Consider the following 54,620-nt stretch of genomic DNA (forward strand, 5'->3'; position numbering starts at 1 on the left):
ATGACCAGCAACACCAACCGCACAGCTCGCCGCATCGTCCTGCTGAGCGCAGCGATCCTTCTCGCGGCCACGCTGGCCGGCTGCACACCAGAAGCACGAGCCGCAATCCTGAACAAGCCAGCCGGCACCACGGCAAGTGCGACCTCCACACCTGCGCCGACTGCCGCGGCTCCGAAGCCTGGTGACACTCTTACCGGAGCTCAGGCTGTCGCGCTCCGGAAGTCGCTGCCGAAGAACGGCGACTGGGTCTACACGACCTCCGCCGGAGTGAACATCATGATCAACTCCCATGAGCTGCTGCCGGAACCGGTCAAGGCTGACGCGAGCGCACAGCTTGCCGCGGCGGCCCAAGCTGGCCATGACGCAAACGACACGATGAACCCGACTTTGGGCCCGGTGATCAAACGGATCAGCGGCTCGATGGGGAAGCCCGTTGTCGTCATCGTGAGGATCTGGACCGGCAATGACGCAGGGGACGCCAAAGTCTGGCGATGGGCAGTTCAAGGTCCTGCCGCAAAACCCGGCCTCGCGAACCGGTTCCCTGACGCCGCGTCCGCTGTCGCATCCGTTCAGGGCTACATCGCCTCGCAGCCTCAGACCACCAAATGGGAAGTCCTGGTCGCCGGCTAGTTCCGGCGACCATGTGGTCATGGGTCCAGTCCTACCCGCTTCGTAAGATCAAGAATTCGCGCAAAGTTCGGAGATCCAGATGAGCACCACGCCCAGACCATCGCGCAAGCTTCCCACCACCGTCCCATCAGCCACGGATCCCGGGCTGGCCGACACTCTTGCTGGAGACCTCATCCGCGCCGCCGCAGCCTCAGCTTCTGCCCGTCAACACCTGACCTCTGAGGCTGACCAGCTGACGGCCGCCCGGGATGTGGTGGCCACCGGCAACTACAGGCAGCTCGACCACAACGGCAACCCGCTCGACCAGAAAGCCGAGAGGCTCCGCGTCACGTCGCTAGTCGGAATCCTCGAAGCCAGAGTGGCCGACGCTCAGGCCGCGCTCGACGTTGCCGAAGCGCAAGAGGAAGCGCTCGACGGCCAGCAGCCGTAGAGGCTCAGAGAGACGTCGACCGTTGATTCGCCTGCCCGACCATGTCGCGGGTGAAACCGTCTAGGTCTCCCGCGTCAACACGCCCCTCACCGATGAGCCGAACCAGCTCAGTCACCGCGTCGAAGATCGGTGCGCCGGACAGGATCGGGAAGTCGAACGTGGTTCTGATCGCTCGGGGCCGCAGCACCTTCGCCGCCATCAGCGGGAAGCCGAGCTCAGGATCTGCAACGTCGCCCCGCAGGTGATCGTTGAACGGCAGCCAGGCGTAACCGCGGCCGTCCCCGCAGACTTCCCATCCGCTGGTCCGGTAGAAGTCATCCTGTGCTGCGGGCACGTGGGCGACGATGACGTTCTGCCGGGCGGCGAGGCTTCTCCGTTCGATCTCCGCAATGAGCGCACTGCCGATCCCCTGACGTCGACGGGCCGGGTCGACCGCAAGGTAGTTCAGGAGCATGTGGGCGCGGTCGACCGCGCCCGACCCCGGGAGCCGCCACGGAACCGCCGCGGCGAACCCAATGATCTGGCCGTCAGATTCAGCGACAACAGTGAACACGCGCATCGGGGCTGCGATCTGCTCGGTCAAGGTGAGAGTGGAAAGTTCGACGCTCTCGAAGACATAGCCGGAGTGAGGCTGCCCGGCGACCGCCGGGAAGTAGTTCCGCTCGTACTCGAACAGCGCAGCGCGGTCAGTGGGCGCGGCAAAACGAATGCGTACGCCTGCTGTTGGATCCATACGCCGAGGCTAGCGGGAGGGTCCGACACGGGCCCGCCGCCCGCACCGCCGCCCACACCGGCGCAGCTGCCGCGCATGGCTTTCCTATGAGCCTCACCGCACCGTCCTCCGTCCAGACCACACCAGCGAACCTGCTCGAGCTGGTCACGCTCGACGTGGATGTCGCGGCACCAAAATACGTCCTCCGTGACTACCAGCAGAAAGCGCTGGCACGGACGCTGGAGGCTCTTGCGACAGACTCCCTGGCTACCGTCCTCTCCGCCTGCGGAACGGGCAAGACCGTCACGATGCTCGCCCTGCATGAGGCGACGAACTCCACCCTCACTGGTTTCTTCTGCCCGAACCTGTCGCTGCTGCAGCAGACCGTTGCCAGCTGGCGTGCGCTCGGCCGCAAGTTCGTCGCACTGATCGTCTGCTCGGACCCGAGCGTCGGTAAAGCCTCCGTGGACGACATCTCCGAAGACGAGCTCCGCGCTTCCCTCCCGGACATTGAAGTCACTCAGGATCCAGCCCGAGTCGCCGAGTTCATCACCTTCGCCGAGAGCGGCTTCACCGACATGCCGCACATCGTCTTCGGCACCTACCAGTCGTCGCACAAGATCGCCACCGCACAAGAGTCCACGAAGGGCACCTTCGACCTGATCATCGCCGACGAAGCTCATTACCTCGGAACCCGCGACCGAAAAGCGTCCGCTGCAGAGAACAAAAACGGTGAAGCCGTCCGGAACCCGAAGATGATCCGCTCCGACCGTCGCGTGTTCACCACCGCCACCCAGAGGACCGTCTCGTCGAAGAACGGGCAGGACACCGAGTCGCACGCGTCGATGGACAACCCGGCCCTGTTCGGCACGGTTGCGTTCGAGCTGTCGCTTCGGGATGCCATAAACCTTCCCCGGCAGGCAAACGGGATGCCGGTCCTCACTGAGTACGAAATCCTCATCCTCGCCGTCACCGAGACCGAAATTGAAGAGCTCTACCCAGACCATCAGTTCGCGCTCGACAGCACCGACGAAGGAGCCCGTCATGCGATGGCGCTGATCGCAGCACGGAAGCTCAACGAGGAGTACGGGGTCACCCGGATGATCTCGTACCACTCCGGCGTGGAGCGCGCACAGCAGTTCGCCGCCGATTTGCTCGAGAACGGCTTCGATCGCGCGCGATCGATCACCGCGGACGTGCCGATGGACGAACGCCGGGAGATCCTCCGCCAGCTCGAGGACGGCTGCGTGGTCACGAACGTGAACTGCCTCACCGAAGGCATCGACGTGCCGGCTCTCGAAGCGGTCCTCCTTGTTGACCCCCGCACCAGCGAGATCGACATCGTCCAGATCATCGGCCGGGCGATCCGCCCGTTCCGCTTCCCTGACGGACGGATGAAGGAGAAGGGCTACGTTGTCATGCCGGTCCTCGCCGGCCCGGACGGTCAGCCGAAAGAAGGCGCGTTCGAGAACGTGTTCAACGTGCTCCGGAAGATGGCTGCGAACGATGAACGGCTCGCCCAGGAGATCATCGACGCGGGGATCCGCGCGAAAACCGGGGAAGGCGACGAGCCGGAAGAGCGGATCGTGAAAGTTGACCTCGGCGGCCTCGCCGGGGAGTTCCATGGGCTGGCGCTGGCGGCCCTAACCAAGGGGCTCAGCCTGCAGGTGTTCGAGGCGGTGACCGATTCGTGGGCACTGTTCCTGGTCGACTTGAAGATCTGGGGGGATGCACATCCGGGGGAGAGGCCGACTGCGCATTCAGCCGATCTGTTGGAGAAGCGGCTCGGAAAGAGGCTGATCAAACTACGAATCGACAACAAGAAAGGGCTGCTCCCGGCGCGCACTAAAGCTGAACTGACAGCGGCAATGTCGGTCTGGGATGTGGTGATCGACGCCACCGAAGAGAGTCTGGTTCGCTTCATCTCCTGGTGCACCGCCAACCCCGGTCACAAACCGCGATCTACGGCTGTCGAACCGGAAGAAAAATTCGCCTACAAGTGGCTGAAAACCCGACGCAGCATCAACAAGGGGACGATCAACGGCACGAAACTCACTTCAAACCAGCTCGCCCGCCTCAACACCGCATTCCCCGACTGGCATCTTGTCGTTGACGCCACCGAAGAGGGTCTGGTTCGCTTCATCTCCTGGTGCACCGCCAACCCCGGTCACAAACCGCGATCTACGGCTGTCGAACCGGAAGAAAAATTCGCCTACAAGTGGCTGAAAACCCGACGCAGCATCAACAAGGGGACGATCAACGGCACGAAACTCACTTCAAACCAGCTCGCCCGCCTCAACACCGCATTCCCCGACTGGCATCTTGTCGTTGACGCCACCGAAGAGGGTCTGGTTCGCGTCATCGCCTGGTGCACCGCCAACCCCGGTCACAAACCGCGATCTACGGCTGTCGAACCGGAAGAAAAATTCGCCTACAAGTGGCTGAAAACCCGACGCAGCATCAACAAGGGGACGATCAACGGCACGAAACTCACTTCAAACCAGCTCGCCCGCCTCAACACCGCATTCCCCGACTGGCATCTTGTCGTTGACGCCACCGAAGAGGGTCTGGTTCGCTTCATCTCCTGGTGCACCGCCAACCCCGGTCACAAACCGCGATCTACGGCTGTCGAACCGGAAGAAAAATTCGCCTACAAGTGGCTGAAAACCCGACGCAGCATCAACAAGGGGACGATCAACGGCACGAAACTCACTTCAAACCAGCTCGCCCGCCTCAACACCGCTGTCCCTGGCTGGCGGCACACCTCCCGCTAAATCACCCTTACGCCGCCCAGATGTCCGGCGCCCGCAACGCCCCCGCCGCGGCGAGCTGCTTCGCTTTCCGATGATCGGCGCGCCGGTCGGCCCCACGCGGGTAGAACGGGTACTCGGTCCGGGCGGTCTGCGCGAACAAGGCGAGGGCGGTTCCGCCTTGCTTGCCGCGCCTCCGTTTGCCTCGGGTGGTCATCCAGGTGTGCTCGGCATGCCACCAGGACCAGACGGCGCGTTCGGTCGCGTACCGGTCGCGGCGGCCGTCAAGGTAGCCGGTGACACCAAGCTCCCAGGCTGCACTTTCGAGGTCTGCCGTTTCGTCGCGAGCCCAGCCCTCATCGGTGAGGTGAGCGAGGCGTGACCGGTCCAGTTCTCGGAGCGCGCGTAGGGCTTGGCCGGGGCTCGTTTGCGCGCGGCGTGCGATGTCGGCGGCGGTCACCGCGGCGCCAGGGCGGAGCTGAGCGAAAACCCTGCCGGCAGTGCGGCCGAGACTGCCGGGCGCGGCGAAAGTATCCGAGGCAAGCGGCGCAAGGAGTGAGCTGATTTTCTGGATCCACCATTGGCGGTTCTCGAGGGGGAGCTCGGCGGGGCGTGTCATGACTTGTGCCCAGCTTTGATCCTCTGACTCTGTGGAGAACCGGTGGCTGAGTCGGAATCTGCTGCCGTGGATCCCGACGCTGTCTTCGGTCTTGACGATCCATGCGGACTCGGCATCGCCGTCGATCGACGGGGCGGCCAGTGCAAGGAGCGCGAGCCGGCAGGACTCCCGCCCGTAGCCGGTGTCCTCGGCCAGGCGCCTGGTGTCCACTTCCACGGTGCTCTGCACGGACTGGGTGAGGTAGAGGCAGATGGCGTCGAGGACGAGCCGGTGGGTTCGGCGGCCGCGGTCCGCGCGCGCCGGTCGTGAGTCGGTGTCGAAACCCCAGATGCCAGGCATGCTATCCGCGCGAGCCTGGCAGGCGGCGACCGCCGCCGTGACCTGGGTAGCGCGTTCGAGGAAGTCGTCGTCGTTGCCGACGACGCTGAATGGGTTCGCTGCGGCGAAGTACACCGCGCGGGACCACGCCGCGGCGAGCCGTCGCGCTGCCGCATGTTCTGACACCGGCCGGCGCGCGCCGCGGCCGGCGATCGACCGGGCGTGAACCAGCGCGGGGGAGCTCGGCAGGAGCGCAGCTACATCCGAGTACCGCCAGCGGGCGCGTGCGAGCATCGCGAGGGCTCGGGCGAGAGTGACGGAGGTGTCAGCTTCCGGTTCGCTGTCGAGGAGCGTCCGCGCTCGACTCGTGAGAACGCGGCGGGGACCGAGAAGGTGAGGGTGCCCGGCGGTGTCGAACGCCATCCCTTTCGCGGGGCTGGTCCGCGGCGGGTCGAGGGTCGCGCCGGAGTCGGCGAGGAAGCTGCGAAGGGCGGTCAGATCGTCGGCGGTCACGGACGGGAAGATGAACGCAGTCAGGGTTCCAGCGAGGACGGTGGAGAAACCGCCGAGCCGGTGCGGGGCGCCGGGCGGGCGGACGCAGCCGGTCCGCGGGTTCGTCAGCGGGGTGATGTCCAGAGACGGGAGCAGCTGCGCGGCCATCCGGCCGATCTGCTCGATGACGGCGGGATCCGCGCCGTGGTCGAGAGCCAGCCAAACGTGCCGGCCTCCGGTCGGACCGGACTCGCAGACCAGATGGGAGACGTTCAAGTCCGCCAGCCAGAAGGAAAGCCGGTCGGCGTCGTTGGCGGCGTTGCCGTGGCTGGCGTCAAGGTCGAAGCAGACGAAACGGTACATGCCGTCGGCGCCGGCGAGGTACATCGCCCACGGGGTGCTGGGCGTCGGGCCGGCCAGGGGGACCTGGTGCGGGTAGCTGTTGGTGATGCCCGCGCCGGTTGCCGGGTCGGTGACGCGGACCTGGTCTCGGGGGCTTGCCCTCTGGGTGAAGCGCCAGGCGTCGTTGTCGAAGCGCGACACGCCGAGAGAATTCTCGGTCGTTGCCAGCTTTTCGGGTGCGCTCGTGCGTACTATGGGATCACTTCCAGTTCGTGGAGTTCTGGATACAACGAAGGCCCGGGTTCACCGGATCTTCTGAATATCGGCTTTCGCACCTGGCCCTGTCGCCAAACTGAATCAGGTGGGAAGCTGTGAGACTTCGGCCCGTCGCTTGCGGCGGGCCTTCTCTTCTTAAGCGGCTGGGATCGGCAGCTCCTCCCAGCGTGGGCGTGCCAGGTGGTCGAAGACCGGCAGGGAACCGTGGTCCTCCAGCTGCTGCTGGACGAGAGCTTCGATGTAGAGCGCTAGGGACAGCCCGCTCTCTTCGGCTGCGGCATGCATGGCATCCCGGACCGTGGTGGTCACCCGCGTTTGCAGGAGCACCGTCACGGCGTTGTCGCGTCGCTTCGTTCTGCCCTTGATCGCACTCATGGGACGATCTTGGCGCGGAATCAATTCAATGCGTGGAGGCTGTCGGCGCGCCAACGAATGAATTGATTTCGTGGGGGATTGGCGGGGTTCTCCTCCGCCTGCCTTGGCCGCACATCACGCCAGTAGGTGTCCGCGCCCCGAGAGGGCGAGTCGTGCCGGTGATCATGCGCGAGCCTCTACTGCATAATCTGCCAGCCTCATTGTGCGGTTTTCACCAGCCGTCAGCAGATGGAATAGGTGCGATCGGCGAGCGTGCACAGCCGCACGTACCGCGACTAAATGGATCGACAAGCGGCGGTCCTGGTAAGGCGATCCGAGCCCTGTGGATGGCAATCTGCGCCGAGACGCCACGAAGGCTGTTGAATGGCCGGCTTCGCACTACACCGCGGCGTCCGCGTCCTTCGCTGCCAGCTTCGCCAGCCGCTTCATCAGCGGGGTGGCGCGGAGAACCGCCAGCGGGTCGGTTCCGGTCAGCTCATCCAGAACCTCCCGGATCAGCCCGGCCAGCACACCGGCGTCGTCGGGCGTGTTCGCACGGTCCTGCATCGCGGTGAGCTCGTCGATCGCGGCAATGTGGCGGGCGGTCGCTTCACGTTCCAGCATTCGGACGATGTTCGCGCGGTGGGCAGCGGTGAGGTCTTTGACTCGCAGGACCGTGCCGTTCTGCTGGGTCCAGGTCTTCCGGTTGTTCAGGTCGTTTTTCGATGCGTTTCTCATGGGAAGAACATGCGCGGTGCCCGACTACTTCGAGGTGACAATTCTGAGCGCCCTTTTCGACGGCGACAACGGCGAACCTCGGAACGGGGTTCCCGCCGTCACTCGCGCATGGTCTTCCCATGAACACCTCGCCGATTGACGTGACGGACTCCGAACCGAAGCTTCTCGTCCAGCTGAAACTGAGCCACACCACTCGATCCTTCGACCACTTCCTCAGCCGGCGTGAGCGTTTCGAGGTGAACCCGCCGTATCAGCGGGGGAGCGTCTGGGATGTTTCCCGCCGCCGCGAGCTGATCAAATCGGCGCTGATGGGATTGCCGATCGGCACGATAACCGTCAACGACCGTGGTTATCAGAAGAGCGGTGTGGATATCGCTGTCGTCGACGGAAAACAGCGGCTGGAAGCCCTCCAAGCTTTCGCCGACTCCGAATTTGCGATCCCCGCAGCTTGGGTTGACCCCAAGGATGTGCTCGAGACGGAGCCGATGGATTACCGTGGCCGGACCGTCCCCGGTGTCCGCTACTCAGGGACCAGTATTGTCTTTGGCCGGCGGTTCGCTAACATGCCGTTGCAGGTGACAGAAGCCGCGGTCTCCGGCGTCGACGCGGAGGCGGAGATCTTCATGCTGATCAACTTCGCCGGCGTTGCGCAGACGGACGCCGACCGGGCGAACGCGACCGTGGTGCTCACGAACGGCGCGAGCGACCGCACCGTCTGACCGTGCCGCGCATGGTGTTCGTATGACCACTCAACTTCACCCCAACTCCGCCGCCATCATCCATACCCGGCCTCGCGCGATCGACATTGGGTTCCTCGCCGCAGCTGTCATCGTTGTCGTGCAACTTGTCCTCGTCACACTTCGTCTGACCGGGATTGTCGAATGGGATTGGCGTTTTGTTCTCTTGCCCGTGACCGGTTCGATCATGCTGTGCATGGGCGTCGCTATCGGGATGCTGGTCGTCGGGCTGACCATTGCGTTCTGGCGTGAGGTCAGAGCGTCTGCCAAGCGGGTGTTCCACCGATGAGCGTCCACCACCTGATCGACACGTTCGCCTTGGCGGCGGACTGCTCGCACCACGACCCGGACTACGACCCGCCAGTGTTCAATCTCGCCACCGGCGAAGCTCCCGACTGGGCTGCGTACGCCGCCGAGAAGAAAACCTTCGACGCGCACCACCAGGATTCCCCTGCCGGCTTCCTCTGCTTGGACATGCCCTGTGTCAGCTGCCTCGAATGTGGCGGAGACGAAGGGTACGACGTCTGCCAGCTGGACTCAGCGGACCCGAACTACGCTGCCCGTCGTGAGCTGGTCACCGCATGAAAAGCATCCTCGTCGGCCTGGTCACCGTCACCGGAGCGGCCTGGCTGCTCTTCGCGATCGGCCGGCTCGCCTACCAAGGTCAGCCTGAGATTTTCCACGCGGCAGGTGACCATTTCACGAAGCCAGTCTGGTACTGGTGGGACTGGATTGCGATCGCTCCGCTGCTAGCGATCGGAGTCGGCTTGATCCTTGTGATTCTGTGGGGTATCGGGGAGAAGCTCGCCGGGGAATAGCGCCCGTTTGACGGCGAGGGCTGGGTACCGCTCCAGCCGATTTGATTCGCTGCGCATAGAGACATCATGTTCTCCAATGCGAATCTCAACTTCCTGCTCGCCGAAGCAGAAGCGGCGCCCACCACAACCGAGCACGGCGCCTGGTTCGAGTACATCTCCGACTATGCGCTAAGAACCAGCCCCGAGTACGGCGGCCAGATCTCGAAGATCGAACGCTACGAGACGTGGGCTCGGAGGGAGCTGCCGCAGGCCTTACCGTCACAGTGGCGAGACCTAGGCGTCGACCGTGTGGTCACCACACACTCGGGGGAGTTCTGGGCCGTGCAGAACAAGGGCTACGCCGCCGAAGCAGAGAGCAGCTACAGCCACTACACGAACTTCATCGCGCAGGCGCGCAGCATTCCCGGTGTCACCAAGCTTCTGTGGATCACGAGCGGAGCTGGTCTCAATCGGACCGCCACAGACCACAACCGGAGCAGCGGAAGCCAAGTCGTCGTGCACAACCGTTCCTGGCTCGCCGCCGGAATCAACTACCCCGCCACCATCGCCGAGGTGCGCGCCTACCTGGAGGAAGGCAAGAGCCTCCCGGCCGACGGCCCCTACCAATTGCGCATTCATCAGGAAGTCGCGGTAGCAAACGTGCTCGCCGGGCTCGATACGAACCCTGCTGTTCAATTCATCTCCGCCTGCGGAACCGGGAAGACCATCACCGCCCACGCACTGCACGAAGCTCTCGGCTCGAAACTCACCTCGTTCTTCGCGCCGACCCTCGGGCTTCTGCGACAGACCATCAGAGCGTGGACGCAGCAGTCCGCCGGTCGGCTAACCGTTATCGCCGTCTGCTCCGACGAGGACATGCTGGCGACGGAAGACCACCTGATCGCCAACGAACAAGAGTTCGGCCGGCACCTCATCCGCAACCCGGATGAACTCGCGTCCACCATCGCTTCGGCGTTGCAGGAGACGACGACCGATGCGGACGGGACCGGCCGACCTGTGCCAGTAGTCGTCTTCTCCACCTACCACAGCTCTGAAATCCTCGTCAACGCTCAGCACCAGTTCGGCGCACCCACGTACGACCTCGCGGTGGCTGACGAGGCGCACAACCTCGCCGGCTGTGGGTTCCGCGGCGAGCTGGTGAAGTTCAAGGAGGACGGCAAGAAGCGACTCATCGCCACGAAGCGCGTTTACACAACAGCGACCCCGAAGGTGACCAGTTCGGACATGGCCGCCCGGCACGAGATCGACTCCCTCGACGAGAACTCACCAGTGTTCGGCCCTCAAGCACATGTGCTCACTTTCGGCGAAGCGATCCAGCTGGCCATCATCTCCCCGTACCGGATGAGCATCATCGTGGTTCCAGACGAGCTGATGGCGGTGATCAATCAGAACGTCTCCATCGACGGGATGAGCAGCCAGTATCTGTCCGCCGCGTATGCCATCGATCAGAGCATCAAGCAGGGCCAACGGAAGTTCATTTCCTACCATTCGCGTGTGGCTCAGGCGAAGGCATTCGCCAACTTCATGGGTAAGCGGAATCCGCTTGGTGACTCCGGCGTCGAGCAGGTCGGGTACTCCGAGACGGTGTGGGGGAACCTCTCTGCGTTCAAGCGGGAGTCGGCGATCGCCGCTTTCAAAGCGTCGGACGCTCCCGCGCTTCTGACGAACTCGCGGTGCTTGAATGAGGGCATCGACATTCCCGAACTGGACACGGTCGTCTTTGCGGACCCAAAAGCGCAGGTCGTAGACATTGTCCAGTCGGCCTCCCGTGTCTGTGACAGCCTGAAGTGGCCCCGGGGTGACGGTTAGATCTGGCCCCATTTGGTGACTTGCCGGGGTGGTTGTGACGGTTTGATTTGGCCCCACTTGATCGTGGTCTCGTCTGAATGATTCGGCGAGGAGGCCAGGATGAGGTCAAGGGTGGATGTGTTCGCAGAGATCCGCAGGGATGCCAGGGTTGCAGGGCTGTCGGTGCGAGAGCTGGCGCGCCGACATAAGGTCCACCGGCGCACGGTGAGGGCAGCGTTGGAATCGGCCCAACCGCCGGCCCGGAAACCGCAGGTGAGATCCTCACCCCGCCTGGAGCCGTTCACCTCGGCGATCGATGAGATGCTGACGACGGATCTGGATGCTCCGCGCAAGCAGCTCCATACCGCGACCCGGATCCTGGCCCGCCTCGCGGATGAGCACGGTGCGACGGAGTTATCGTATTCGACGGTCAGGGATTATGTGCGGGCGCGGCGGGTGGAGATCGAGATCGCGGCGGGCCGACGCGTGAAAGCGTTCGTCCCGCAAGGCCACGAGCCGGGAGCGGAAGCGGAGGTCGACTTCGGCGAGGTGTGGGTGATCCTGTCCGGGGTGAAGACGAAGTGTCACCTGTTCGTCTTCCGCCTCTCCCACTCGGGTAAGGCCATCCACCGTGTCTATTCGACCCAGGGACAGGAAGCGTTCCTGGAGGGCCACATTGACGCGTTCGAGGCGATCGGTGGGATCCCGACCAGGCATATCCGTTACGACAACCTGACGTCCGCGGTCACGAAGGTGCTCTTCGGTCGCAACCGGGTAGAGAATCCCCGCTGGGTGCTGTTCCGTTCGCACTACGGGTTCGACTCGTTCTATTGCGAGCCGGGTATCAAGGGAGCGCATGAGAAGGGTGGTGTCGAGGGCGAGGTTGGCAGGTTTCGCCGCAACCATCTCTCACCGATGCCCGTGGTCGGTTCTCTGGCCGAGTTGAACGACCGCATCCGCGCGTGGGATCACGCTGATGACGTTCGGCGGATCTCGACCAGGATCCGCACTGTCGGTGCGGACTTCAGCACCGAGCAACCTCTGCTGGCTCCGTTGCCTGGGGAGCGGTTCGATCCGGGCCTGTCGTTGACACCGCGGGGACTTAACCCCGGTTCTTGGACACGCTGATTCCAGCACGATGCTGGGGAAGCGAGAATTCAAGAGATGGCTAGGAAGAGTTACACGGACGAGTTTCGTCGGCGGGCGGTGGATTTATACGAGTCCACGCCTGGTGCGACGGTGAAGGGCATCGCGGCTGATCTGGGAATTTCCCGTGGTGCGTTGAAGGAATGGGTGGGCAGGCTCGGCTCCGAAGTAACGGTGCCCGGGACTGCGTTCCTCGGGTCTGCGAGGCGATCCGAGTCGCACGCTGGGAGGGTTGTCCGGTTGGAGGCGGAGCTGGCTGCGTCTCGCGCTGAGGCCCGCAAGCTCGAAACGGAGCGAGACATTCTCCGTCAGGCGGCGAAGTATTTCGCCGGGGAGACGAACTGGTGACCCGCTTCCAGTTCGTCGAGGATCACAAGGGCGCCTATGGCGTGAAGCGGTTGTGTGAGGGTGTCGAGGTGTCTAGGTCATCGTTCTACGCGTGGCTGGTCGCCGCGCCCGCTCGGGCCGGCAGGGCTGCCGCGGACGCGGCATTAGCCGCAAAGATCCGGCAGGTGCAGGACCCGGTCCAGGGTGGTGATCGCGCTTACGGTGTCCCCAGAGTCACTGCCGACCTGAACGAGAACGCGGCCGGCGGGCAACGGGTCAACCACAAGCGTGTGGCGCGCGTGATGCGCCAGGAAGGACTGGCGGGGATTCGGTTGCGCCGCCGGGTGAAGACCACAATCCCGGACCAGTCGGGCAGGAAGTTCCCCGATCTGGTGGGCCGCGACTTCACCGCTGAGAGCCCGAACCTCCGCTACGTGGGCGACATCACCTACCTGCCCATCGCTGACGGCACGAACCTCTACCTCGCCACGGTGATCGACCTGTGTTCCAGGAAGCTGCCCGGCTGGGCGATGGCTGACCATATGCGCACCGAGCTTGTCGAAGACGCGTTGAGGGCCGCCTGGCATCAACGCGGCTCGCTGCGCGGTGCGGTCTTTCACTCGGATCATGGGTCGGTCTATACCTCGAAGGACTACGCGCGTCTCTGCACGGGCATGGGTGTGACTCAGTCGATGGGCGCGGTTGGCTCCAGTGCGGACAACGCCCTCGCGGAGTCGTTCAACGCGTCGCTGAAACGCGAGCTCCTCGACGGTGTCCCAACATTTCCCGACCAAGCGACCGCCTACCGGGCCGTGTTCCGCTGGGCGACCCGCTACAACACCCGTCGCCGGCACTCCGCGATCGGCAACATCAGCCCCGACGCATACGAAACCATCGTGTCCGCTACGCTCACGAAAGCGGCATAAACCGAAACGACACCGTGTCCAAGAACAAGGGCCAAGGCCCGCGGGTGGACCGGTCGAGTCTGATCACGGTGCGGATGGCGAAATACTCCGTGCCCTCCCGCTTGATCGGCCGGCAGGTGCGAGTGTCTTTGCGGGCGTCGGAGCTGGTCGTCTTCGACGCCCGGACGGTCGTGGCACGCCATCCCCGGGTGGTGGCCCGCGGCGGCGAGTCGGTTGATCTGGACCACTACCTCGATGTGCTGAAACTGAAGCCTGGTGCGCTGCCGGGCTCGACCGCTTTGGCGCACGCACGGGCTACGGGCGCGTTCACGGCGGCGCATGAAGCATTCTGGGCTGCCGCGCGCAAAACTGACGGTGATGCCGTCGCCACTCGGGAGCTGATCGATGTCCTGTTGTTGCACCGCTCCATGGACGCGGCTGATGTTGTTGCTGGTCTGTGGGCCGCGGTCATGGTCGGTGCGGTGACCGCGGATGTCGTCGCGGTCGAAGCCCGCCTGCACGCATCACAACACCACGAAACACCCGGCACGCCCGCGTCTCGCTGTGATCGGGTGAGGTTCCCCTCCGCCGAGCAGCAGCGAGTCGAGCCGAGGGTGGTCAGTCTCACCCAACGGCGTCTGGCGGATCCTGCGGCGGTGATCGCGGGTCTGCCGCCTGACCGGCGTCCGATACCTTCGATGGCCGGATATGACGAACTACTCCATCTACCCGGCAAGTCATCAACCGAAGAACTACCAGCGAGGGAAGAGACCGGATCATGAGCCCCACAACCACATCGATCACGACCACGCTGCGCCGCCGACGCGGGATGACCGAACAGGCAGCCAATGCCGCCGTCGATCAAGCCTGCCGGCGCCTACGACTGCCGACAATCCGGGCGGTAGTGGATAAAGCCATCAGTGCCGCGCAGAAGGAACAACTGACCTACCAAGGTTTTCTCGCAGAGCTGCTGCTGGCCGAATGTGACGACCGCGACCGACGTTCCTCAGTCCGTCGGGTCAAGGCAGCCGGCTTCCCGCGGGACAAATGGTTGGGTGACTTCGACTTCGACGCGAACCCGAACATCAACCCCGCCACCATCCACACCCTCGCCTCCGGAGACTGGGTCCGCAAAGGCCAACCGCTGTGTCTAATCGGGGACTCCGGCACCGGCAAAACGCACCTGCTCATCGGGTTGGGCGCCGCCGCGGCCGAGGCCGGATACCGAGTCAAATACACTCTCGCTACCCGGCTGGTCAACGAGCTCGTCGAGGCCGCCGACGAGAAAGTGTTAGCGCGCACCATCGCCCGCTACGGCCGCGTCGATCTGCTCATGATCGACGAGCTGGGATACATGGAACTAGACCGACGCGGTGCCGAACTCCTGTTTCAAGTACTGACCGAGCGGGAAGAGAAAAACAGCGTCGCGATCGCCTCCAACGAATCGTTCTCCGGCTGGACGAAGACGTTCACCGACCCACGCCTGTGTGCTGCGATCGTCGACCGGCTCACCTTCGGCGGCAACATCATCGAAACCGGCTCCGACTCCTACCGCCTCGCACACACCAAAAACAACCAACCAACGCGTGTGGATGCTAAGACGGAATAGCCCGTAAGCGGAACCTGCGGCGGGCGGTCTCGGGCCCGGGTCTGTCAGATTTCTTGTGTAACTGGTCATCGGCTAGTTGAGTCCTAGGCGGTCGCCGTAGGTCATTGCGAGGGTGTTAAGAATAGCTTTCCACCCGTTGATCTCGCCTGTCGGATTGGCCCGGTTGTGGCGTCGTTCGATGATCGCGAGATACATCACTTTCAGTGCGGATTGTTCGTTGGGGAAGTGGCCGCGACGCCTGGTCGCGGCTCTGAATCTCGCGTTCAACGACTCGATCCCGTTTGTCGTATAGATGAGCTTCCTGATCTCTAACGGGTAGTCGAGAAACGGGGTGAACTCACCCCACGACCGCCGCCACATCGCGATCATCGCCGGGTAGATGGGTTCCCATTCCTTCGCAAACTCGTCGAAGCGTTGCTCTGCCGCCTTCACCGTCGGCGCCTGGTAGACCTGCTTCAACCTCTCCGCGATCGGTTTCCAATACTTCCTGGACGCGAACCGCAGGCTGTTGCGCACCAAATGCACGACACAAGTTTGAACGGTCGCCATCGGCCAGGTCGCGAGGATCGAGTCCGGCAGGCCCTTCAGCCCGTCACAACAGACGAACAGGACATCGGCGACGCCGCGGTTCTTCAGCTCGGTGAGCATGTTCATCCATTGCTTCGATCCCTCACCACCGGTCGGTCCAACCCACATGCCCAGAACGTCGCGATGGCCATCAAGATCGATTCCGAGCGCCACATACACGGGTCGGTTGCCGACCTGCCCATCCCGAACCTTCATCACGATCGCGTCGATGAGGATCACTGGATACACCGGATCCAGGGGCCTTGCCTGCCACACCTCCATGTCGGCCACGACCCGGTCGGTGACTTTCGACACCAGCTCCCGGGAGATGTCTTGCCCATACACGTCGGAGAGGTGGGCCTGGATATCGCCGGTCGTGAGCCCTTTCGCATAAAGCGAGACGACGGCCTCATCGAAGCCCGCGATGCGACGCTGATATTTCGGCACGATCGCCGGCTCGAAAGTTCCCTGCCGATCCCTCGGAATCTGGACCGTCACTTCACCGATCTCGGTCCGCAACGTTTTCGGCGTCGACCCGTTCCTCGAGTTCTGCCCGTTGCGGCCGTCGAAGTCGTGCTTGTCATAACCCAGATGGTCAGACATCTCGACCTCAAGAGCTGTCTGCAACACCTGCCGGGTCAACCCCGTCAGGAGCCCATTCGGCCCAGTCAACTCGATGCCCTGCCCCTTAGCCGACTCGACGAGCTCCGCCGCTAACGCGGCGAAATCGGTCTCCGCCGGCAACGGCCGGCCCGTCTCAGGATCAAAGCGAAGATGCTTCTGAATATCTCTGCTCATGCGTCATTGTTCCCATCCCACAGCTCCCAGCCGCGGATGTCACGCCGAACCAATTACACAAGATTTCTTACAGACCCGGTTGCGGCCGACGAGATCACCGAACGAAGGCCACCGCTCTGTTGTAGCGCCGACGCGCTCACGCGTTGACGTGTTGGCCACCCGGCAAGTCACCAGGTGGGGCCAGATCTAGCCGTCATCCTGGGGCCACTTTGAGTTGACATAGCCACTCCCGAGTACTCCGACTGCACCCGGATAAGAAGTTCGGACACATCATCGTCCCCGTGGCGATTGCCCAGTCTGACTTCAACGACGGCATGTCAGTCGAAGAGGTTTCCGTAGCGCTGAGGAAAGACCGCCGCTGGAAAACAGTGTTCGCGACTGTGAAAGCGCTCGGGCTCCACGACGAAGTTGTGAAACAGATCATCGACCAGGCCGTTCGGCGGTCGGACACAGGCCCCGGCGAGGGTGGCGACTTCGACCAGAAGGTCACCATCGACATCTCCGGCGACGTCGGGGAGCGGTTCAAGGTGAGCCTGAAAGAGGGACTTCGCCTGGCCATTCACCGTGAGGTCGCCGGCACGTGGAACGAAGCTTACGGGGAGCTGGCGGCCTGGCTCGCCGAGCACGAGGGCGTCTGGCCGTCTTCGAAGAAGGACCGAAGCGAGAAAGAACGCAAGCTCGGCGGCTGGGTTTCCGGTCAGGTCAGCCTCATGCGCAAGGGGGCGATGTCCAAGGAGCGAAGCAGATATTTTGGAGAACTCCCCGGCTGGTTCGACAGGTACGCAACGGCGAACACCAAGAATGAGAACGCCCTCGAAGAGTACATCGACTGGACCAACGCTCACGGCCGACCGCCGCGGCACGATGCTGCCGACCCCGTCGAAGCTGGACTCGCGTCAAAACGTGCAGCTCTGTCCGTGTTCGTGGCCAAGTTCGGCGGCGTTCTGCTGGGGTCCTCAGACGATGCGACTCCCGATGTCCGTTGAGTATGTGATGCCCGAGGCGCTCCGGGCGAAGCTGCTCGCTTCGTCAGAGAGCCTGGACGCGCTCAGGAGGCCGAAGACCCCACTTGCGCGCCAAGCCCATTGGCTCGAACTGCTCGCGGCGTTTGCGTTACGAGAAGGGCACACTAATGTGCCTCAACGTCATGAAGAAGGCGGGTATGCCCTCGGCAGATTTGTGAACGGACAACGGAAGGCCTACCGGGCGGGTGCACTTTCATCAGCTTGGATAGAGGCTCTTGAAGGGCTTGTTGGGTGGACGTGGGACGCGCAGGCGGACGCTTTCGCGAGCTCTCTAGCGCTCATGCACTCGTTCGCGCTCCGCGAAGGGCACGCTGACGTGCCGCGGGGCCACATCGAAGGCGGACGCAGGCTCGCAGTCTTCGCCACGACCCAGAAGGTCATGCACCGCGCTGGAAGGCTCTCCAATGAGCGGATCAGCGCCTTGGGGCAGGTCACCGGCTGGACGTGGGGCGTTCAGTCAGACTCGTTCACAACCGGGTTGCCGCACTTGTTGACGTTCGCCCGCCGCGAGGGCCACGCTGATGTGCCTCGGGGACACATCGAGGACGGTTTCAAGCTAGGCAGGTTCGCCCACGCGCTACAGGGTATGTACGGCGCCGGGACGCTTTCCCATGATCGGATCAGAAGACTCGAACAGGTCACCGGCTGGACCTGGGGTGCTCACGCGGAAGCGTTCGCAACCGCGACACGTTACCTGCTGGCATTCGTCCTCCGCGAAGGCCACGCTGACGTTCCTCAGGGGCACATCGAGGACGGTTTCAAGCTAGGCAGATTCGTGAAGTCCCAACGCGCCTTCTATAACGCAGGAACGTTACCCGAGGACTGCATCGAGTCTCTGGAGAGCATCGCGGGCTGGTCGTGGGAATCGAAGTCAAACTCCTTCATCGCGGCGCTCGACCATCTGAATTCATTTGCCCTCCGCGAAGGTCACGCTGACGTTCCGCAGAACCACAATGAAGATGGGTTTCTCCTCGGCCGCTTCGTGAACAAGCAACGACCCGAATACCGCGCAAACAGACTCTCCCCAAGCCGCATAGCCGCCCTTGAGGCGGTTGCCGGCTGGAAATGGAATCATCGGACCGGCAAATGACGACGGATACATATCGCTTCCCGACCCGTTCCTCGTCTCACCGCGCATGGCCTTCCCATGACCACCACGAACCAGTACTCCCGCGCGCTCGATGAGATTTATGCGCACCGCCGCTCTTTCGCATACGAAGCGGGCGTCGTTCAGGCGAGCTTGACGATGGCGAGGTTCCCGAAGTCCCGTCGGGAGGCGAGCGCAGGGCAGGTCGTCCGAATGAGAGCGATCGCTCGTGGTGACGCCGCTGGTATTCGCTCGTATGAGCGCATGAACGCCCGTTCCCTGAGTCGATGCCTTGCCGTCGCCGCTATCGACGGCGCAGGCCGCGACGGCTGGCTCGGAGAGTCTGCGATCGGCTTCTCATCCGATTCGAGCTCTCCCGCACCACAGGAACTCTTCTCGAGAGCGGTCGAGGCGGTGCTTGCGCTTCGCCGGGCGGCCGCGTACGAAATTCCGATCCTCTCCGCGCCCACCGAGTTTGCCAGCTTCCCGAAGTCACGCCTCAGCATCGTTGGTGAGCAGATCAGCCGCCTGACCTCGTCTGCGCAGGGTCATACGGCCGTCGCGTACGCGGGGGTCTTCACGACCTATCTCGATCGGGCGATGGCTGCGGCCGGCGCGAACACGACTTTCACTCGAGCGGAGTTCGAAGCGTCGATCGAGTGAACCGGCCGAGGCCGATACCGACGCCGCGCATGAACTGTGCATGGGACACAACACTGAAACCTCGTTCGTAGCAATCGCTCAGGCGGCAACCCCCGGGCTCGCTATCCGCGAGGCCGTCAACCACTGGAACGACACCGAGCGGAACCGCTACGAAGACGCCCGCGAAGGGCATAGCGACACGCACCCGCTGATGACGCCGGCCGCGGCGGAGCGTTCAATGAACGAAGAGCCTTTCCGTGTCTACGACGGCAAGTCTGTGGCGATCCCCACGTGCGCGGACGCTGACGCGGTCGAGAAGACGACGAAGCACAAGCTGACCGTCTCCGCAGAGGACCTGGTCCAGTTCCGCCGCGGGAACACCTGGGCGCTCACCGAGCGCCTTCGTAAAGACCTTGGCCACACCGTCATTTCTTTCGGGATCGTCTCCCTTCCGAAGGCGCGGAAAGCTGTCGCGACCGCGACCGAGGGGAAGGCGACCACGAAGTACATCGTCAGCTTCCCCGGCGGAAAGACCATCGGCACGTATCACGACTCGCAGTCCGAAGCCCGCGCCGCAGCTCTCGCGACAGTAAACGCGGACCCCACCATCTCCGCTCTCGAGGTCACGGCGCTCATCGTCCGTGACAGCGGCAGCCGCGCGCTGGTGTCCATCACCCGTCCGGAGGCTGAGACCAACGAGATCACGGTGAACGTGACCACGTCGGAGCCGAAGATCGGGGCGAAGCAGGCCGGGTGGTTGGTCGGGTTCGACTACCACAGCTGAGCCGCAGCGGTGCCGCGCATGTAGCGAGTGAAGCGCGCCGTCTCGGCCGCCGCCCTCGTCGCCGCAACGTGCGGCGGGGATTCCAGATGACCTTGTCAGGAGACACCATGCTCAAGAAGACCGCCGCGATAGTGATTGCGATCGGGGTGATCTGCTCCCTCGCCGCCTGCACCGAACCCACGACTCGAGACTCTCAGCTGAACTCCAGCACTCAGAAGTTCGACAACCGGAAGCCGCCGAAAACCTCCGGCGACGCCGAGTACTCCAACTACACCCGCGCCCAGGAGGATGTGTACGACTCCCCGTCGACCATCCTCTGGTGCACGGTGTTCCCGCCGTCCAACACCGCTCCGATCTACACCGTCCCGATCGCCGGCAAGCTCACCTCATCGAGCACCAGCTACTACCCGGGCAACCACTGGGTGGACCACGGTTCCAGCATGGGATCGATGGTTGAGTCTCAGTCTGTGGACGGGATGTTTCACGGCTCGCCGCCGGCGTACCGGTACGGATTTACGCCGAGCGGGCAGTACTGGGACTTCACCAACCTGGCGTACAGCTGCACGACCGCTCTGACCTCTTTCCAGCGCCAGACGCTGAAGGTCGCAACCGTTGACCCGGGAGACTCCGTGACCAAGGAAGCGGAAGCGCTTTTGAAGAAGGGCGACGCCGCTGGCGCTCAGGCCCTGATCGACGGGCTGACCAAATGAGCTGGGACGAGCGGGCAGACCGCTTCGAGAAGAAGCCCGTAGCCACCGGGGTCCGCTGGGCGTTCATCGCTCTGGGTCTCGGCGTGGTCGCCGCAATCATCTTCGGTGTGCTCGGGTTCGCGGGCGCGTGGACGAGCAAGTCCGCGTCGATCGTCAGCCCGGCGAACGTGGAGAAGCAGTACGGCGTCGTCATCAAGAACTGGGAGGCTCTGACCGCTGCGGCGGACACCGCCTGCCAGGTCGCGGCTCCCCAGCCTGCCTCGAGCGACCAGCCGTTGATCGTCGAGTCGCCGAGCCTCGCGTACGCCAGCGTGTACCGGAACATCTGGGTGAAGTACAACGCTGCTCAGGCGAACGTCTTCGACGCCGGCCTTGTCGGTCCTCCCGGATACCCGAAGGAGATCCCGCGGTACAAGGAGGCTTCCGGACCGTCGCCGGACTTCTGTGCCATCAGCGACAAGCTGGCGGCACTGAAGGCCGCGCAGTAGAACGAACACAGAATGGGCGGCACCTTCGCGGGTGCCGCCCATTCTGCTGCCCGGAGGCATACTGGACCCATGCACTGGGAAGCTCTTCGCCGCGTCGAACCTGACGGGCCGATCAGCGCGTCGACTGTCGAGGCGGCAGATTCAGCCTCCGCACTGGACTGGTTTCGAGAGAACCTCGCCGATGGCGAATCTCTCCTGCAGATACGTCGGCTGTGATCGCGGGCATTTTGCTGCCGCGCATGATCTTGGTATGGAACACCTCAACGAAGTGGGCACCCCTGCGCAGCTGCTGGTCGCGGTTCTCGGAGATTACGAGACGGACCGATGCCAAGCCCTGGTCCGCGAGCCCGGTTCTGCCCCGGCCCGCTGCATCCTGAAACGCCACGGCGGGATATTCCAGCACAGCCTCCAGCCGCTGGACACCGCCAGGACCCGCCGAGCGCGGGATGCCGACGTGTGGGATGCCGCCGCGGACTGCCTCGCCGACGACACTCAGCGATCGGTTCTGAAAGGACTGAACCCGCACCGGGATGCGGTCGCCACATGCCTGTAGACGAGCGGATGATTTCTCCTGCGCCCGAGACTGTGAACCCCCGGAAGGACATGATGACTGCCAACACGCTGGAATCGAGCGCCCAGGCGGACGCTTCTGACCTTGTGCCAGCCTCCACCTTGCGGAGCCGACACGCATCCGCTCCATCTGGTTCCGGCTCAGCGCCAGTGGGCGCGCGCGCAGTCCGCGTTCTCATCGCAGTCGGCACACTCCTGATGCTGGCGGCGGGGCTCGCGTTCGCTTGGCTCATCGCGCAGGCTCTCACTAACCGTGCAGTGCTGGTGATGCTCAACTCCGACCTGCATCGCGTCTCCGGGCGCACCGGCCCGCACAACACATCGACGCTCATCACGATCATCGCGCTGTCCGTCATCGGGTTCCTAGTCGGGGTTGTCTGCGTGACGATCGGGGCAGCGAACCGTCCGGGGAAACCTCGCACCGAGCTCACCGCTGTGCAGGAGGCCTGAACCATGGGGAAGAAAAGCCGCGCTGCGTCTGCTCGGACTAACGCCGCGAAGATCGCTGAGATTCGGGCGCGATCCCGATGGTTCGGCTTCACCAGTCTGAAACGGGGAGAAGCAAAGATCGCCTTTGGCGTCGGGCTGTCGTTCATCGTCGTGTCGGTCATCGTCTACGGCCAGCTGGCGATGACCGCCGTCACCGATCGTCTGCGATATATCCAGCTGTCGTACGAGATGCACACCAGTGCCGATGAGTTCGGCCCTCGCACTTTCTCTGCGGTCGCGGCGTCCTCTGGGCCCTTCGTGGTGCTGTTCCTCGTAGGGTGCCTTCTTGTTGCCTTGGCGGACATCTCCCGCCGCCGGCCGCGCCCAGTCTCGGTCGGCGCCCTCCTGGGCGTCTCCGCGGTGTTCCTGTTGGCTTTCCTCGCCGTGTGTCCGTTGCAGTTCGTGACCGGGGTCCTCCCCGGCGACCCGCACTTCGACGGTGTCCGCGTCACCCTCACCCCGCCGGCGATCGTGTTTGCGCTAGGTGCGCTTGCACCGTTGGGTTACCTGCTCGTCCGGCGGATCCGCTCTGGATCTGTCCCGCGCATGTAGTTCTTATGAGCGATGGAAGCAAACCTACGATCACCGTCCGGAAGACGACCTTCGTTGTCGCGGTGCTCGCCGTCGCGGCTTTCGCTACGAACCTCGCCGCGCTTCTGGTTTCCGCTGCGCTTCTTCACACGCCCTTGCTTTCCGCCTCGCTCGTCGTCGACTTCGGCGGGCTGGTGATCGCGGTGATCGTCGCAGTAATCACCCGACAGCTTCGCGCCCAGCCGCCGAACGAAGTTGATCAGCCGTGAGAATGAAAATCGCCGGGTTCGGTGAGAATATCGTCGAAGACGTATCGGTCAGAAACAACGCACATCTTTGTGCGCACTAAGCCTCAGAAGACATATAATGACTACCATGATGGGCACACCGGAACACACGACAGACGAGTGGGAAGCCCGCGTCGGCGAGCAGTTCCGCGCTATCCGCATCCAGCAAGGACTCGACCAGGAAGCCCTTGCGGACAGAGCGTCCATTAGCCGAGGTGCCGTCCAGAACCTCGAGTCGGGCCACGGCTCGAGCCTCGTAACGATCATCAAAGTAGCGCGCGCGCTCGGCCGCACCGAATGGCTCGACACCCTCGATGACACGGGCGGGGAGATCAGCCCGATCGAGATGCTCCGCCAGAAGCGGCTGGAACCGAAGCCCCGCCAGCGCGTTCGCATGGGCTCGGCCAGCTGATGGCGTTCGTCCCGACGCAGCTGATCGAAGTGATCGCCTGGGGCCGCACCGTCGGCGCTCTCGCCAGTGGCCGGACCCGCGGCGCCTACGTTTTCGAGTACGACCCGGCGTGGGTCAGATCCGGCATCGAGATCTCACCCATCCACATGCCGACGTCGCAACGCCGATACACATTCCCCAGCCTGTCGCAGAAGACCTTCCAAGGCCTCCCGCCCGCGATCGCAGACGCCCTCCCGGACAAGTTCGGCAACGGCCTGGTCGACGCGTGGTTGGCACGAGAGGGCGTACCAGTTTCGTCCATCACGGCCCTGGACCGTCTGGCGTACCTCGGCGGCCGCGGGCTCGGCGCGCTGGAGTTCCAGCCGGACACCGGAGCGAAGGACCTGCCTCCCACCGCACTGGATTTGCAGATGCTCGTCCAGAGCGCGCGCGACGCTGTGGCGGGAACGCTGAACTCTGAGGGTGAATCCAAGCAGGCCTTACAGCAGATCATCACCGTGGGCACGAGCGCCGGTGGCGCGCGCGCAAAAGCGGTCGTGAACTTCAACTCGGAGACCCAGGAGATCCGGCCCGGCCATGTGCTGCCGAGCGACGGGTTCGAAGCGTGGCTGCTGAAATTCGACGGTGTCGGCGACGACCACCAGCTCGGGAAGGGCGGAAACTACGGACGGATCGAGTACGCCTACTCGAAGATGGCGCGCGCGGCCGGCATCACGATGACGGAAACGCGACTGCTCGAGGAGAACGGCCGCGCCCACTTCATGACGAAACGCTTCGACCGGACCGCGGAGCGACAGAAGCTTCACACGCAGTCGCTTTGCGGGATGTCCATCCTCGACTTCAATACCATCGGAGTGCACGACTACGCCCAATACCAGGGAGCGATCGGCGAGCTCGAACTCGGCGCGTCAGCCCGCACGGAAGCGTTCCGTCGGATGGTGTTCAACGTGGTCGCCGCGAACTGCGACGACCACACGAAGAACTTCGGATTCCTGATGGACCCGGACGGACTGTGGTCACTCGCACCGGCGTACGACATCACCCACGCTTTCAACCCGGAAGGCGAGTGGACCCACCAGCATCTGATGAGCGTGAACGGAAGGTTCGAGAAGATACGGCGTCAGGACTTCCTCACCTTCGCTGAACGGCACGGTGTCGAACGGGCCGCGTCGATCATCGGTGAGGTGAACGATGCGGTGCGCTCCTGGCCGGAGTTTGCGAAAGAAGCCGGACTCCCTGCCGCGGCGACCGCCGTGGTCGCGAAGGACCACCATGAGGTCGCGCCCGCGAAGAAGAAGAAGCCGGCCGCAACCTGACGTTGCCGCGCATGTTCTTCCCATGAGCCACGCAGAACTCGACATCGTCAACGAAGACGCAACGATCGCGCACGTCCGTGCATCCATTTTCTGGCAGACCCGGCCGGATTGTGAGCACGAGATCGCAGCCGACGCTCTGTCCGACCAGCTGAGACTCGAAGTGTCGCAGCTGAGGACGGAGATCATGCGTTTGACCGCGGAACTCTCCGCGGCGAAGAGCGGAATGGGGACCCTGTCGGCGGCGAGTCTCTTCCTAGACATGGAACGAGCGAGGCATTTCGCCCGGTCGAGCGGCGCTGTCTCCGCTGACCGCTGACCGCGTACCCCGATCGACCGGCAGCTACCCTCGCGGTTACGGCTTCATGTCGTCGTGGGTGACCACCCGGCTGAGCTCAATGGTCCCGTCGACGAGCTTCCAGTAGTGGAGCCGGCGTGCGGACGACGCCTTCTGTTCGACGTACGCTCGGAAGCAGACCGCGCCATCAGCTCGAACGATTCCGCCGACGTCGGCGGCTGCCGTGCCCCGCAGCGGGTGGATCCCTCGGGATTCCCGCGCCAGGTCGCAGAGGACATCCACGACACATTTCATCGCCTTGGTGAACTGGCCGGGGGACAGCTTCTCGAGGGAGTTGACAAACTCCGTACCGACAGAGAAGTCCGGGAGCGGGGTTGTCGGCTTTTCGTTCGCGGGAACGCGGGCGACCCAGGCGAGGTACACCTCATGCTTCACGGCGTCCGCCTCGGTGGGGAAGAGCTCCGGTCGGAAGTCGGATGCGGCCGTCTCGACCTTGCCGTTTTTCTTCCGCAGAGCGGAGAGCTGCTCGGTGTTGCGGGCACGGATGTCGCTCAGCTGGCGGACCAGTCTCGCGTTCTCGACGATCGCTTCATTCATGCGGTCGGCGCAGTCGTTGAGAGCTTGCGCTCGTCCTGCGGCGATGGTTGCCTGCAGCGAAGCGTTCGTCGCTTTGAGCGCGGTGATGGTGAGCAGAGCGTCGTTCAGGGCTCCGGTCTTCCGTCCCGGGCTTGGAGCCTCGGACGGTTCGACAATGGCGATCGGCTGGGTACTCGCGGCGACCGCGGCGATTCCGCTCAGTCGCTGCGGGGCGGGCTCTGTCCGGGGTACGTCAGAGACGACCGGCTCAGAGCGCAGGATTGCGGGTGTGACTGACTGTGCCGGAGCTGACTCAGCCGCAGCCAGCGGGGCTGTGACGGGCGCGCTGGCAGCAGCGGCGGAAGCGCGGGCGAGAAGTTCAAGCTGCTCGGCGCTGAACGCTGAGTTCGCTGCTCCGGTCGGCGGTGTTGCCTGCCCTCTGGGGATGGCAGCGTCGTCGATCAGTTGCTCGGTGGAGGAAGCGCCACCAGCCGCGTCGTATGCGAATCTGAGGGGAGAACGTCGGAGGTCTTCCTCCCAGGCAGTGCCCGGCTGATAGACCCGTCCTGCGCCGCCGTAGACGTGAGAGCCCTCGACCATGAGGTCGGCGAAGGCGTAAGTGAGCGAGCCCGTTTTGATCAGGAACACAGTGGCCGTGTTGCCTAACGCTTCCGCGATTCGGTCAGCGTCTATGAGCGGGACGTCTTCCCGGTTCTGGGTGGAAACAGCCACGACCGGGGTGGTTCTCGCTGGGGAGCGAAGCAGGGTGACAAGGTCTTCGACCTCGCGGACGGTGGTGATCCGGTGGGCGAGCGCGCTGGGCGTACGGTTCCGGGTGGGGGTGGCTGTGACGGTCATGGCCTGAACCTCGATCTGTTTCTGGGCGGCGTTCTCTTTGCCCTCAGAACATGCGCGGCAGCCTGGTCAAGTGTGCAGGTCGAACCTCGCAAGGAGCGTGACGACATCCCACCGGTCGGCGGGGATCTCATAAACGTGCTTGCCGCCCCGATACGACGAGTGCCAGAAGAACAGATGGAACCCGGTCCGGTAGCTGAGCGCCCCGATCACAGATTCTGCCCCGGACCAGCCGCAGGTGACGAAAGCGACCTGCTTTGCGTCGCGACCGAAATCGTCAACCACGTCGGTGATCGAAACGGAGCCGCCATCGAACATCTGCGCCGCGAACGCGACCAGGTCCTTCGGCGTCCCGACGAACGTCTCGATCGCTTCCAGCGACTCGTCGGTCGGGTAGCCGTCCGAGTCGAAGGTGGCGTCTAGTGCGATCATGCGGTGGGCTCGCTTTCGCTGTCATCTGTCGAGAGAACGAAGTCGAACGAGCCGAGCAGCCAGTTGTGTCGCCGGCTCTCGGTGTGGCCGTGATGGTCGAACCAGTGTCCGCTGGCGTCGAGGCTCCACCTTTGCCCTTCGCCGTCAAGGTAGCTTCCCGGCAGGGTCGGCACTTTCGCCAACATGATCTTCCGGTAGGAAGCGGGCACGGAGCGCCACAGCTTCCATCGTGTGCGGATGGTGATTGTGCTGCGCCGATTGGATCGGGACTCGACCGCGCCGATCATCGCGAACCCACGTTCGGCATCAGCGCGGCGAGCAGCTCGTCACGGCAGACCAGATCGGCGGGGGAGCGGTGCCTGAGGTGCTTGTCGATAAGCGCGGCGATCCTCTCGTCAGTGGAGATCGACGAGGCGGCCGGCTGGTGAGAGGTGGCGGTGCGGCTCCGTTCTGTCCGATGGCTCTCGGTCACTTCCCCCACCTCCCGGCCGCAGATCGAGCAGGCGTAAGTTTTGGACATCCCTGGAATGAGCTCGAACTGGAACGCGAAAGAGAGGTCTCCTGGCTGGCAGATTCCCTCCCGGGGGCCGTCCGGCTCCGTGGGGACAGGAGTGTCTGCCGAGAACGCGTCCGCGACCGGAACGTGCAGAGCTCGGCCGTTGATCAGCGGGTCAAGGATCCGGAACACTGACTCGAGACGTTGACGGTCCGTGTCGCCATACTGGATCCCGCGGAGGTCCGCCGCGGTCACCTCGGCGATGATCGCTTGGGCGCTACTGATAGCGGAGAGCAGCGCCGGAATGCCGGCTCGGGCGAGGGCCGCGAGGTCCGCTTCAGCCCGCGGCTCCGCGGTCTCCCATTCGGGGTTGCTGATGCCCGTTCCAGGTAAGGCGGCTCCTGCCGGCTCGATCGCGGTGATCTCGGTGGTGCCGGAGTGGATCTTCTCGTTCGTGCTCTTCTTCATCGTGTTCGTGCTCTTCCTCGTGCTCGTGTTCGTGCTCATCTTCGTGATCGTGACCGTGATCGTGTCGAGGCAGTCATCTGGACCCGACGGCAACTATTACGTCGGACTCGGTTCCAGGCTGACGGGAAGCGGGTGAAGACCGCCGGTGCAGCCGCACATAGCTGACGAAGTCACCCGCGGGATACAGCGCCACATCGAGCAGCTTCTGTTCGACGAGTTGACCATCGGCGCGGCTCAAAGGTTCGCCGGAATCGTCAGCGGTCCTGCGGCTCATCGTGCAACCCATCCGGCCAGAGTTCTGGCGCGAAGGTTCTCATAAGAGACTGTCGCGTGCTCGAACAGTCGATCGCTTGCCGCGAACGAACCGGCGACACCGCGTTTCAGATCGACGAGGAATCTCAACGCCGAGGCTGCCGCACTACTGAGGGCCTGCTGCGCTCCGATCGCCCGCTGTTGCAGGTCCCGCTCGAAGACCGCCTCGCCCGAGACCGAATCGTCCACCGGTGCGATCATCGCCTCGAAGATCGGAAGGAACTCATCCGCACGCCGAAGGCACTCGTCGACCTGCAGCCGGTGTTCGGCCGAACCTTCGCTCGCGCAGGTGCGCGCGGCATCCCAGGACAGCTTGGTCTCGGTCTGGTAGAGAGCCTGCGCGATGCGCTGTCTGATGGTCTCGCGGGTGTGGATGGTCACGGTGGGTCGCGCTCCTCGGTCGGATGCTCGCGGTCGCGAGCTCACATGTCACCTATTGCATGCGCGGCAGTGCCCGGCGCCGGTAACGTCGGGATCCGATGTCACCATTCCGAGCCTGGCCACAGGGCCACGTTCGTCGCGGGGTTATGGCCGTCGTCACGCTCGCGGGAGCTCCCGGGCGTGCATCCGGTCAGCGCAGCCCATTCGGCCCGCTCAGCGGCGGTGAGAGCGGAGCGGCCGATTCGGTCGCCGACGCGTTCGACGAACCGGTCCATCGCGTCCATCTGCTCCGCTGACACGACAGTGGGATGCGGCGGGGAGAGCGGAGTGGTTGGGCTCATCGCGACACCGGTTCGAACTTGGCTTCGAGGTCGGAAGCTGACAGGTACAGGTCACCCTTGAACGCTCGGGCGCCCGGTATCTGCAGCAGGGGCAGCGTTTCGGTCAGGTCCACTCGTTTGGTGTTGTCGTACGGGGGACTCTGCTTCGGTCCGCTCCACATTTCGACCGTGTATCCGCTCGGTGCGAACCCGTCGAATTGCCACAGGTGCAGGAGCGTCGCCTGGGCGACGGATGGCACGTCTGCGGTCGCCGGTTCGTCCAGATAGATCCGGGCGATGATCCGTTTTGTGGCGGGGGATCCGTCGTAGCTGGTTGTGGCGACCGCGTCCTGCACGCCGTCGATTGCGGCGATCTCGTCGGACAGCGCTGCGAGTGAGGGGTCTGGAGTGCGTACCGTCGGCGGAGCCAAGGCGCAGCCAGTGAGAAGGATCGCGGCCGCCGCTGCGAGAGCCAGGCCGATGAGGCGGCGGCTCACGGGGTGGCCTCTACGTTCGGCGCCGCTGAGGGGACGGCAAGGCCTGAAGGAAGAACCGGGACCGGGCCTGGCCATGCGCTGTAGTGCTTGCTCATTTCGGAGGCGCCGAGTCCGTATCCGAGGTATCTGATGCGGGTTGGGTCCGAGTCGTAGCCGGTGAATCCGAGCTTCGTGAGGGCGGGGGCAAGGTCGGCACGCTCAGCTGCCGTCGGGGCGTCCGCTGTTCCGATGAAGAAGCTGATCGACACGAGTGTGCTGATGTGGGTTTTGTTCTGCGACCACATCTGGCGGAGCACGTAGTCGAGGAGTTGATCGGTCGCTGGGGCGAGCTCCGGTTCGACGATGATGCGAGCGTTGATTTCGTTTTGGCCAGGGAGACCATCGGGCCCGCCCCCGATCTGGACGAGTGCGACGCCAGGTATGGCTTCGATCGCCCTAGTGACATCCGCTGTGGTGCGCGCCTCCGGGGACGGTTTCGGCCGCGCAAGAAGGCCGCTGCAGCCAGCGAGAGTGAGAGCCAGCACGGCGGCTACCGTGGTCAACCGCGTTGCAGTCTGGAAGCGTGAGGACCAGCGTTTCGGCGCACCAGCGAGGGTCATGCTGGGTTCCGGTCGGGAGTGATGCCGGTCACAGCGCTTCGCCGTCCGGGCCGGTGACCGGTCCGAGAGCCGTTCCGAGCTCATTGAGAATGGTGTCCAGAGAGTCGGGTGCCGGCGCGACGGAGGCGTGGAATTCGTAGAGTTCGCGGATGTTCTGCAGCGCTGCGAGGTGCTTGGTGTCACGGTCGAGTTCGTGGGTGGCGACGAGAAGCATGATGTAGGCGAGGATGAGTTCGTTCGCGGCTTCGGCGTCCTTGTTGGGGGCGTTCAGGAGTGGGAGAGTTCCGCTTATCCAGTCTCCGAGTCCTTCGTCGGTCAGTCTGGCGACTCGGATGTCGATCTGCTCCTGGCGGGCGATTGCGGCGCTCAGGAGCTGCTGGTCTTCCTCTTCGATGGAGTTCATAGGAAGACCATGCGCGGGAGGTCATCGCCTGAAGCTCCGTTGCCCCCGCAGTGGGGGTGCGAGGAGCTTCAAGAATGGTGCAATAGCGCAAATGATCAGATAGCCTGAGTGAGGTCGTTCATGCGCGTGATGCCATGGCCGACGGTAGCTCCGAGCGACAGAATTGCTTAGCGGGTACAGAGACTTGACACCTGCTACCGCAAAGGAAATCGTGACCTCGTTCGTCGCCCATCACGTCAACATACAAAGCCTGTCGCGCACCGCGCGCCGACGTCCAGGCCGGTCCAAGATCACCATCAGTCGGGTCATGTCTCTGGCCAACTTCGCCCCAGCTCGGCGTGCTAGTCCGGCAGGTGAGATCAGAGACTCTGGTCGGCCTGCGCTCAGTGAGCCCCGCCGCGAACCATCCATCCATGAGCTCCTCACTACCGCCGAGTCGCGCGCTCTCGGTTTCATCGTCATCATGGCTTGCACGCAACTGTCCTGGCAGGCCGGAGTGGTCGCCGAGCGGCTCTTCAGCGGATCTATCGCGGCACCCTCCGACGCGCTGATGCCGGAACAGATGGCCGAAGCGCTTGAGATGACAATCGACCAGACCGAGGCCGTCATCGCCCAAGCCAAAGACGTCGCCCACGAGATATGCCGTTCCGAGCTCGGCATCACCTCGCCGTGGGGCCGTTGAGGCTAGAGCGGCGAGACCCGCATCATCACGTACCGATTCTTCTCAGATCCCGATCGCAGTCCGCTCGCGCGGACGGAGTAGAACTTGTAGGCGCCCGGTGCGGTCTGCAACTTCACGACGAGTGGTTTTTCTGCCACTTCCGGTGACAGCGCCGCCGCGAGCAGGAACTGCTCAAGCTCGGCGATGTCGGTCCTCTCAGCCAGGCTAGAAATCGAGCCGTTTGTGATCGTCGCCAAGCCGGCCGCTTCCCAGCCGGGCGAGGTCATGTAGACATGCCAGTACCTCGTGTCGACGGCCGCGAGTGCCACGTCCGTCGCCAGCTCGAACGCTGCCCGGAGGAAGTCGTCCGTCAGCGCAGCCGTCAGCCCGGGAGTGGACTCGTCGATGTGATCTGAGATTTCGTGGGTGATTCCGCGAAGCCAGACGATGTCGGCCGATGCGTCCTTGTGGGCGCGTCCGGATAGCCGCAGCTTCCTCCGCCCGGGCTTCGAGGATCCGCTACCGGTGACAACGCTGTAGATCAGGGTGTGAAGCTCTGGCGTGACCGCGGAGATGCCTTCGTCGATCATGATCCTCAGCCGCGCGCGATCCTCCGGGACGATGATTTCGTTGAACCACTGAGGGGTGGGCCATGCTCCTCTTCCTGAGCTGTGGCCGGTCGGCTCGATGCCGTAGATCTCGAACATCTCGTCGTCCCAGTAGCTGCGCATGGTCTGGTTTGGGCCGGGAGGGCTCACCTCCCATTCCCATGATCCGACAATCGGAGCGCCCGGAAGGACGTCGCCTGCCTCAACGTAGATGCCCAGGACGGCGGTGATCTCGCCGGATTGCGGCGCGATGATCGGAATGGTCCTCACCACCCAGTTCCTCGAGTCGTAGCTCACTTCGAGAGCCGTGTCGGTGGTTCGTTGCGCCGCTGACTTCAGTTCCGGCATGAGGATCGCGCGCCCGACCGGGTCCAGAGTACGGCGGAGGCTCACCCCGGTGTAGGTTTTGTCGCCCGCCGCGAGCAGGTGCTGCTCCCGCTCGACGAGAAGCCACTGGCCCTGCATTGTGGCGTTTGAACGAGACGGCCGCGAGTTTGGCACGATCAGTAGCCGAGTTCCAGGCCGCCGGCGACGGGGACTGTGGTGCCGGTCATGAACGTGGACTGAGACACCCAGTAGACAACGCTGGCGATCTCTTCGACTCGGCCGAGCCGGCCGAGGGGTACGCCGGCGGCCATGGCCTGCTTCTGCTCGTCGTTCAAAGCGGCGATCATGTCAGTGTCGGTTGGGCCGGGCGCGACGACGTTGATGCGAATGCCGCGACTGGCGTACTCGCGCGCAAACGACCTGGCGAAGCCTTCGAGCGCTGCTTTCGACGCTGTGTAGTTGCCCGTCCTAGGCGTCAATGCGATCCGCACTGGTCCTGCCATCCCGACATCTGGATTGGCGGATAACGCTTCTCCAGTTTTCACTCTCCTGCACGCCAAGGCGGGAGTTGACGCACGCGCACAGGTTATCGGTGACGAGTTCACCGTGCTCGCAGGGTCGACTGTCCGGGCCGCCTGGAGTGGTGTGGGCAGCGCCGAAAGCACTCAGCGTGCCTACGCTGGTTACCGAGCGCAACACGAGCGGTTAGTCGCAGACGGGTCGATCTCGGTCGAGAACGGAACAGGTCGAGTAACGCGGGACATACCATTTCGTTCCCCTTCAACCGCGGGGGCAATAGCGCTTGGACGATCTTGCAATGGCCGTATCGAGTGGACCTGGCCCGGCGGCACGTATGGAGCCTGGGAAGAGCGCGATATCGATGTCTGAATCCGCCGCAACTCGGTTCGAGCCGATCGCGATCAGCGCTGAGAGCACGGTCGTCGCTGAGTTCGTGCCCGACTCTTCCGGCTCGGCCGCGTATCAGTCGGAGGCGGAACTTGAGCGGGAGTTCATCCGGTTGCTGCAGGGCCAGGCATTCGAGTACGTGACGATCCACTCAGGGGGTGAGCTGCTGGCGAATTTGCGTGTGCAACTTGAGGCGCTCAACGCTGTCACGTTCACCGACGGCGAGTGGCAGCGGCTGCTCGCCGAATACGTGGTGGGTGCCAACGATGGCGCGGTGCAGAAGACAGTGCGCGTGCAAGAAGACCACGTTTATGGCTTCAGGCGTGATGATGGCAGCACTAAGAACATTGCGCTGATCGATAAGAAGAGCATCCACAACAATCGCCTGCAGGTGATCAACCAATACGAGGTCGCGGCCGGTGGTGTTGGCGGGGTGGAGTCTGGGGGTGCGAACGCGAACCGCTACGACGTGACGATTCTGGTCAACGGGTTGCCGCTCGTGCATGTGGAGTTGAAGCGGCGCGGGGTCGATATTCGCGAGGCGTTCAATCAGATCGACCGCTACCAGCGCGACAGTTTCTGGGCAGGCTCCGGCTTGTTCGACTACGTGCAGTTGTTTGTCATCAGCAATGGCACGCTGACGAAGTACTACTCGAACACCACCCGGCGCCAACATATTGAGGATGCTGCGGGGCGGGCACGCACGCGCAAGTCGAGCAACTCGTTCGAGTTCACCTCATGGTGGGCGGATGCCGCGAACACTCCGATCCGTGACTTGGTGGGGTTCACGAAGACGTTCTTCGCCAAGCACGCGTTACTCGCCATCTTGACCCGGTATTGCGTGCTCACCGGTGACCGCCAGTTGATGGTGATGCGCCCGTACCAAATCGTGGCGACCGAGCGCATTCTGCAGCGCATCGAGGTGGCCACCAACTACAAGAAGCTCGGCACGACCGCGGCAGGCGGGTACGTGTGGCACACGACCGGGTCGGGCAAGACCCTCACCTCCTTCAAGGCCGCACAGCTCGCCTCGAAGTTGCCGAGTGTCGACAAGGTGCTGTTCGTTGTGGACCGGAAAGACTTGGACTGGCAGACGCAGAAAGAGTACGACCGCTTCGAGAAAGGGTCAGCGAACGCATCGACCTCGACCGCGCAACTGGCCAAGCACCTGGCAGACCCAGAGCGGCGCATTGTCATCACGACAATTCAGAAGCTCGCCCGACTCGTACAGTCAGACAAAAGCCACACAATCTACGACGGCCATGTGGTGCTCATCTTTGACGAGTGCCACCGTTCCCAATTTGGCGACATGCACGCCTCGATCACGAAGGCGTTCAAGCGTTACAACCTGTTCGGATTTACCGGCACCCCGATCTTTGCCGAGAATGCCGGATCGGGTGGCAACCCGCAGCTGAAGACCACCGAGCAGGCGTTTGGCGAGAAGCTGCACACGTACACAATCGTTAACGCGATCACCGATAAGAACGTGTTGCCGTTTCGCATCGACTACGTCAACACAATCAAACTGCCCGAAGGGCTGACCGACAAGCAGGTGTCGGCGATCGATACCGAGCGGGCGCTGCTCGATTCGACCCGCATCGGCATGGTTGTTGAATACATTTTGGAACACTTCGACCAGAAGACCCGGCGCAGCGAACACTACGCACTGGGGGAACGCCGGGTGCGCGGCTTCAACTCCCTGTTCGCCACAGCTTCGATCGAGGCGGCGAAGCGGTACTACTCGGCGTTCCGGTCGATGCAGTCGACGATTCCGGATGCTCAACGCCTCAAAGTTGGCATCATCTACTCGTTCGCCGCCAATGAGGCTGTAGTCGACGGGTTTCTCGACGAAGAGGGTTTCGACACCGGCGACCTTGACCTGCCGTCGCGGCAGTTCTTGGACGAGGCGATCACCGACTACAACACCATGTTCGGCACGCGGTGGGGCACGAGCTCTGACGGCTTCGCCGGCTACTACACCGATCTCTCGATGAGGCTCAAGAACCGCGAGATCGACGTCGTCATTGTCGTGAACATGTTCCTGACCGGGTTCGACGCCACGACGCTCAACACTCTGTGGGTTGATAAGAACCTGCGCTCTCACGGGCTGATCCAGGCCTACTCACGCACCAACCGCATCCTGAATGCGGTGAAGACGTACGGCAACATTGTCAGCTTTCGCGACCTCGAGCAGCAGACGAATGATGCGATCGCCCTGTTTGGTAACAAAAACGCGCAGGGCGTCGTGGTGCTCAAGCCGTACGGCGAGTACTACACGGAGTACGCGGGCAAGGTCACGGAGTTGCTCGACCGGTTTGTTCCGGGCCAGCAGATCATCGGAGAGCAGGACCAGAAAGACTTCATTGCCCTGCTCGGTGCGATTCTGCGTCTGCAGAACATTTTGACCTCCTTCGACGACTTTGAGGGCAACGAGATTCTTACCGAGCGGCAAATGCAGGACTACCGCTCGGAATACCTCGACCTCTACGCCTCTCTGCGTCGGCCGACCGACGAGAAGGAGACGATCAATGACGACATTGTCTTCGAAATTGAGCTCATCAAGCAGGTCGAGATCACGGTCGACTACATCCTGCTGCTCGTGCAGAAATACCGCGACGAGCGCGGCGACGGTGATGACAAAGAGGTGCGTGCCGAGATCACCCGCGCTATCGACGCGTCACCCAGCTTGCGCAACAAGAAAGACCTCATCGAGGCTTTCGTCGATCGTGTTTCCGTGGCAGGTGCGGTCGACCAAGAGTGGGCCGCCTTCGTCACGGCCCGACGGGATGCTGAGCTTACGTACCTGATTGCCGATGAGGGTCTCAATGCCGACGCCACCCGCGAGTTCATCGACCGAGCTTTTCGCGATGGTGTCATTCAGACCACCGGGGTGGCGATCACCAAGGTACTGCCGCCCGTGTCGCGGTTCTCGCCGGGCGGTGGCCACGGCGAGAAGAAGCAGCGAGTACTTGACCGGTTTGCCGAATTCTTCGAGCGGTACTTCGGGCTCGGGTGAGTTTTTTATTACATCTGGTGTAGCGCCCGCCCGCTGGTGCCAGCGACGTAATTTCCCCACTGCCAACGGTGGTGTCACTGTCTTCGCAACTGACAACCCGAAAGCAATGCCCGCAATCTCGACTGACCAAGCGGAACTCCTCGCACGGATGGCGGTGAAAGGCACGAAGTTGTCGACGTCGGTAATTTAGCGGTACGGCAGCGAAAGACGAGTTCTCGCATCAGATGCAATTGGTCTTACTTAACCGCTGATAACAGCCGATATGAAAGTCGGCGGGCAGGCACGCGGAGTGAGCTCAATCGTGTGACCGAAACCATGCAACTTCATGAGGCCGGCGCTCCGGAAGTCGAGCCTCGAGATTTGGACTTAACGTGGTCCCACCCTTTGGTCGCGCTGGTTTCACCGTGTCGGGGACCTTCCGGCGCAAGGCGGCTGTCACGCCGCTGCACACGGGCCTCAGGGTTATCGGGTTTGAATTTTGCAGATCTCCTGCGCCATTTTGAGGTCGACGTCACTTTCGACGATTGCCTCCTCCTCGAGGATGGTGACCGGTTCGTCCAGGCCAGCGTCGGTGGCACGCATCCAGTACGCCCAGCAGGTACCGGTCCCGTTCGTTGGGTGTCCGTGCTTGGACGTAAAGCGGATGCCCAGTGGTTGTGTTCCGTCGAAGAGTGTCGCGGTGGACCTCAGCCATTGGGCGATGAGGGTCGTGACGGCTCTGGTGTCACCGGTGATGTGCGCGATCGTTAGACCGCCCGTGATGCCGAGGTCGGCAAGTTCATCTTCAAGGTGATGCGACAGGGCCGTAAGAGTGCTCGTAGATGTGATGTCGACCCACCACCCGGCCGGGTAGCCGAGTCGGTACAGGCTTCGTCCTTCGCGCCATGCCTTGGGCAACCATCTGGCCCGCATCGTGCCTGCCTGATCCCAGTCGTCGACGACCATCGCCCAGTATTGCTCGAGCGGGATCCCCATCGCATCTGCATCCTTCTGCAGTGCACGACGCGCTCCATTGATCTCGGTCCTGTACGGGGCGAGGAGCTCCATGAATGAGGTGAGCCGATCATCCGTCGTATAGAGGGTGTGACCGGTCGTATCGAAACGACTCCACGCGACAGTGTCGAGTGAGCCGTCCGGCTCAGATTCACGCTGTCTCGGTGCCAGAGCCCCGTAGGAGCTGCGGGCGATGCGGTAGTTTCCGGGTTCTGGACTTCCCACAAGCTCCAACCCGGTAGCTGAACAGAGAGTCATCAACCAGAGAAGGAATCGTCAAGGACGGCCTGGACGGCCCGACCTGCTGCTTTGTATCGGTCTTCACGAATAGCAGTGACAGGGGTGTCGTATTCAAGCCATGGGTTGGCGCCGATGAACCAGGCGCGGGCGACGTGCTCGCCTTCCGCTTCGCTGAGGAGTGTCCACTGCTCGTAGGCGAACTGCAGTCGACGCACGGCTTCATTTTTCGGCGATGGCCCTTCGACCTTTGCCCACCGGTAAGGAAGCTTGGCGTCTTTACTCCCGGCGATGGAGGCGACAAGGGTGCCACCCAAGGAGCCATTGAGCCGACGAGTGATCTCTCGAATGTCGAGTTTGATCGTTCTCGTGTGAGCGCTGGTGATGTGCGTTGTATTCGTCATGGTGACCTTCAATCCCGGACGGTGATCTAGCAAGGCTACTTTCGCATCCACTTGGATACCACCAATTTTACACCATTCTCGGTTCCGAGCTGCAGCCACCTCACTTCAACTGCCCAAATGGTAGGCGCGGCTGATCGATGCACGGGAGTTGAAGTAAATGTGGGAACACCCGGGCACCGGCCAGGACAAGGAAATCCCAGACCAGATTGGCGACCCTAGTGTTCGCTGGGCGCGCACGAGGCAAGCCCGTCTACTCCCGATCTGACAGTCCCTGCTGCTGCAATCACCCGGCGTTCAGGTTTAGGTATCGGTAGACGGTGGCGCGGCTGGTTCCGATGATCTTTCCGATGTCAGCGGGCTTGAGGCCCTGGGCTTTCAGTTCGTGGGCACGCTTAACTTCGCCATGGTCGGCTGTGACTTCGCGTCGTCCTGCCTTCCGCCCGTGCGAGGCGGCGATGGCCATCCCGGCCCGGGTTCGTTCGGAGAGCTGGTCGCGTTCCAGTTGGGCGAACGCGGACATGATGGTGACCATGGCCTTCGCCATGGCACCGCCTAATTCGCTGTCGGGATCGGTGGCGATGCCGTCGCGCAAAGACCGGAACTTGATGCCGCGTTCGGTGAACCCGTCCAGTAGCTCAAGTAGGTGGCGGGTGTTGCGTCCGAGGCGGTCGAGTTTCCACACCACCACTTCATCGCCTCGGCCGAGGCGGTCGAGCATTTTGTCCAGCTCGGGTCGGCTGGTTTTGGTTCCGCTGACTCCCTGATCGCGGTAAATGCGTACACACCCCGCGGCTTCCAGTTCCCGGATTTGGAGCTCGGTGTTCTGATCCGCAGTGCTCACTCGCGCATATCCAAGAACCGTCACAGGGGTTGCCTCCTATTTTCTCGCCAAAGGTCTAAATGTTGTTATCTTGAGAATATCAGTGTGAGACACATTGTTGAGATAGGGGACTGGGCGGACACGCCGACGATTTTCGATGTGACAGCGCGCAGACGGTTCGTCCTGTCTAAGGATCCTTTGATGGGATATCGCTGAAGTCGAAATCCCTTGGAGGGGGCCCCGAGTATACGACCGCGGTCAGATTCCTAGGATTGTGGGGTCCATGCTGACTGGTTGTTGTGAACGAACTCGGCGAAGGTGGTCGCGGGCACACCGGTCAGTTGGCGGACGGTTCGGTTGGGCAGGGCGCTGAGGTTGAAGCGGACGATGCGGTAGATCATTTTCTGCACGTCGATGTAGTCCTGGGGTTGGCCTTCTGCGGCCAGGTGGGCGAGGTAGTCCTTCTCCGATGGGCGGGCATAGGTGATGGGGCGTCCGAGTGCTTCGGTCATGGTGCGAGCGATGTGGCGGTAGCTGAGCGATTGCTCCCCGGACAGGGTGTATGCCTTGCGGGTGTGGCCTGGTTCGGTGAACGTGGTTGCGGCGACCCGACCAATGTCGCGTGCGTCGATGAACGCGGTGAACGACCGCCCGGCGGGCACATAAATCACTCCGCGTTCGCGAATCTCGGCAGCGTAGGTGGTCGACAGGTTTTGCATGAAGAAGTTGGGGCGGAGGAACGTGTAGGGGGCGTCGATCTGGCGCATATACTCCTCCACCGCGTGGTGCGGGGTCAATTTGTTTAGTTGCACTCCTTGCATGGAGAGGAACACGGTCTGACGGGTGCGGCGATTGCGGGCGGCGTCGATGAGGGGGAAGAGTTGCGTTTGAACGTCCGCGATCTGCGGGGGTCGCATGAGGAACAACCGATCGGTGCCCTCAAGCACGTCCTCCAGCTCACCGGTGGACGCGCCGAAGTGGAATGGGCGGCCTTCGACCCCGTCGGGGAGGAGTTCGGCGTCTTTGGCGTCGCGTACGCCCGCGATCACTTTTTCGCCCTTCGTGATTAGTGCATTGACGACGCCTCGGCCCACGGTGCCGGTCGCGCCGGTAACGAATATGGCGTTGGTCATGGTGTTCTCCTTGTCCGGTCGAGGAGCTCAGCAAGTTCGGCCAGTTGCTTATCGGTTAGGGGATCAAATTGTGATGCGAGCTTCTCGGTCAGCTGTCGCTCGAAAACTGCTGCTTGGGATGCTGCACTCTCGGTGAGGGTGAGAATGCGGGAACGAGCATCATCCGGATGCGGCCCGGTTTCGACTAATCCCTCACGTCTCAGCCCGTCGACAAGCTGGGTGATCGCGCCCGGAGTCACTGCCAACGCAGTAGCGATCGAGCTCGGGGTCACGGGGCCGAGGGCGTGGGAGATGAAGAACAGAGTCTCGACTTGGGACGGCGTCAGCCGAATATCGCCAAAGGGCGAAGAGCGGGCCTGCCTCAGGGTCCGAGACCAGGCGACAACTGACTCGAGGACGCTTCCGATGTCCTGCATGCGTGAACTCGCCACAGAACGGTCACCCCTGACAGCTGGTGAAGCGATGGGCGGTAGGTGCGAGCTGCCCGAGCAGAAACAGGGACCTGTTGTGCGGGGTGCCTGAGCTTCCGATACCTTCCCTGACTGCCTTGTAGCGGGGGATCATCGGGACACGAAGGGCATTTCGTGGATGAAGGACCGATCGTCTATTTGGGTGAGGATGAAGTCCGCAAGGTCGTCGCGACTGATTTGTGTGCTCGCGTTCACCCCTACCCATCCCACCCGGAAAGTACCACGTCCGGGCTGTTCCGTCAGCCGTGGACCGCGCACCACCGTCCAATCGGTGTCCGACGCCTGCAACACCTGAAGATGGTCTCGGGCGTCCGCCAACACGTGCCCAGCCATCACTTTCAACAGAAACTGGATGACTATATCTGCCGCTTTGGGCTTGTCTTGCGCCGCACGGACCCCCCCTCCGGAGAGAGTCACTAACCGCTTCACACCGCGCCGGTCCATCGCCGTGACAATGTTACGGGTGCCCTCAGTTTGCAACGATGCCGGTGAGCCCTTGACCTGTCCAAACACACTCACCACCGCACCGGAGCCGGCCACGGTCGCCTCCACCGCCGGCAAATCGAGGACGTCGCCGTGGATGATCGTCACACGGGCATCCGATACCGAGAGCTTCCTCGGATCCCGCACCAGGACGCGGACATCGAAACCCGCCGTCAGCAAGCGGTGTAACACCCGACGCCCGGTTTTCCCGGTCGCCCCAAATAGTGCGATAACTGTCATGTTAATAGTTTAGTAGCTAAACCAGCCGATTTTATAGGTTTTGGCATCGATCGCGGCTGGGCCTTCGATTAGACCGCCTCGGGTCAAGATGCCAATCAGATCGACAGCCCATGCAGCTCACGACAGCTCGGCGTTCGTCACGACACGGACGCGCAACGCGTAGTGGTCGGCGGGTGCGGCGCCCCCGGACAACTGCCTCTCATCAAGCTGCAACGGGTGGGTCGACGATTCGCTTGGCTCACGCAGCACCATCCGCGCGGTGCGAATCAAGCACCACGATCAGGTCCGGACGTTCCGGGGCAACCGGCGGGAGCCGGTCGCCCGCATGCCACATGCGGTTGGTGTCGTTAACTGCCAGCTCCATGGCCATGAGCTGCACCTTCAATGATGTGCCGGGGTTCCCGCCGACCTTGACCAGGAATTTGCCGCGGCCGGGAGGCTCCGCCTCCCGGCCGGTCGACGAGTCCCAGGCGGGCGGGTCCTGCCACGAGATGAGGAGATCCTGTTCCGCTTTCGATAGCGGAATAGCTGAGGTGAGCATCGACATCTCTGCGCTCGGGAGCCCGCCGGCGATGACCATGCCGGCGTGCTCGACGAAGCCGCGGGCCTTCATACGTTCTGCCTCCGTGGGGAGCGCGAGCAGGTCGCTCATGGTGTGCGGAATCGTCGCCAAGCCGACGCCGCGCTGGCGGTTGAGGCAAGTCAGCGCGTCGACACGATCGACCATGCCGCGGCCGGCGCGTAGGGCGCGCCACAGCTCGTCGAGGATGACGAAGTAGTGGCGCCGTGGCTCGAGGCCTGCGTCGGCCAAAGCGTTCGCGACGGTGACGTCGGTCTCGGCACCAGCCTGATGGAGCGCGCCATGATCGACGCGTGGTGCCGGCTCACAGCTATCACCCCACGACCGCGATCCATACGAAATGACGACTTCGCGGTAGTCAGCGATGCCGTGCCCAGTCGGGCGACGCCATCGGCACAGGACCACGTACGTCGGCCCTCGATCCGACTGCCACGAGGATGGCAGCTTCTCGCCCCGCCTGGTACAGCCAGCGCGGCGGATCGGCCATCGCGGCCTCCGGGCTACCCGCCAGCTCGCGAAGGCTCACCCCGACGACCCCTGTCGGCATGACCGCGGTTCCTCCCTCGATCTCGCCCGCGATGACGAACGCCCTGGAGTTCTCCCTCCGTTGGGAGAGTGCGTAGCCCGCGACCTTCCCCTGGGACGACGTCTCATCAAAGCGACCCTCTCCGGTGATCACGACACCAGCGACCTCGATGGCCCGATCCAACCCGGTGAGCGCGGCAATCGCGGCGGCCCCTGGCATAGAGGACGCTGACCACGCAGCCATGAACCCGAACGCGGCGCCACCCGCTGCTCCCGAACCAGTCAGGTCCGCGAAACCCGTGCCGATGAGTCCAGCGAGAATGGACAGTCCAAGATCGAGCACGGCCACATCGTTATCGGTCGCGCCCTTCTGTGGACCGAAGGTCGCTGCCGACCCGCGCGCTCCGAGCAGCGGAGCGTCGACGTCGACGAGCAGGCGAATGCCACCTCCGGGAACTGGCTGGAGGGATCGAAAGTCGACCCGCTTCAGGTCGCAGAGCCCCCCGCCGCCGTCGGAGATCGGATGTTTCTCCACATCGAGTAGCCGGGCTCCGAGCTCCGAGAGTGCTCCCGCGCCTCCGTCGGTCGAGACCGAACCGCCGAGACAGATCGTGAGCGCGGTGACTCCGGCGTCAAGGGCGGCAGCAATCACCGCACTGAGTCCGCGCGTATGGGCAGTGAGCGGAGACAGTTTCTCCATCAGCGGTAGCCCCGAAACACGTGCAAGCTCGACCACACCGGAACTGTCCGGCAGCAGAAGCCACGAGCCTGGCGTCGGGCGGCCGTCGGGGCCGGGTACCGGACCGACATCGACCAACTGTGATCCCGGGACCGCCGCGAAGATGGCGTCGAGGGTGCCTTCCCCGCCGTCTGCTTGGGGTAGGAGGATGAGCTCGTCGAACGGCCGCTCGACTCGCCAACCAGCTGCGATTGCTGACGCAGCACGGGCAGCATCGATGGACCCCTTGAAGGAGTCGGGCGCGATCACGACCCGCATTCTGCGTGCCTCACACGTGTTCGGCGATGAGCCGCTCGTACGCATCCGCGACGCGGTTGGCGACCTCGAACGCATCAGCATCCCAGATCTCTTGGCGAAAGATTTCGCATTCGACATCCCTCCGGTATCCCGCGGCCCTCACCCACTCGGTGATCGTTGCAAAGTCGATGCAGCCGTCCCCTGGAATGCCGCGAGAAAGGAGCGGATCGGAAGCGATGGGCATCATCCAGTCGCAGACCTGGTAGCTGGCGATGCGTCTTTCGCGGCCGGCGCGCGCGATTTGTTCGCGAAGGGCGGGATCCCACCAGACGTGGAACGTGTCGACAACGACTCCGACCTCCTCGGGGGTGAAAGGAGCGGCGAGGTCGAGTGCCTGGCCGAGGGTCGACACGACCGCGCGGTCCGAGACGTACATCGGATGGAGGGCCTCGATCGCGAGTGTGACGCCGACCTGGCGAGCGTGCGGAGCGAGTTCGCCAAGAGCCTCGACAACACGGGACCGCGCGCCCACCAGGTCACGGCTGCCCTCTGGAAGGCCACCCGCGACCAACACCAGCGTGGGCGCTCCCAGTACGGCCGCCTCGTCGAGCGCGCGCCGGTTATCATCGCTCGCCGCTCGCCGTGCCCGGCCCTCCGGCACGGTGAAGAACCCGCCACGACAGAGGCTCGACACCCGCAAACCCGCGTCCCGAACGGCCGCCGCGCTGGCCGTCAACCCGAATTCGGCGACCGGTTCGCGCCAGAGACCGATGGCCGGGATGCCGGCGTCGACTGTAGCCCGTACCGCGGTCGGGAGGTCGGCGCACTTGATGGTCGCCTGGTTGAGCGAGAAGCGGGCGAGACTCACGCCTGCACCGAGGAGAGAGCGAGTAGGCCGTTCAGGGCGAGCATCCCGTTCCAGCGCTCGGCGGCGAGGTCCGGTCGCTCGAGGGCACCGGAGGCGTTCGCCAGCCGGACGATCTCACTGAGGTGCGGCAGGTCGCGTGCCGAATGCAAGCCCCCCACCATGCTGAACGACGATTGGTGACCGTTGAGCCAACTGAGGAACGCGACGCCGGTCTTGTAATACTGCGTCGGGGTGGCGAAGACCTGTCGTGCCAGCGCTTCAGTCGGTTCCAGGATGCGACGGTACCCGACGAGGTCGCCGCGGTCCAAGGCTTGCAGCGAGGCAGATGCATTGGGAGCGATCGCCGCGAAGGCTCCCAGGAGAGCATCGGAATGTCCTCGTTCATCACCCTCGATCAAGCCGACGTAGTTGAAGTCGTCGCCGGTGAACATGCGCACGCCAGCCGGCAACCGTCGTCGCATCGCGATCTCAGCGTCGGCGTTGAGAAGTGACATCTTGATGCCGCTCACCTGGTCATGGTTTTCCTCGATGGTCCGGATGACCACGTCGGAGGCGACGGCGACATCTCGCGAGCCGAAATACCCCGCTAGGCTTTCGTCGAAGGCTTCCCCCAGCCAGTGCAGCACGACGGGGGCTCCCGCTTGCGACAGCACTTCGCGATAGACCCGTTCATAGTCGGCGGCGGTTTCGGCGGCTCGCGCGAGATGCCGCGACGCCATCATCACGACGCCCGCGCCCGCCGCCTCGGCGACCTCGAGCTGGAGAAGATAGGCCGCGACGACCGCGTCCAGCGAGATGTACTCCTCCGCGACGTGGTCCGTGTTGACGCCCACCACAAGCGTCCCTCCGACCTCTCGCGCCTCGGCAGCACTCCGCCGGATGAGTGCGGCCGTCGCGGCCCAGTCCAGGCCCATGTTGCGCTGGGCAGTATCCATGGCGTCCGCCACCCCAAGCCCCCATGACCAGACGTGACGTCGCACCGCAAGCGTTGCGTCCCAGTCGATCGCCGCGGGCTGTCCTGGTGTGTTCGCTCCCCACGCGTGGGGCACGACGTGCGCGGCGGCGAACACCATGCGAGACGCGAGAGGGACCGCTGGCCGGGCAAATGCAGGTGCCTCCATGAGCTCGGCGCTCGAGAGGGTGCCATCCGCGGCGAGCAGCGTGATTGAGGTCACGCGGAGCCCACCGGCAACGACGAGGGCTCAAGCTCGACCCGTCGCCCCTCCCGGGACGATTCGAGGGCCGCCTCGACGAGCCGAAGACCGCGTACACCGGCCATGAAGTCGTAAGGATGGTGACGGCCGGCGTCGACATCCGTGATAAACTCCTCCCACTGTGCGCGGAAGCCGTTGTCGAAGACCTGATTGTCCGGAACATCCATCCAGATGGAGCGGTAGTCGACGGTTTCGCGCAGATCCGGATTCCACACCGGCCGAGGCGTGGCGGTGCGAGGTTGAATGCGGCACTCGAACAAGCCGGCGACGGCCGAGCCGTTGATCCCATCCACCTGGAACTCGATGAGCTCCCCGCGGTCGACGCGAACCGCCCAGCTCGAGTTGACCTGGGCGATGATGCCGCCCTCGAGTTCGAAGATGCCGTACGCCGCGTCGTCCGCCGTCGCCGCGTAGTGCTCGCCGCGCTCGTCCCAGCGATCGTGCACGTGCGTGACCGACTTGTTGGTGACCGCCCTGACCGAACCGAACAGATTCTCGAGCACGTAGTTCCAGTGGCAGTACATGTCGAGCGTGATCCCGCCGCCGTCCTCCGCGCGGTAGTTCCAACTCGGTCGCTGCGCAGGGATCATGTCGCCCTCGAACACCCAGTAGCCGAACTCGCCTCGAACGCTCAAGATCCGGCCGAAGTAGCCCGAGTCGATCAGGCGCTTGAGCTTGCGCAGGCCGGGAAGGTAGAGCTTGTCGTGCACCACGCCATTGATGACTCCGGCGTCGTCGGCCGCGTGAGCCAACTCGAGGCCATCATCGACCGACTCCGCGACGGGCTTCTCGGTGTAGACATGCTTGCCGGCGGCGATGGCTTTGAGGATGCCGACCTTGCGAACGCCCGTGAGAGCGGCATCGAAATAGATCGGCGCCGTCGCGTCGGCGAGCGCGGCGTCGAGGTCTGTGGTGAACTCAGCGACCCCGTGAAGCGCCGCCAGCTCGGCGAGTTTCTCGCGATCGCGACCGACCAGGATCGGCTCGACCTGAATGCGGGATCCATCCGGCAACAGGACGCCGCCCGCATCCCGAATCGCCAGGATCGACCGGACCAGGTGCTGCCGGTACCCCATTCGGCCGGTCACTCCGTTCATGATGATGCGCATGGTCCGCGTCGTCATCTCTGCTCCTTCGCATCGGGTGGCGTCGTATCTCGGGCGGCGAAAGAGACCCCCGCGCCAACCCAGCCCCACGGTAGCGAGCAGCCTCTTGGGGAGGGCGAGAGTCTTTCGGCCAGTGAAAAAAATCTCGGACTTTGCGCGGACCCCCATGGGAAAGTCGAGGGCCACACTGCGTCGAGGAGAACGACATGAGCACACAGAGCCAGTACGCGTCGCCGATACTTCCCCCGCGGCGAATCACGGATCCCGAGATGGAACGCTATTCGTCAACGCTCGAAGACCGCGAACTGAGCCCCTACACCGGGATCACACGTGAACACTGGCGCGGCGTTGCGCGCGACCTGCTCGATGGCGCGGCGCGATACCGCTCGGCCAGCGGCGCGCGCATCGAGTTTCCGGGCGCCGCTTCGCAGCAGGGCCCGCGGGCAGACGGACTGGAGGGGTTCTCGCGGACCTTTCTCCTCGCCGCGTTCGACCACATCGGCGCGCCGGATACCGAAACCGCGACCCGTCTGGACGACTACCTGCAGGGAGTCGTCGCCGGCACGAGCGCCGACCCCCGCGTCGAGGACGCGTGGGAACCGATCGAGAACATCGGTGAAAGGTGGGGCCAGTCACAGGTCGAAGCCGCCTGCATCTCGTTGAGCCTGCACCTGACGAAAAGCGATACCTGGGATCGCCTCGCGCCGGACGAGCAGGATGCCGTGGAGGGCTGGCTGCGTACGGCACTCGATAAGGAGCCGTCGTCCAACAACTGGTACCTGTTTCCGCTCACCATCGCCAGCTTCTTGGAGGGTGTCGGTCGCATGGATCGCCAGACGTCGTTCGTTATCGAACGCGGCTTCTCTCTGATCGACCAGTGGTATCGGGGCGATGGCTGGTACAGCGATGGCGACGGCGAGGCATTCGACCACTACAACGGCTGGGCGATACACTTCTACCCGCTACTTCACGCGTGGCTGCGAGATGACACGGTACGGATGACCGTTTTTCGCGAGCGGCTCAGGGCGTTCGTCGGCACCTTCGCAACGACCTTCGACCGCACCGGCGCCTCTCTCTATTTCGGCCGATCACTGACATACCGGATGAGCGCCTCGGCGTCACTCGCGATAGCCCAGGTCATGGACTGTTCGCCCCTCGAACCGGGCCAGTCCCGGCGGATCATGTCCTCGAATCTGCGCTACTTCCTCGACCGCGGCGCCACCTCGAACGGTGTGCTGAGTCTCGGCTGGCAGGGGGAGCACGCGGCGAGCTTGCAGCGCTACTCCGGGCCGGGGTCGCCGTACTGGGCGTCGAAGGGATTCGCCGGGCTGTTGCTGCCGCTCGAGCACCCGTTTTGGACGAGCCCTGAGAGCGAGCTGTCGGCCGATCGAGACGATCTGGTGCGGCCGATCGCGCCGATCGGGCTGATGATCCAGAGCACGGCAGCGGATGGCCTCGTTCGCGTCCACAATCACGGCAGCGACCACCTGAAGCCGCATCACGCCGACGACGGGCCGTCGGATCCGCTCTACGCCCGCTTCGCCTACTCGACCCGAACGGGACCAACCGTGGCCGACGGTCCGGCCGACAACGATATCCGAGTTCAGTTCCGCGGGATCTGGAGCGTCAGGCGTCGAATCCACCACGTCGCCTCGGGGGGCGACTGGGTGGCCTCGTGGCACGCGCCGCGCTTTCCCACATTGACCAGTGAAGGACATGTCCTCCCCTCCGCCAGGATCGAGAGCGTCACCATCGCGCACGCGCATCTCGAGGTGCGCGTGCACCGTCTTCGCAACGTCCCGCCCGATTCGGCTGTCGAGTTGTCGGGATGGGCCGTAGCGTCCGATGGCCCGGAGACGTTGATCCGACGCGCACATGGACTCTCCGCCGACTGTCTGCCGGTCGATGGGAGGGGGCCGAGCTCGAGGGTGATCGGGATAGAGGGCTGGACGTATGCCACGACTGCCGCCGCCACCGGTGGCACCGCATTCGGGCGTTGGGCCGCCGTGCCGCAGCTGCGCGGATCCGCCGCGACACAGGTACTCGTCGCACTCGTATCACTCAGCGCCGATCCGGGCGCGAACGCAAACGACCTCAGCGACCTCGCCGAGATCGAAATCGATGCCTCAACGGTTCGAGTGACGTGGTCGGACTCACTGATCGGGTCGTCGGTCAACCTCGACGACCTGCCATGGACTTGATTGCCCTACCAGGTCAGTCTTCGGCGAGCTGCTGGCGCACCGGAGGCTCGATCACAAAGCGCGCGATGAGGGTTGGAACGAGCCCCGACCCGACCAGGACCAGCGGGGAAACGGAGACCAGGACGAAGTACCAGGCGGCGAGCATGACGACGCCACCCAGGCTGCGAAGTGGTCGCCCTACCAGCGCCGCTCGGGTCTCGGCAAAGAGCGGCCGCCATCCTGTCTCGCGTTCCCGGTCCGCGCAGCTGAGCAGGTTGAGATAGGTGGCGGCCGCGAGACCCGCGATAAAGCTCAGTGTTCCGACGGCGACGTAGCCCAGCGGGGCGTGAACGGAGAGCCAGAAGAGCCCGCCGACGACGAGCCCTACAGCAAGAAGAGCGCCGATGACGCCGAGCGGCCAACTCTGTCGCCATGCGACGGTGAACTGGCGCAGATAGCTGAGAACGCCGACCTTCTCACCGGCGCGATCGTCGGAGAACGACCGCTGAAGGGCGATCGCTGCGGGCACGGCCGTGATCACCGGGAGGGCGCAGACCACGAAACAGACCTGCAGGAGCAACGCCGTCCCGAGCGCGGAGATGGCGCCGACAATGCGCATGGTGCCGCCTCCCGACTCTGGTCAGAGAAGTCAATCACATCCGTCGGGGCTCTCAAGGACCATTTTTCGGTCAGTGAACAATCGGTTGCGCATACATTTTTGCGGTGCTACCGTCCAGTCACTTCCCACTGTGAGAAAGGGCACACCATGCTGTCAGGAATCCGCGTCATCAGCTTCACGCACTTCCTCCAGGGGCCATCTGCCAGCCAGTTCCTCGCCGACCTCGGCGCCGAGGTGATCAAGGTCGAACCACCGACCGGTGCCTTCGAACGAAGCTGGTCTGGCCCGGATGCATACCTCGACGGCACAAGCGTCTTCTTCCTCCTAGGGAACCGCAACCAGCAGAGCTTCAGCATCGACTTGAAGGCCCCGGGTGCTCGACGGGTGCTCACCGATCTGCTTGCTTCGGCCGACGTGCTCATCGAGAGCTTCCGGCCCGGCGCCATGGATCGACTCGGTTTGGGCTACAACGACGTCGCGGCGATCAACCCTCGCCTGATCTACTGCTCGCTCTCCGGATACGGCTCCGATGGCCCGTACGTCGACCGACCGGGACAGGACGTCCTGCTCCAAGCGGTTTCCGGGCTCGCCGCGGCAACGGGGCGAGGCGGGGTCTCCCCCACGCCGGTCGGGGCAAGCATCGTCGATCAGCACGGGGCCACGCTCGGTGCGCTCGGGATCCTGGCGGCTCTGCACGGTCGTGAGCGCACCGGGCGCGGCATGAAAGTCGAGAGCAATCTCTTGAACGCCGCGCTCGACCTCCAGATCGAACCCTTTGCCTACTATCTCAACGGGTTCCGGGGAGAGCGCAGCGAGTCGGGGGTCTCGTCGCGCTTTTACAAGGCGCCGTATGGGGTCTTCCCCACCGCAGATGGCTTCGTCTGCCTTTCTTTGAACTCGCTCGCGACGCTTGAGAAGCTGTTCGGTGATCCGTGGTTCGGTGGGGTGTCGGAAACGGATTCGTACGCACGACGCGAAGAAGTCAACCGTCGGATCGTCGGACATCTCCGTGAGATCCCGACTGCGGAGTGGTTCGCCCGTTGCGAGGCGGTGAAGGTCTGGTACGCACCGGTCAATGGCTATGAGGAGGTCGTGGTGGATCCGCAGGTGCTTCACAATGAATCGATCCTGGCGTTCGAGCACCCGGAGGCCGGGCACGTAGAGGTGCTTGCGCATCCGATCACATACGACGGGCGGAGGCCCGGCATCCGATCTGTTCCCCAGGCGCTCGGCGCCAGCACCCGCAGTGTTCTCGGCTCCCTCTCATACACCGAAGCCGAGATCGACGAGCTCGTGGCAGAGGGAGTGATTCTCGATGGTGCTCACTGAGGACAACGCGGGGCGGCTAACGCTCGATCGATCTGATGGCGTTCTCACCGTCAGCCTCAATCGGCCCGCGAAATACAACGCCATCGACTCGACCACCGTTCACGAACTGCGCCGCGTGTTCGTGAGTGTCGGCGATGACGCGTCGATCGGCGCCGTCGTGATCACCGGATTCGGGAAAGCCTTCGCGGCGGGCGCGGACCTCGGCGAATACGCCGTGGCCGACGCCCAGGCGTTCGCGGCCCTGACCGAGAACGCCAACGAACTGTGCCGCGAAATCCGAGAATCGCCGGTTCCCGTGATCGCCGCTGTGAACGGCGTTGCCCTCGGGGGTGGATTCGAAGTCGTGCTGAGTTGCGATCTCGTCGTGGCCGCCGAGTCGGCTCGCTTCGGGCTCCCGGAGATCAAACTCGGGCTCATCCCCGGCTGGGGAGGAACGCAGCGACTTGCCCAGTACGTCGGTCCCAACCGTGCGAAGCAACTGATCTTCACGGGCGAGACGATCACCGCACACGAAGCCGCGGCCGCGGGGATCGTCAATCGGATGACCACAGCAGAGGAACTGCTCGAGGTCGCGGGTACGCTCGCCGCGAGCTGTGCGTCCGGACCTCGGCTGGCGATCGCCGCGGCGAAGCGCGCAGTCGACGGGGGTGCTTTCGGAAGTCCCACGGCATCCACCGGTTTCGCGCTCGAACAGTCGGAGTTGCGTGGCCTGTTCGCATCGAGCGATGGTCAGGAGGGCATTGCCGCCTTCCTCGCGAAGCGCCCTGCCGACTTCACGGGTCGGTGAGGAGAGTGACAGAACACGATTTCTCGGCGTGGTCGTCGACCAGTGGTTCACGCCCAGCGTCCCCTCCCCCCGTCCTCGCCGACGTCGACCTCGTTGTCGTCGGGGCTGGGGCCGCGGGGGTGGCGGCGGCAACCGTCGCCGCGGAGGCCGGGCTGTCGGTCATCTTGATCGAGCGCTACGGCTTCGCTGGTGGAGCGGCCGTCGCGGGCATGTCCGGAACGATCTGCGGGATGTATTTGGCGAGCGACAACGGCCGGGGCCCCGAACAAGTGGTGTACGGCTTCGCAGAGAGATTCCGCGCAGCGCTCGACCACCGGGGCGGGCTGACGCCGCCCCAGAAATACGGCAAGACCTGGACGAGCGCGCACGACCCGTTGATGTGGCGCGAGACCGCGGATGACCTGCTCATCACCGCGGGAGTCCGCATCCTCTTTCACACCGTCGTCTCCGGCGTCGTGGTGACCGGGGCAACGGTCACTGGGGTGATCATCGAGTCGAACGCCGGGGTGTCGTCCGTCATCGCGCGTCGGGTGATCGATGCATCGGGCGACGCCGCGGTGATCGCCCGGGCCGGTGGCGGACACCGATTCGGCGACCACGGCCGCATCCAGAATCCCACCATGTTCTTCCGGCTCGGCAACGTCGACGTCCCGACTTTCCTGGCGGGCTACGGACCGGACACGATCTGTCCACCTGAAGTGACAGCGAAGATTCTCGCGGCGCGCGCGACAGGCGCGAACCTTCCGCGGCAACACATCTGGATTTTCACCAGCACCCGGCCCGGTGAACTCCTGGTGAATGCAACTCGGCTCAGCGCCCGCAACGGGTCGATGCTCAACGTGATCGACCCCGCCGACTTCACCGAAGCGGAAGTCGCCGGCCGCCGGCAGGTGCGCGAATATGCCGCCTTCCTCGCCCAGGAGCTCGCTGGCTGCGGTAACAGCTACGTCGTCGACACGGGTGTGGAAGTGGGCATCCGACAAACCCGAAGCGTCATCGGCGCGCTGACGCTCTCAAACCAGGATGTGGTCGAAGCCCGCAAGCGGCCGACCGACGGTATTTGCCGGGCCCCCTGGCCGATCGAACTGCACGATGGAGACCGCCCGAAACTCCACTGGCTGATCGACGACTACTACGACGTGCCGTACCTGAGCCTCGTGCCCGAGCGGCTCGAGAACGTGATCGTGGCAGGTCGCTGCCTCAGCGCCGAACACGAGGCGCTGGCGTCGGCACGGGTGACCGCACAGTGCTTCGAGTACGGGCACGCGGCCGGACGTGCTGCGGTAATGTCCATCGCGACCGGCGACGCCTTCCGACATCTCAATCAGGCCGCCCTGCGGGCCGAGATGATCGCCGGTGGCAGCGCGCTGTGACCTGAGTCGCATGCTCCGCGCGGAGAGAGGATCCCACCGATGCCGGACCGTTCCGCTGCGACTCTAGGAGACGTCGCTCGTCTCGCCGGGGTGTCCCAGTCGGTCGCGTCGCGGGCGCTCAACGACGACCGGATGGCGCGAATCAGCGCCAGCACTCGAGAGCGAGTGAAAGGCGCGGCGAGCAAACTCGACTACATCCCCGATCACACCGCGAGGGCCCTTCGTGCGGGGCGTGCGGGCGCACTTGCGCTCGTAGTGCCGGATGTCGGTAACGCGGTGTTCTCGGAGCTATTCGCGGGAGTCCGCGCCGCGTCGGCGGCCGAACGCGTGACCGTTCTCCTCGGCCAGCTCAACGAGCCATCTGTCGTCGAAGAGGGCCTCTCCGGTATCGCCGGCAACGGTCGCGTCGACGGGATCATTCTCCAGCGACCCGAGCGGATGACCGATGCCGAGCTGGAGGCACTGCTGGACGTTCGCGCCCCGGTGGTCTTGTTCAACTCTGTGCTGCGTCGTCGCATGGGCTCTGTGATCCTCGACGACCATCGGGCCGCGTGGATTGCGACCGACTATCTGCTCTCACTCGGGCACACTCGGATTGGTCTGATCGGCGGAACTCGCGAGCACGACGCCGCTCGCCGCCGCGAGGCGGGGTATCGCGAGGCCATGCACCATGCGGGCCGACGGATCGACTTGGCCTGGGTCAGCAGCACCGGATGGGAAGCAGAGGCCGCCGCCGGAGCTCTGGAGGATGTGCTCGCGGGGACCAGGAGGCCGACTGCCCTGGTGGTCGCCAGTGTCAACGCCGCGATCGGCGTGGTCGCGGCGGCGCTGCGACGAGGGCTGCGCATCCCGGACGACCTCTCGATCGTCTCGATCCAAGACACCTGGGTTGCCGGCATGATGGTGCCGTCGGTCACCGTGGTGAGGATGCCGCTGCGCGAAGCGGGCACAGCGGCGGCCCGGATGCTGCTCGCGTACGCGTCTGGTGGCGGCCTCCACAACGTCGTGATCACGGATCCGGCACCCGTACTCGTCGTTCGCGAGTCGACGGCGCGACTCGCCTGACGCGCCTGAGTCGCTCGATGCAATCTCAGGCGAGGATGTCGTACCGATCGGACGGGACCGTGAACTCGAGCGGCCGGCCGGCCGCCAGCCTCTCAATCTCCTCGACGACGATGAGCCCCTGCAGATGCTGCGCATGACGGGTGATACCCCCGACGTGAGGCGTCAAGATCACGTTCGGTAGCCCCCACAGACGGTTCGTCGACGGCAGCGGCTCCTCGTCGAACACATCGAGGCCCGCGCTCAGTCGTCCGGTGACCAGTTCGTCGGTCAGCGCTTCGATATCGACGATTGCTGACCGGGCAGTGTTGACCAAGACGCCGCCGTCGCAAATGAGCGAAAGTCGGCGACGATCGAGAAGGTGCCGGGTCTCTGGAGTGACCGGCGCATGGACAGCGACGACCCGACAGCTGGCCAACAAGTCGTCGAGGTCGCTGAGGGTGACGCCTAAGCGAGCTGCCGACTCGAGATCCAAGTAGGGATCGTAAACAACTACCTCAGCTCCGGCGGCTCGAACCAAATCGATGTACGCGCGCCCCACCCTGCTCGCGCCGACGACACCGACTCGTGAACCGGCGAGTGCCGGGCCCGCAGTTATGGACGCCGCGGCCGACCAATCGTGGCTGGCCTCCATCAGTCGCGTGGTCAGGTGGAGATTGCGCAGCAAGGTGATCGTGAAGACGAGCGCAAGCTCGGCAACCGAAGTCGCCATCCCGAACGCAGCCTGGCTCACCAGGACGCCGTCGTCGATCAGCGACCTCGGAACGAACTCCCGGATCGTCCCCGCGCTATGGGCGACGAACCTGAGCCGATCCGACGATTCGAGGTGGTCGGGAAGCCGCCTCGAACCCCAGCCAGTCACGACGACCTCGGCCGACATCCTGGGGTCATTATCTCCGACCCGATAGTCAACGCGGCGGACTATGCCCACCGATCGCAGCCGCGTCTGAAGGTCGTCGTCGAAGAACATCGCCTCCAGCCGTGGCGGAATGTCGAGAATGATGTCGAGTGGGGCGCTCACGGTCTTAACCCTTGAGCCCGGCCGTGGCGACTCCCTGGATGAAGAAACGCTGGCCGAACACGAACAGAAGAATCATCGGCAGCATCGCGAGTGTCGCGATCGCCATGAGATACGACCATTGCACCTCGCCGGCGGCCCCGGACGCACTCGCGACGAAGCTCGCCAAGCCGAACTGAATCGGTCGCAGGTCGAGCGAGCTCGTCGCCACAAGCGGCCAGATGAACCCGTTCCAGCCCGCTTCGATGCTGAACAAGGCAATCGTTACGAAGGCGGGCTTGGCCAGCGGAGCCATGATTCGGAAGAAGATCCCGACCTCGGAGACGCCGTCGACGCGAGCTGCGTCCGCCAAGT

At 63.9% G+C, this 54,620-nt stretch carries 61 protein-coding genes and 3 pseudogenes (1 of these 64 running past the window's edge); 34 read left to right on the forward strand and 30 right to left on the reverse strand.

The genetic code is table 11. From position 1 onward, the window contains the following. Together F1C58_RS16105 and F1C58_RS16110 are read left to right on the forward strand one after the other, a co-directional pair. Positions 1–630, forward strand: coding sequence for a hypothetical protein (locus tag F1C58_RS16105; RefSeq protein ID WP_185204288.1), 630 nt, complete (start codon positions 1–3; stop codon positions 628–630). 79 nt (positions 631–709) lie between these two features. Continuing rightward, entirely contained in the window at positions 710–1,060 is a 351-nt protein-coding gene (locus F1C58_RS16110) for a hypothetical protein (protein WP_185204289.1), read from the forward strand. A gap of 4 nt (positions 1,061–1,064) precedes the next feature. Here the strand turns inward: F1C58_RS16110 and F1C58_RS16115 are convergent, their stop codons facing one another. After that, positions 1,065–1,643: a GNAT family N-acetyltransferase gene (locus tag F1C58_RS16115; protein WP_185204290.1), complete on the reverse strand. Its 579-nt coding sequence runs from the start codon at positions 1,641–1,643 to the stop codon at positions 1,065–1,067. A gap of 236 nt (positions 1,644–1,879) precedes the next feature. On the opposite strand from F1C58_RS16115, the gene F1C58_RS16120 reads away from it, so the two are divergent. Next, positions 1,880–4,546 carry a DEAD/DEAH box helicase family protein gene (locus F1C58_RS16120; RefSeq protein ID WP_185204291.1) on the forward strand — a complete coding sequence of 889 codons (2,667 nt, stop codon included), beginning with the start codon at positions 1,880–1,882 and terminating at the stop codon, positions 4,544–4,546. A gap of 7 nt (positions 4,547–4,553) precedes the next feature. Here the strand turns inward: F1C58_RS16120 and F1C58_RS16125 are convergent, their stop codons facing one another. From F1C58_RS16125 to F1C58_RS16135, 3 genes are all read right to left on the reverse strand, one after another. After that, complete coding sequence (locus F1C58_RS16125) at positions 4,554–6,494, reverse strand: helix-turn-helix transcriptional regulator (protein WP_185204292.1); 1,941 nt, start codon at positions 6,492–6,494, stop codon at positions 4,554–4,556. Between the two features lie 210 nt (positions 6,495–6,704). Beyond that, a complete protein-coding gene (locus F1C58_RS16130) occupies positions 6,705–6,944 on the reverse strand; it encodes a hypothetical protein (protein WP_185204293.1) in 240 nt (79 codons plus the stop codon). A gap of 378 nt (positions 6,945–7,322) precedes the next feature. Further along, positions 7,323–7,661: a hypothetical protein gene (locus F1C58_RS16135; protein WP_185204294.1), complete on the reverse strand. Its 339-nt coding sequence runs from the start codon at positions 7,659–7,661 to the stop codon at positions 7,323–7,325. A gap of 119 nt (positions 7,662–7,780) precedes the next feature. Between F1C58_RS16135 and F1C58_RS16140 the strand changes: the two genes are divergently transcribed. From F1C58_RS16140 to istB, 9 genes and pseudogenes are all read left to right on the forward strand, one after another. Beyond that, positions 7,781–8,380, forward strand: coding sequence for a DUF262 domain-containing protein (locus F1C58_RS16140; RefSeq protein ID WP_185204295.1), 600 nt, complete (start codon positions 7,781–7,783; stop codon positions 8,378–8,380). A 22-nt stretch (positions 8,381–8,402) separates the two neighbouring features. Then, the gene (locus F1C58_RS16145) at positions 8,403–8,687 is read left to right on the forward strand and encodes a hypothetical protein (protein ID WP_185204296.1); all 285 of its coding nucleotides are present in this window, start codon (positions 8,403–8,405) and stop codon (positions 8,685–8,687) included. Continuing rightward, positions 8,684–8,983: a hypothetical protein gene (locus F1C58_RS16150; protein ID WP_185204297.1), complete on the forward strand. Its 300-nt coding sequence runs from the start codon at positions 8,684–8,686 to the stop codon at positions 8,981–8,983. The genes F1C58_RS16145 and F1C58_RS16150 overlap by 4 nt, the downstream gene beginning before the upstream one ends. After that, positions 8,980–9,216 (forward strand): hypothetical protein, encoded by a 237-nt coding sequence (locus F1C58_RS16155; RefSeq protein WP_185204298.1) that lies wholly within the window; start codon positions 8,980–8,982, stop codon positions 9,214–9,216. The genes F1C58_RS16150 and F1C58_RS16155 overlap by 4 nt, the downstream gene beginning before the upstream one ends. A 66-nt stretch (positions 9,217–9,282) precedes the next feature. Next, a complete protein-coding gene (locus tag F1C58_RS16160; RefSeq protein WP_185204299.1) occupies positions 9,283–11,025 on the forward strand; it encodes a DEAD/DEAH box helicase family protein in 1,743 nt (580 codons plus the stop codon). Between the two features lie 99 nt (positions 11,026–11,124). After that, a pseudogene (istA, locus tag F1C58_RS16165) lies at positions 11,125–12,102 on the forward strand (IS21 family transposase); the annotation flags it as partial. Positions 12,103–12,168: 66 nt separating this feature from the next. Continuing rightward, positions 12,169–13,403 (forward strand): IS3 family transposase gene (locus tag F1C58_RS16170; protein ID WP_185201831.1). Its coding sequence is split into 2 segments (ribosomal slippage): positions 12,169–12,478 and positions 12,478–13,403, totalling 1,236 coding nucleotides; the frame shifts between segments, so codons are not numbered across the junction. A gap of 38 nt (positions 13,404–13,441) precedes the next feature. Continuing rightward, a pseudogene (locus F1C58_RS16175) lies at positions 13,442–14,164 on the forward strand (IS21 family transposase); the annotation flags it as partial. Then, positions 14,161–14,991 carry an IS21-like element helper ATPase IstB gene (gene istB / locus F1C58_RS16180; RefSeq protein WP_185204300.1) on the forward strand — a complete coding sequence of 277 codons (831 nt, stop codon included), beginning with the start codon at positions 14,161–14,163 and terminating at the stop codon, positions 14,989–14,991. The pseudogene F1C58_RS16175 and the gene istB, both read left to right, overlap by 4 nt. A gap of 72 nt (positions 14,992–15,063) precedes the next feature. Here the strand turns inward: istB and F1C58_RS16185 are convergent, their stop codons facing one another. Next, positions 15,064–16,356, reverse strand: a complete 1,293-nt coding sequence (locus F1C58_RS16185; protein ID WP_185201280.1) for an IS256 family transposase — start codon at positions 16,354–16,356, stop codon at positions 15,064–15,066. Between the two features lie 281 nt (positions 16,357–16,637). On the opposite strand from F1C58_RS16185, the gene F1C58_RS16190 reads away from it, so the two are divergent. From F1C58_RS16190 to F1C58_RS16250, 13 genes are all read left to right on the forward strand, one after another. Beyond that, on the forward strand, positions 16,638–17,342 hold the full coding sequence (locus F1C58_RS16190) for a helicase associated domain-containing protein (protein ID WP_185204301.1): 705 nt from the start codon (positions 16,638–16,640) through the stop codon (positions 17,340–17,342). Beyond that, the gene (locus F1C58_RS16195; RefSeq protein WP_185204302.1) at positions 17,332–18,471 is read left to right on the forward strand and encodes a helicase associated domain-containing protein; all 1,140 of its coding nucleotides are present in this window, start codon (positions 17,332–17,334) and stop codon (positions 18,469–18,471) included. Before F1C58_RS16190 ends, F1C58_RS16195 begins: the two co-directional genes overlap by 11 nt. Positions 18,472–18,732: 261 nt before the next feature. Further along, complete coding sequence (locus F1C58_RS16200; protein WP_185204303.1) at positions 18,733–19,131, forward strand: hypothetical protein; 399 nt, start codon at positions 18,733–18,735, stop codon at positions 19,129–19,131. 40 nt (positions 19,132–19,171) lie between these two features. Continuing rightward, entirely contained in the window at positions 19,172–19,894 is a 723-nt protein-coding gene (locus F1C58_RS16205) for a hypothetical protein (protein ID WP_185204304.1), read from the forward strand. Positions 19,895–19,980: 86 nt separating this feature from the next. Next, the gene (locus tag F1C58_RS16210) at positions 19,981–20,604 is read left to right on the forward strand and encodes a hypothetical protein (RefSeq protein ID WP_185204305.1); all 624 of its coding nucleotides are present in this window, start codon (positions 19,981–19,983) and stop codon (positions 20,602–20,604) included. Continuing rightward, positions 20,601–21,092: a hypothetical protein gene (locus F1C58_RS16215; protein ID WP_185204306.1), complete on the forward strand. Its 492-nt coding sequence runs from the start codon at positions 20,601–20,603 to the stop codon at positions 21,090–21,092. Before F1C58_RS16210 ends, F1C58_RS16215 begins: the two co-directional genes overlap by 4 nt. Before the next feature lie 181 nt (positions 21,093–21,273). After that, positions 21,274–21,645 (forward strand): hypothetical protein, encoded by a 372-nt coding sequence (locus F1C58_RS16220; protein WP_219732087.1) that lies wholly within the window; start codon positions 21,274–21,276, stop codon positions 21,643–21,645. A gap of 167 nt (positions 21,646–21,812) precedes the next feature. Beyond that, the gene (locus F1C58_RS16225; RefSeq protein ID WP_185204308.1) at positions 21,813–22,112 is read left to right on the forward strand and encodes a hypothetical protein; all 300 of its coding nucleotides are present in this window, start codon (positions 21,813–21,815) and stop codon (positions 22,110–22,112) included. A gap of 3 nt (positions 22,113–22,115) precedes the next feature. Beyond that, positions 22,116–22,703 carry a hypothetical protein gene (locus F1C58_RS16230; protein ID WP_185204309.1) on the forward strand — a complete coding sequence of 196 codons (588 nt, stop codon included), beginning with the start codon at positions 22,116–22,118 and terminating at the stop codon, positions 22,701–22,703. Between the two features lie 5 nt (positions 22,704–22,708). Then, positions 22,709–22,951 carry a hypothetical protein gene (locus F1C58_RS16235; protein WP_185204310.1) on the forward strand — a complete coding sequence of 81 codons (243 nt, stop codon included), beginning with the start codon at positions 22,709–22,711 and terminating at the stop codon, positions 22,949–22,951. A gap of 106 nt (positions 22,952–23,057) precedes the next feature. Further along, positions 23,058–23,381, forward strand: coding sequence for a helix-turn-helix transcriptional regulator (locus tag F1C58_RS16240; RefSeq protein WP_185204311.1), 324 nt, complete (start codon positions 23,058–23,060; stop codon positions 23,379–23,381). Next, positions 23,381–24,697 carry a type II toxin-antitoxin system HipA family toxin gene (locus tag F1C58_RS16245; RefSeq protein ID WP_185204312.1) on the forward strand — a complete coding sequence of 439 codons (1,317 nt, stop codon included), beginning with the start codon at positions 23,381–23,383 and terminating at the stop codon, positions 24,695–24,697. The genes F1C58_RS16240 and F1C58_RS16245 overlap by 1 nt, the downstream gene beginning before the upstream one ends. A gap of 22 nt (positions 24,698–24,719) precedes the next feature. Then, positions 24,720–25,013, forward strand: a complete 294-nt coding sequence (locus F1C58_RS16250; protein ID WP_185204313.1) for a hypothetical protein — start codon at positions 24,720–24,722, stop codon at positions 25,011–25,013. Between the two features lie 36 nt (positions 25,014–25,049). Here F1C58_RS16250 and F1C58_RS16255 read toward each other — a convergent pair whose 3' ends face one another. The 4 genes from F1C58_RS16255 to F1C58_RS16270 all read right to left on the reverse strand — a co-directional run bounded on the left by F1C58_RS16255 (position 25,050) and on the right by F1C58_RS16270 (position 27,606). Next, complete coding sequence (locus F1C58_RS16255) at positions 25,050–26,426, reverse strand: hypothetical protein (RefSeq protein WP_185204314.1); 1,377 nt, start codon at positions 26,424–26,426, stop codon at positions 25,050–25,052. A gap of 66 nt (positions 26,427–26,492) precedes the next feature. Beyond that, a complete protein-coding gene (locus F1C58_RS16260) occupies positions 26,493–26,855 on the reverse strand; it encodes a hypothetical protein (protein ID WP_185204315.1) in 363 nt (120 codons plus the stop codon). Continuing rightward, positions 26,852–27,142 carry a hypothetical protein gene (locus tag F1C58_RS16265; RefSeq protein WP_185204316.1) on the reverse strand — a complete coding sequence of 97 codons (291 nt, stop codon included), beginning with the start codon at positions 27,140–27,142 and terminating at the stop codon, positions 26,852–26,854. The genes F1C58_RS16260 and F1C58_RS16265 overlap by 4 nt, the downstream gene beginning before the upstream one ends. Beyond that, positions 27,139–27,606: a hypothetical protein gene (locus F1C58_RS16270; RefSeq protein WP_185204317.1), complete on the reverse strand. Its 468-nt coding sequence runs from the start codon at positions 27,604–27,606 to the stop codon at positions 27,139–27,141. Before F1C58_RS16270 ends, F1C58_RS16265 begins: the two co-directional genes overlap by 4 nt. Before the next feature lie 121 nt (positions 27,607–27,727). Here F1C58_RS16270 and F1C58_RS16275 point away from each other — a divergent pair, with 121 nt between their 5' ends. Continuing rightward, positions 27,728–27,955: a hypothetical protein gene (locus tag F1C58_RS16275; RefSeq protein ID WP_185204318.1), complete on the forward strand. Its 228-nt coding sequence runs from the start codon at positions 27,728–27,730 to the stop codon at positions 27,953–27,955. A gap of 134 nt (positions 27,956–28,089) precedes the next feature. Here F1C58_RS16275 and F1C58_RS16280 read toward each other — a convergent pair whose 3' ends face one another. The 5 genes from F1C58_RS16280 to F1C58_RS16300 form a co-directional block, all read right to left on the reverse strand. Continuing rightward, a complete protein-coding gene (locus F1C58_RS16280) occupies positions 28,090–28,512 on the reverse strand; it encodes a hypothetical protein (protein WP_185204319.1) in 423 nt (140 codons plus the stop codon). A 101-nt stretch (positions 28,513–28,613) separates the two neighbouring features. Beyond that, a complete protein-coding gene (locus tag F1C58_RS16285) occupies positions 28,614–28,853 on the reverse strand; it encodes a hypothetical protein (protein WP_185204320.1) in 240 nt (79 codons plus the stop codon). Beyond that, the gene (locus tag F1C58_RS16290) at positions 28,850–29,329 is read right to left on the reverse strand and encodes a hypothetical protein (RefSeq protein WP_185204321.1); all 480 of its coding nucleotides are present in this window, start codon (positions 29,327–29,329) and stop codon (positions 28,850–28,852) included. Before F1C58_RS16290 ends, F1C58_RS16285 begins: the two co-directional genes overlap by 4 nt. Continuing rightward, a complete protein-coding gene (locus tag F1C58_RS16295) occupies positions 29,326–29,871 on the reverse strand; it encodes a hypothetical protein (RefSeq protein ID WP_185204322.1) in 546 nt (181 codons plus the stop codon). Before F1C58_RS16295 ends, F1C58_RS16290 begins: the two co-directional genes overlap by 4 nt. 85 nt (positions 29,872–29,956) lie before the next feature. Next, a complete protein-coding gene (locus F1C58_RS16300; RefSeq protein ID WP_185204323.1) occupies positions 29,957–30,331 on the reverse strand; it encodes a hypothetical protein in 375 nt (124 codons plus the stop codon). 211 nt (positions 30,332–30,542) lie between these two features. Here F1C58_RS16300 and F1C58_RS16305 point away from each other — a divergent pair, with 211 nt between their 5' ends. Then, the gene (locus F1C58_RS16305; protein WP_185204324.1) at positions 30,543–31,013 is read left to right on the forward strand and encodes a hypothetical protein; all 471 of its coding nucleotides are present in this window, start codon (positions 30,543–30,545) and stop codon (positions 31,011–31,013) included. A gap of 2 nt (positions 31,014–31,015) precedes the next feature. Here F1C58_RS16305 and F1C58_RS16310 read toward each other — a convergent pair whose 3' ends face one another. Together F1C58_RS16310 and F1C58_RS16315 are read right to left on the reverse strand one after the other, a co-directional pair. After that, positions 31,016–32,065 (reverse strand): hypothetical protein, encoded by a 1,050-nt coding sequence (locus F1C58_RS16310; protein WP_185204325.1) that lies wholly within the window; start codon positions 32,063–32,065, stop codon positions 31,016–31,018. A gap of 38 nt (positions 32,066–32,103) precedes the next feature. Further along, entirely contained in the window at positions 32,104–32,472 is a 369-nt protein-coding gene (locus F1C58_RS16315; RefSeq protein WP_255461404.1) for an SDR family oxidoreductase, read from the reverse strand. Between the two features lie 100 nt (positions 32,473–32,572). Here F1C58_RS16315 and F1C58_RS17130 point away from each other — a divergent pair, with 100 nt between their 5' ends. Both F1C58_RS17130 and F1C58_RS16325 read left to right on the forward strand, forming a co-directional pair. After that, on the forward strand, positions 32,573–32,815 hold the full coding sequence (locus tag F1C58_RS17130; protein WP_370543725.1) for a DUF4357 domain-containing protein: 243 nt from the start codon (positions 32,573–32,575) through the stop codon (positions 32,813–32,815). Then, on the forward strand, positions 32,808–35,849 hold the full coding sequence (locus F1C58_RS16325; protein WP_185204328.1) for a type I restriction endonuclease subunit R: 3,042 nt from the start codon (positions 32,808–32,810) through the stop codon (positions 35,847–35,849). The genes F1C58_RS17130 and F1C58_RS16325 overlap by 8 nt, the downstream gene beginning before the upstream one ends. Before the next feature lie 462 nt (positions 35,850–36,311). Here F1C58_RS16325 and F1C58_RS16330 read toward each other — a convergent pair whose 3' ends face one another. From F1C58_RS16330 to F1C58_RS16380, 11 genes and pseudogenes are all read right to left on the reverse strand, one after another. Next, positions 36,312–36,896 (reverse strand): hypothetical protein, encoded by a 585-nt coding sequence (locus tag F1C58_RS16330; protein ID WP_185204329.1) that lies wholly within the window; start codon positions 36,894–36,896, stop codon positions 36,312–36,314. Between the two features lie 203 nt (positions 36,897–37,099). Beyond that, a complete protein-coding gene (locus tag F1C58_RS16335) occupies positions 37,100–37,534 on the reverse strand; it encodes a hypothetical protein (protein ID WP_370543726.1) in 435 nt (144 codons plus the stop codon). Between the two features lie 232 nt (positions 37,535–37,766). Further along, entirely contained in the window at positions 37,767–38,348 is a 582-nt protein-coding gene (locus tag F1C58_RS16340; RefSeq protein ID WP_185204330.1) for a recombinase family protein, read from the reverse strand. A gap of 221 nt (positions 38,349–38,569) precedes the next feature. Continuing rightward, positions 38,570–39,436: an NmrA family NAD(P)-binding protein gene (locus F1C58_RS16345; protein WP_185204331.1), complete on the reverse strand. Its 867-nt coding sequence runs from the start codon at positions 39,434–39,436 to the stop codon at positions 38,570–38,572. After that, positions 39,433–39,852 (reverse strand): MarR family winged helix-turn-helix transcriptional regulator, encoded by a 420-nt coding sequence (locus F1C58_RS16350; protein ID WP_185204332.1) that lies wholly within the window; start codon positions 39,850–39,852, stop codon positions 39,433–39,435. The genes F1C58_RS16345 and F1C58_RS16350 overlap by 4 nt, the downstream gene beginning before the upstream one ends. A 144-nt stretch (positions 39,853–39,996) precedes the next feature. Further along, positions 39,997–40,629 (reverse strand): NAD(P)-dependent oxidoreductase, encoded by a 633-nt coding sequence (locus F1C58_RS16355; RefSeq protein WP_185204333.1) that lies wholly within the window; start codon positions 40,627–40,629, stop codon positions 39,997–39,999. Between the two features lie 238 nt (positions 40,630–40,867). Then, positions 40,868–41,458: pseudogene (locus tag F1C58_RS16360) on the reverse strand (ATP/GTP-binding protein); the annotation flags it as partial. 109 nt (positions 41,459–41,567) lie between these two features. Further along, positions 41,568–42,848, reverse strand: coding sequence for a glycerate kinase (locus F1C58_RS16365; protein WP_370543727.1), 1,281 nt, complete (start codon positions 42,846–42,848; stop codon positions 41,568–41,570). Beyond that, positions 42,742–43,578 (reverse strand): sugar phosphate isomerase/epimerase, encoded by an 837-nt coding sequence (locus F1C58_RS16370; protein ID WP_185204335.1) that lies wholly within the window; start codon positions 43,576–43,578, stop codon positions 42,742–42,744. The genes F1C58_RS16365 and F1C58_RS16370 overlap by 107 nt, the downstream gene beginning before the upstream one ends. After that, the gene (locus F1C58_RS16375) at positions 43,575–44,753 is read right to left on the reverse strand and encodes a dihydrodipicolinate synthase family protein (RefSeq protein ID WP_185204336.1); all 1,179 of its coding nucleotides are present in this window, start codon (positions 44,751–44,753) and stop codon (positions 43,575–43,577) included. Before F1C58_RS16375 ends, F1C58_RS16370 begins: the two co-directional genes overlap by 4 nt. Next, on the reverse strand, positions 44,750–45,916 hold the full coding sequence (locus F1C58_RS16380; RefSeq protein ID WP_185204337.1) for a Gfo/Idh/MocA family protein: 1,167 nt from the start codon (positions 45,914–45,916) through the stop codon (positions 44,750–44,752). Before F1C58_RS16380 ends, F1C58_RS16375 begins: the two co-directional genes overlap by 4 nt. Before the next feature lie 188 nt (positions 45,917–46,104). On the opposite strand from F1C58_RS16380, the gene F1C58_RS16385 reads away from it, so the two are divergent. Further along, positions 46,105–48,099, forward strand: a complete 1,995-nt coding sequence (locus F1C58_RS16385; protein WP_255461405.1) for a DUF2264 domain-containing protein — start codon at positions 46,105–46,107, stop codon at positions 48,097–48,099. Positions 48,100–48,112: 13 nt separating this feature from the next. Here the strand turns inward: F1C58_RS16385 and F1C58_RS16390 are convergent, their stop codons facing one another. Then, the gene (locus tag F1C58_RS16390) at positions 48,113–48,697 is read right to left on the reverse strand and encodes a DUF624 domain-containing protein (RefSeq protein WP_185204338.1); all 585 of its coding nucleotides are present in this window, start codon (positions 48,695–48,697) and stop codon (positions 48,113–48,115) included. Between the two features lie 147 nt (positions 48,698–48,844). On the opposite strand from F1C58_RS16390, the gene F1C58_RS16395 reads away from it, so the two are divergent. From F1C58_RS16395 to F1C58_RS16410, 4 genes are read left to right on the forward strand one after another with little or no spacing between them, the layout of a single operon-like run. Then, a complete protein-coding gene (locus F1C58_RS16395; protein WP_185204339.1) occupies positions 48,845–50,026 on the forward strand; it encodes a CaiB/BaiF CoA-transferase family protein in 1,182 nt (393 codons plus the stop codon). Then, positions 50,013–50,813, forward strand: a complete 801-nt coding sequence (locus tag F1C58_RS16400) for an enoyl-CoA hydratase/isomerase family protein (RefSeq protein WP_185204340.1) — start codon at positions 50,013–50,015, stop codon at positions 50,811–50,813. The genes F1C58_RS16395 and F1C58_RS16400 overlap by 14 nt, the downstream gene beginning before the upstream one ends. 5 nt (positions 50,814–50,818) lie before the next feature. After that, on the forward strand, positions 50,819–52,186 hold the full coding sequence (locus F1C58_RS16405) for an FAD-dependent oxidoreductase (RefSeq protein ID WP_185204341.1): 1,368 nt from the start codon (positions 50,819–50,821) through the stop codon (positions 52,184–52,186). A gap of 39 nt (positions 52,187–52,225) precedes the next feature. Further along, the gene (locus F1C58_RS16410; protein WP_185204342.1) at positions 52,226–53,251 is read left to right on the forward strand and encodes a LacI family DNA-binding transcriptional regulator; all 1,026 of its coding nucleotides are present in this window, start codon (positions 52,226–52,228) and stop codon (positions 53,249–53,251) included. Between the two features lie 25 nt (positions 53,252–53,276). Here the strand turns inward: F1C58_RS16410 and F1C58_RS16415 are convergent, their stop codons facing one another. Together F1C58_RS16415 and F1C58_RS16420 are read right to left on the reverse strand one after the other, a co-directional pair. After that, entirely contained in the window at positions 53,277–54,269 is a 993-nt protein-coding gene (locus F1C58_RS16415; protein ID WP_185204343.1) for a hydroxyacid dehydrogenase, read from the reverse strand. A 4-nt stretch (positions 54,270–54,273) separates the two neighbouring features. Beyond that, positions 54,274–54,620: the end of a carbohydrate ABC transporter permease gene (locus tag F1C58_RS16420; protein WP_185204363.1), read on the reverse strand. The gene runs 595 nt beyond the window's last position; the window shows 347 of its 942 coding nt (coding positions 596–942); its start codon lies off the right edge, out of view; the stop codon is at positions 54,274–54,276.

This window comes from Glaciihabitans sp. INWT7 (genome assembly GCF_014217685.1).
In the GTDB taxonomy this organism is placed as follows: Bacteria; Actinomycetota; Actinomycetes; order Actinomycetales; family Microbacteriaceae; genus Lacisediminihabitans.

What these genes read in the sequence shown, in the direction of transcription:
- F1C58_RS16330 (WP_185204329.1), bottom strand. Translation starts at nt 36,896, where the DNA reads ATGGAGCTCCTCGCCCCGTACAGGACCGAGATCAATGGAGCGCGTCGT.
- F1C58_RS16355 (WP_185204333.1), bottom strand. Translation starts at nt 40,629, where the DNA reads ATGACAGTTATCGCACTATTTGGGGCGACCGGGAAAACCGGGCGTCGG.
- F1C58_RS16215 (WP_185204306.1), top strand. Translation starts at nt 20,601, where the DNA reads ATGAGCTGGGACGAGCGGGCAGACCGCTTCGAGAAGAAGCCCGTAGCC.
- F1C58_RS16140 (WP_185204295.1), top strand. Translation starts at nt 7,781, where the DNA reads ATGAACACCTCGCCGATTGACGTGACGGACTCCGAACCGAAGCTTCTC.
- F1C58_RS16275 (WP_185204318.1), top strand. Translation starts at nt 27,728, where the DNA reads ATGCCCGTTCCAGGTAAGGCGGCTCCTGCCGGCTCGATCGCGGTGATC.
- F1C58_RS16195 (WP_185204302.1), top strand. Translation starts at nt 17,332, where the DNA reads ATGTCCGTTGAGTATGTGATGCCCGAGGCGCTCCGGGCGAAGCTGCTC.
- F1C58_RS16130 (WP_185204293.1), bottom strand. Translation starts at nt 6,944, where the DNA reads ATGAGTGCGATCAAGGGCAGAACGAAGCGACGCGACAACGCCGTGACG.
- F1C58_RS16245 (WP_185204312.1), top strand. Translation starts at nt 23,381, where the DNA reads ATGGCGTTCGTCCCGACGCAGCTGATCGAAGTGATCGCCTGGGGCCGC.
- F1C58_RS16265 (WP_185204316.1), bottom strand. Translation starts at nt 27,142, where the DNA reads ATGATCGGCGCGGTCGAGTCCCGATCCAATCGGCGCAGCACAATCACC.
- F1C58_RS16285 (WP_185204320.1), bottom strand. Translation starts at nt 28,853, where the DNA reads ATGAGCCCAACCACTCCGCTCTCCCCGCCGCATCCCACTGTCGTGTCA.
- F1C58_RS16310 (WP_185204325.1), bottom strand. Translation starts at nt 32,065, where the DNA reads ATGCAGGGCCAGTGGCTTCTCGTCGAGCGGGAGCAGCACCTGCTCGCG.
- F1C58_RS16390 (WP_185204338.1), bottom strand. Translation starts at nt 48,697, where the DNA reads ATGCGCATTGTCGGCGCCATCTCCGCGCTCGGGACGGCGTTGCTCCTG.
- F1C58_RS16230 (WP_185204309.1), top strand. Translation starts at nt 22,116, where the DNA reads ATGGGGAAGAAAAGCCGCGCTGCGTCTGCTCGGACTAACGCCGCGAAG.
- F1C58_RS16345 (WP_185204331.1), bottom strand. Translation starts at nt 39,436, where the DNA reads ATGACCAACGCCATATTCGTTACCGGCGCGACCGGCACCGTGGGCCGA.
- F1C58_RS16300 (WP_185204323.1), bottom strand. Translation starts at nt 30,331, where the DNA reads ATGAACTCCATCGAAGAGGAAGACCAGCAGCTCCTGAGCGCCGCAATC.
- F1C58_RS16210 (WP_185204305.1), top strand. Translation starts at nt 19,981, where the DNA reads ATGACCTTGTCAGGAGACACCATGCTCAAGAAGACCGCCGCGATAGTG.
- F1C58_RS16145 (WP_185204296.1), top strand. Translation starts at nt 8,403, where the DNA reads ATGACCACTCAACTTCACCCCAACTCCGCCGCCATCATCCATACCCGG.
- F1C58_RS16260 (WP_185204315.1), bottom strand. Translation starts at nt 26,855, where the DNA reads ATGATCGCACTAGACGCCACCTTCGACTCGGACGGCTACCCGACCGAC.
- F1C58_RS16135 (WP_185204294.1), bottom strand. Translation starts at nt 7,661, where the DNA reads ATGAGAAACGCATCGAAAAACGACCTGAACAACCGGAAGACCTGGACC.
- F1C58_RS16155 (WP_185204298.1), top strand. Translation starts at nt 8,980, where the DNA reads ATGAAAAGCATCCTCGTCGGCCTGGTCACCGTCACCGGAGCGGCCTGG.
- F1C58_RS16250 (WP_185204313.1), top strand. Translation starts at nt 24,720, where the DNA reads ATGAGCCACGCAGAACTCGACATCGTCAACGAAGACGCAACGATCGCG.
- F1C58_RS16120 (WP_185204291.1), top strand. Translation starts at nt 1,880, where the DNA reads ATGAGCCTCACCGCACCGTCCTCCGTCCAGACCACACCAGCGAACCTG.
- F1C58_RS16200 (WP_185204303.1), top strand. Translation starts at nt 18,733, where the DNA reads ATGAACGCCCGTTCCCTGAGTCGATGCCTTGCCGTCGCCGCTATCGAC.
- F1C58_RS16410 (WP_185204342.1), top strand. Translation starts at nt 52,226, where the DNA reads ATGCCGGACCGTTCCGCTGCGACTCTAGGAGACGTCGCTCGTCTCGCC.
- F1C58_RS16105 (WP_185204288.1), top strand. Translation starts at nt 1, where the DNA reads ATGACCAGCAACACCAACCGCACAGCTCGCCGCATCGTCCTGCTGAGC.
- F1C58_RS16240 (WP_185204311.1), top strand. Translation starts at nt 23,058, where the DNA reads ATGATGGGCACACCGGAACACACGACAGACGAGTGGGAAGCCCGCGTC.
- F1C58_RS16160 (WP_185204299.1), top strand. Translation starts at nt 9,283, where the DNA reads ATGTTCTCCAATGCGAATCTCAACTTCCTGCTCGCCGAAGCAGAAGCG.
- F1C58_RS16150 (WP_185204297.1), top strand. Translation starts at nt 8,684, where the DNA reads ATGAGCGTCCACCACCTGATCGACACGTTCGCCTTGGCGGCGGACTGC.
- F1C58_RS16400 (WP_185204340.1), top strand. Translation starts at nt 50,013, where the DNA reads ATGGTGCTCACTGAGGACAACGCGGGGCGGCTAACGCTCGATCGATCT.
- F1C58_RS16110 (WP_185204289.1), top strand. Translation starts at nt 710, where the DNA reads ATGAGCACCACGCCCAGACCATCGCGCAAGCTTCCCACCACCGTCCCA.
- F1C58_RS16220 (WP_219732087.1), top strand. Translation starts at nt 21,274, where the DNA reads ATGGCGAATCTCTCCTGCAGATACGTCGGCTGTGATCGCGGGCATTTT.
- F1C58_RS16350 (WP_185204332.1), bottom strand. Translation starts at nt 39,852, where the DNA reads ATGCAGGACATCGGAAGCGTCCTCGAGTCAGTTGTCGCCTGGTCTCGG.
- F1C58_RS16325 (WP_185204328.1), top strand. Translation starts at nt 32,808, where the DNA reads ATGTCTGAATCCGCCGCAACTCGGTTCGAGCCGATCGCGATCAGCGCT.
- F1C58_RS16365 (WP_370543727.1), bottom strand. Translation starts at nt 42,848, where the DNA reads ATGTCGAATGCGAAATCTTTCGCCAAGAGATCTGGGATGCTGATGCGT.
- F1C58_RS16235 (WP_185204310.1), top strand. Translation starts at nt 22,709, where the DNA reads ATGAGCGATGGAAGCAAACCTACGATCACCGTCCGGAAGACGACCTTC.
- F1C58_RS16385 (WP_255461405.1), top strand. Translation starts at nt 46,105, where the DNA reads ATGAGCACACAGAGCCAGTACGCGTCGCCGATACTTCCCCCGCGGCGA.
- F1C58_RS16185 (WP_185201280.1), bottom strand. Translation starts at nt 16,356, where the DNA reads ATGAGCAGAGATATTCAGAAGCATCTTCGCTTTGATCCTGAGACGGGC.
- F1C58_RS16205 (WP_185204304.1), top strand. Translation starts at nt 19,172, where the DNA reads ATGGGACACAACACTGAAACCTCGTTCGTAGCAATCGCTCAGGCGGCA.
- F1C58_RS16395 (WP_185204339.1), top strand. Translation starts at nt 48,845, where the DNA reads ATGCTGTCAGGAATCCGCGTCATCAGCTTCACGCACTTCCTCCAGGGG.
- F1C58_RS16255 (WP_185204314.1), bottom strand. Translation starts at nt 26,426, where the DNA reads ATGACCGTCACAGCCACCCCCACCCGGAACCGTACGCCCAGCGCGCTC.
- istB (WP_185204300.1), top strand. Translation starts at nt 14,161, where the DNA reads ATGAGCCCCACAACCACATCGATCACGACCACGCTGCGCCGCCGACGC.
- F1C58_RS16380 (WP_185204337.1), bottom strand. Translation starts at nt 45,916, where the DNA reads ATGACGACGCGGACCATGCGCATCATCATGAACGGAGTGACCGGCCGA.